The organism is Sphingomonas sp. UYEF23, assembly GCF_040546165.1.
In the GTDB taxonomy this organism is placed as follows: Bacteria; Pseudomonadota; Alphaproteobacteria; order Sphingomonadales; family Sphingomonadaceae; genus Sphingomonas; species Sphingomonas glacialis.
On sequence record NZ_JBEPNG010000001.1, the window covers coordinates 509484 to 563587 of the forward strand.

A 54104-nucleotide genomic window follows, 5' to 3' on the forward strand; every position below is an offset into this window, starting at 1 on the left:
CGGCCCGGTGGGCCCCGGGACAAGCCCGAGGTGACGGTTAGACGGGGAAGCTGGTAACCGCCTATTTCATCTGGCGCTTGATGCTCGTCCAGGTCGCCTTGCCGTAAGGCGGCTTGAGGCCGGCCAGCTTGGCGACATCGAGCTTGGCTTGCTTAAACACCGCCTTGGCGTGGCTGAAAGTCTTGAAGCCATCGGTGCCGTGATACGATCCCATCCCCGAGGGACCGATCCCGCCGAACGGCAGTTCCTCCATCGAGACGTGGAACACCACGTCGTCGAGCGTCACCCCGCCCGAAATCGTACGGTCGAGCACGCGCCGTCGCTCGTCGGCATCGGGTCCGAAATAATAGAGGCCGAGCGGCCGGTCGCGACGATTGACCTCGCCGATCGCCGCGTCGATGCCGCTATAGCGCCGCACCGGGAGGATCGGTCCGAAGATCTCCTCCTGCATCACGATCATGTCGTCGGTCGCGTTGCGGACGATGTGGAGCGGCATCTTGCGGCTGTTCGAGCCGGCGAAATCCTCGCCCGCCGGATTGACCGTCTCGACCGTCGCACCCTTGGCGCGCGCATCGGCGACCCATTCCTCGAGCCGCTGGTGATGCCGGTCGTTGATGATCGCAGTGTAATCGGGATTGGCGAGTAGCGTCGGGTACATCGCCGACACCGCTGCCTTGAGGCCATCGACCACCGCTTGTTCCTGCGCTTCGGGCACGAGCATGTAATCGGGCGCGAGGCAGATCTGGCCGGCGTTGAGCATCTTGCCGATCGCGACGCGCTCGGTCGTCTTGGCGATATCGGCGTCCTTGCCGACGATCACCGGCGACTTGCCGCCGAGCTCGAGCGTGACGGGCGTGAGATTGTCGGCGGCGGCATGCAGGATGTAGCGCCCGATCCCGGTCGCGCCGGTGAAGATCAGATGATCGAACGGCAGCTCGGAGAACGCCTTGCCGACCTCGGCCGCGCCGCTGAAGAACGCGAGTTCGTCGGCTGCGAAATATTTCGGGCACACCGCTTCGAACAGCGCCGCCGTGCGCGGGGTAAATTCGCTCGTCTTGACCATCACGCGGTTCCCCGCCGCAAAGGCGCCGGCGACCGGGCCCATCACCAGATTGACCGGGAAATTCCACGGCGCGATCACGCCGACCACGCCCTTGGGCTGATATTCGACCCAGGCGCGCGCGCCGAGCAGGCCGAGCGGGAATTGCACCGCGCGCTTGTCACGCCGCATCCAACCCTCGACCGATTTGAGCGCATGGCGAATCGGCGCGACCGAAGAGGCGATGTCGGTGAGCATCGATTGCTCGCGGCTGCGATGCCCGAAATCCTCGCTCAGCGCGTCGCAGAACGCGTCGGCATTGTCGGCGATCATCGCTGCGGCGCGCGTGAGCCGGTCCTTGCGGACCGCGAGGCTGACGGGCAGCTCGGCCATGAAGGCAGCGCGCTGAGCGTTCAGAACATCGAGCATCGTCATCATTTTCCCCTCACGTGCAGCCGATCAACCCCGCGACCGGCACTATGATCGTATCCTGCCCCGCTTGGTCGATCTCGAGCAATCCCTCGGGCACGACCGCTCCGCCACTGATCGATTCGCGGGTTTCAACCTTCATCGTCAATTTCGCGACGAGCGGGCCGCCGCCATATTCGGCGCGTTCTGGAAATCCGAAGCCGCTCGCGCCGGTTTGCGCGCTGCGGTCGAGATCGGTCACCTTGCCCTGAACCGAGACGCGCAAGCGCGCCGGATCGGCCCCGACCATCGCGATCAGCGCACGCGTGCCGCTCGCGGTCCAGAGATAGGCAGCGCAGCCGCGTGCGGGCAAATCCTGCTTCGGAATCGCGCCGATCGGCAGGCCATCGACCGAAGCGAGCGGCTGGGCTGGCGGAACCGGCGCCGCCTGCGGGGCCGCGGCAATCACGAGCGGCGCGAGCAAGAGAAGCGCTTTCATGACGACTGGCCTAGCAGGAACAGCCAGGCCGGGTAAGCCGCGATCGCGAGCAGCGCCCCCAGCGGCATTCGGTCGCCCAGCCCTGCTTTGCGCCCGTTCAGCATACCGGCCAGGACGATCGCCAGCCCGATAAGCGCGGCCAGCAAAACGACCGCCGGGAGCAGCCGCCAGCCGAGCCATAGCCCGATCGCGCCGAGCAATTTCGGGTCTCCCCCGCCCAGCCCCTCGCGGTGCCGCAGACGCTTATACCCTGCCCCGATCGCCCACAGCACGGCAAAGCCGCTCACCGCGCCGATCAGCCGGTCGACGAGCGAGGGCTCGACACCGAGTAACCCCGTCACGAGCCCGCCGCCCGCTAGCGTCGCCGTCAACGCGTCGGGCAGCCAGAATTCAGCGATATCGAGTGCGGCAAGCGTCAGCAGCAGCCAGCCGAATACGGCGCCCGCCAGCCCGACCGGGCCCGGCACCGCCCAACCGGCAAGCACGCCGATCCCCAAGCAGCCGAGCTCGATCTGCCAATGCCGCGCGTCGATCGGCGCCCTACAGCGCCGGCATCGCCCTCCTGCCAGCGCCGCGCTCACCAACGGGATGAGATCGCGCGCGCCGAGCGACGCGCCGCAGCCGTCGCAGTGCGACCGCCCGCGCATCACCGATCGCCCCTCCGGCCAGCGGATCACGAGCGTTGCGACAAAGCTCCCGATCACGGCGCCGAGCAGCCCGAGCAGCGCCGGCCATAGGAGCATCTCCACCATGCGCCTCCTTATCGCCATTCCCGTCGCATCGGGAAGCCACCCGATCGCGGCTCGTTTGTAAAACCGCCGGCTCCGTCCTAAATCACACCCATCCTTTATCCTCGCGAAAGATCGCCAATGTCCGCTGATCCCGTCGTCATCGTCTCCTATGCCCGCACGCCGATGGGCTCGTTCCAGGGTGCGCTCACCGGCGCCACCGCAACCGAACTCGGCGCCGCCGCCGTCGGTGGCGCGGTCGAGCGCGCCGGCGTTTCAGGCGACGCGATCGAGCGGATCTATATGGGCTGCGTCCTCCCTGCCGGACTCGGCCAGGCCCCCGCGCGCCAGGCCGCGCTGAAAGCCGGCCTCCCCGACCATATCGAGGCGACAACGGTCAACAAGATGTGCGGATCGGGCATGATGGCGACGATGCTCGCAGCCGATGCGCTGGCTGCCGGCTCGGCCGATCTGATCGTCGCGGGCGGAATGGAGAGCATGACCAACGCGCCGTATCTCTCGCTGCGGCATCGGAGCGGCGCGCGGATCGGGCACGACGTGCTCAAGGATCACATGTATCTCGACGGGCTCGAAGATGCGTATCAGCCCGGCAAGCTGATGGGCAATTTCGCCGAGGACACCGCCGCCGTCTATCAGTTCACGCGCCAGCAGATGGACGAGTACGCGATCGAGTCGCTCCACCGCGCCCAACGCGCGCAGCAATCGGGCGCGTTCGACCGCGAGATCGTCGCGGTCGAGGTGAGCGGTCGCAAGGGCCCGACCACCGTCAGCCTCGACGAACAGCCCGCCAAGGGCGATGTCGCCAAGATCCCGACGCTCAAGCCTGCATTCTCCAAGGAAGGCACGATCACCGCAGCGAACGCCTCGTCGATCTCGGATGGCGCCGCGGCGCTGGTGATGACGCGCGCCTCGGTCGCCGAAAAACTCGGCCTCACGCCGATCGCCCGGATCGTCGCGCAGGCGGCACACGCGCACGCGCCCGAGCTGTTCACCACCGCGCCGGTGTTCGCGATGCGCAAGGCGCTCGCCAAGGCGGGTTGGTCGGTCGACGATGTCGATCTGTTCGAAGTCAACGAAGCCTTCGCCGTCGTCGCGATGATCGCGATGCGCGACCTCGGCATCGCGCATGACAGGCTCAACGTGCATGGCGGCGCGTGCGCGCTCGGCCATCCGATCGGCGCGAGCGGCGCACGCATCCTCGCGACCTTGCTGTCGGCGCTGCAGACCAGCGGGCAGAAGCGTGGCCTCGCTTCGCTGTGCATCGGCGGCGGCGAAGCGACCGCGGTCGCGGTGGAATTGATGAACTGAGGCGTAAGCCCGGCAGCGCCCTTCCCCTGCGCCCAGGGGAAGGGCGTTATTCCAGCGCGAGCGTGTAGTACCGCGCGAACACGCGGTCGCTATAGCCCGCAAACGGATCGCATTCGACGAACCCGACGCGCTCGTACAATGCATGCGCCGCCGCGAACGGGGCGCTCGTCCCCGTCTCGAGGCTCAAGCGTCGATAGCCGCGCGCACGCGCTGCGGCGATCACATGCGCAAGCATCGCGCCAGCGACACCGCGCCGCAGCTGCGCGGGCGCGGTGCGCATCGACTTGATCTCGCCGTGGTGCGCATCGAGCTGCTTGAGTGCACCCATGCCGAGCAGCGTCGCGCCTTCCCACGCTGTCCACAGCGTGACCGCGGGATCGCGCAGACCGGTGAGGTCGAGCGCGAAGACGCTCCCCGGCGGTGAGTTTTCGTTGGCGCTGCGCACGTGCAGCTCGAGCAAGGCGACCACCGCAGGATGGGTCAGATCATCCTCGACGATGCGCCAGCCGCTCACGGCAGCTCTTCGGTCGGCTCGACGCCCCACAGATGGTTTGCTTCGACATAGCCGCCGCGCCCGCGCACGTCGAAATGGCACCACCCGCGCGAACAGCGGCTCAACCGCCCGACGACGCCGGGCGCCGCGCGCCACAGGATCCGCCCGCCATCGCGCGGCGAATCGCGGAGCTCGGCCACCATTCCCAGCACCACCGCGGTGCGCTTCTCGCTCACCAGCATGCCCATCATCCAGCCTTGCGTGCCGCCCGGATCCTCGACCTTGTACCACGCACCATGGTCGTAGACGTCGAGCACCTTCACCGGCAGGTCGGCGCGCTGGTACAGCCAGCTCGACGGATAACTCCGCGCCGGTCCGGTCCGCATCCGCGCCTTGCCCGCCGAGATCGAGGCGAAATAGGGCGGCTTCTTCTGGACGAGCCCGGCCAGCACCGGCGCCATCGCGCTGCCGCCGAGCGTGATCGCCGTTGCCGCCAGCAAAATTCTGGCCCCAATACGCATGCTATTTCCCCGTCTGTGTTCGCGCCCGTTTATCGTGCTTCGCGCACACGCTTCAACACCGTTGACGAGGCCAAAGCGCTCCGCCAAGCCATGTCCATGCCCGAAACGAGACGCGTGCCGAACCCGAAAGTCGCCGTAACGCGCGAATTGCCCGACGCGGTGATCGAACGCATGACGCAGCTGTTTGACACCCGGCTGTTCCGCGGGCCCGTTGGCATGACGCGCGATCAGCTCGCCGCCGCGATGGCGGACTGCGACGTGCTGGTCCCGACCGTCACCGACGAGATCGATGCCGAATTGATCGCCAATGCCGGCGCGCAGCTCAAGCTGATTGCCAATTTCGGCGCGGGCGTGAACCATATCGCGCTGAAGGCCGCGCGCGCGCGCGGTATCATCGTCACCAACACCCCCGGCGTGCTCACCGAGGACACCGCCGACATGACGATGGCGCTGATCGTCTCGGTCCCGCGCCGCCTCGCCGAGGGCGAGAAACTGGTGCGATCAGGCGCATGGCAGGGCTGGTCGCCCGGCGGGATGCTCGGCCACCGGATCGGCGGCAAGGCGCTCGGTATCCTCGGCATGGGGCGGATCGGCCAGGCGGTCGCGCGGCGCGCGCGCGCCTTCGGGCTGTCGATCCATTATCATAACCGCCACCGCCTGCCGAAGGTGGTCGAGGCGGAATTGCAGGCGCAGTGGCACCCCAATCTCGACGAGATGCTCGGCGCGATCGACATTCTGACGATCCACACTCCACGCAATGCCGACAGCGAGGGCCTGCTGAACGCCGACCGGATCGCGCTGCTGCGCCCGCACGTCTATCTCATCAACGCCGCGCGCGGCGGGATCGTCGACGAGGATGCGCTGATCAACGCGCTCGAGGGTCAGCGGCTGGCGGGCGCCGGGCTCGACGTGTGGAAACACGAGCCGCAGATCGACCCGCGGCTGCTGGCTTTGCCCAACGTCGTGATGACGCCGCACATGGGGTCGGCGACCTATGAAGGACGGATGGCGACGGGCGAAAAGGTCATCACCAACATCCGCATGTGGGCCGACGGACACCGCCCGCCCGATCAAGTGCTCGAGGGTTGGGCCTAAACCTCGCTTACCACAGCACGCCGCGCGCATCGGGCCGCAGCGGCTGTGGCGCCTGATCGCCGATCGCCTGAAGCAGATCGATCTCGATCGTACGGCACATCGCCGTCAGCGGCACGTCGTGGACGGTGTTGGCGAACGGATCGACCAGATCGTCGCCGATCGCGAGCACTACGAGGAACATCAGCCCGGCGATGCTCGACCCGAGCGGGGTCGCGAAACCGAGCGTATCGACCAGCCCGATCGGCAGCAGGATGCACAGCAGATGCGTGAAGATCGTCGGGAAGAAGCGGTACTGGCTCGGCAACGGCATGTTCTTGAGCCGCTCCATCCCGCCCTGCGCGTTGGCGATGTCGACGAGGATGCTTTCCATCGATGCCTGCTGGATCGTGTCGATCCAGCCCTGCGCGCACGCCCCGTTGATCCGGCGGCCGGTGCCGTCGACGATGCCGTTGGCGACGTTGACGCGTCCCAGCGCGAAATCGGCCTCGCCGCGCGACAGGAAGCGCAACACCTCGCCGTCGGGCGCCTGCCGCCGCAACTGGCAGCGCAGCGCGTTGACATAGGCGATCTGGCGCAAGACGATCGTGCGCTTCAGGTCCTTCGCTTCGTCAGGCAGATAGTTGCGCGCCTGGCGTGCGAGGCTGCGGCTGGCGTTGATCATCTGCCCCCACAGCACGCGCCCTTCCCACCAGCGCTGATAGGCCGAATTGCTGCGGAACCCGAGGAACAGCGCGAGCGCCGTGCCGAATAGCGTCAGCGGGAGCGATGGCGCGGTGAACGGCACAACGTAATAGGTGACCGTTACGATCACATCCCAGACGAACAGCAAGGCAGCAGGCCGCCAGATCTCGCGGAGGATGTGGCGATAGCCGGGGGTGTTGGTAACGATCATCGGTTCTCGGGGCTCTCAAGGGCGCTGCTGCGCGATAGGGCCGAATGGTGCCTGCGGCAAATCCAAGCCATTACGGCGCGATGTCCGCGGCCGCCGCACCAACCCGTGCGGTCTCGTGCATATCGACCGGTTTGACCGACGCCTTTGCCAATGCAGCAGCGGTGCCCGACGCCGGACGCAGAACGAACCATTGCGGGCGGTCGATTGCAATCAGGAACGCGAGCAGTGCCAGACCGAACCCTAACAAGGACAGCGAAGCGCGCGCCGTCGGGGTCATCTTCGAGCGCTTCGGGGATTGCGACGTGTGCATGACGGAACTCCTCTTTCCAACGCCACCGAGCTGGGAAGGGGCCGCAACTCGCGTGTTAGCGAACGATGACTTTTTATTGCTGCGGCGCAGCATGGATGAGAGAGCGAGCAAAGACAAAGCGATAGCGCGCCGCCATCGCTGCGGAATACTCCAGGTCTCGCGCCTTGAACTTTCCGATTGACGCCTACCGCACGGCGTTGCAGCTTGATGACAATTATAAAAGATGGAGAGTGATGATGGACCGAATGGGGTCGTTTGCCGTGGTCGCGGCGCTTGTCTTGGTATCAGCGCTGCACATCATCAGTGCCCCGGCGTATTTCAACATCGTTCCTGCCATGCTGCTTGTCGTCGGCTTCATCCGCCTCGTCAGCCATCCCGCCCCTTCCGAGACCGCCGCGAGCGAAGATCTTTCGCTCGCTCCCACCGCCGAAGCTTGATCCGAAAATCATAAGGCGGCGGCGCGGTCGAATAGACCGCGCCGCCGCCTTTCAACGTGCGTGGAAGAAATCGTAGAGTTGCTGCGCGACCGCGGCACTCACGCCCGGTGCCTTCTGCAAATCCGCCAGGCTCGCGCCGCGCACCGCGCGGGCGGTACCGAAATGCATCAACAGCGCCTTCTTGCGCGCCGGACCGATTCCCGGGACATCGTCGAGCGGCGATGCACCGATCGCCTTTGAGCGCTTGTCGCGATGCGCACCGATCACGAAGCGGTGGACCTCGTCGCGCAGCCGCTGGAGGTAGAACAGCACCGGCGCGTTGACGGGCAACTGGAACTCGCGCCCGTCGAGCAAGTGGAACACCTCGCGTCCGTCGCGGCCGTGCAGCGGCCCCTTGGCGACGCCGACCAGACATACGTCCTCGATCCCCATTTCCTCGAGCACCGCCTTGGCAGCGTTGAGCTGGCCACGCCCGCCATCGATCAATACGAGATCGGGCCAATCGCCGGCATCGCGATCGGGATCTTCGCTTTGCGCGCGCGCGAAGCGGCGTTGAAACACCTCGCGCATCATGCCGAAGTCATCGCCGGGGATCGTGTCGGGGTTCTTGATGTTGAACTTGCGATACTGCCCCTTGCGGAAGCCCTCGGGCCCCGCGACGACCATCGCGCCGACCGCGTTGGTCCCCTGGATGTGGCTGTTGTCGTAGACTTCGATCCGGTCTGGCGGTTCGGCCAGATCGAACAGTTCGGCCACCTCGCGCAGCAGCTTGGCCTGCGTCGTGCTCTCGGCGAGGCGGCGGTCGAGCGCTTCCTCGGCATTGCGCTTGGCCTGATCGAGCAGCCGCCGTCGCGTGCCGCGCTGGGGCATCGATAGTGAGACCTTAAAGCCCACCCCTGCCCCAAGCGCCTCGCCGAGCAATTCGCCTTCCTCGAGTTCACGATCAAGGAAGATCGTCTTGGGCGGCGGCACTTCCTCGTAAAATTGCGCGAGGAAGCCGGTGAGGATCTCGTCCTCGGGCACATCGGCGGTGTGCTGCGGGAAGAAGCTGCGGTGCCCCCAATTCTGCCCGCCGCGGATGAAGAATGCCTGGATCCCGATCACGCCGTTCTTGTTCGCCATCGCGAAGATGTCGGCGTCCCCAAGGCCCTCGGCGTTGATCGCCTGGCTGCCCTGGATAAAGGTCAGTGCACGGAGCCGATCGCGCAGTATCGCGGCGAGCTCGAAATCCATTGCCGCGGCGGCGGTTTCCATCTGCCCGCCGAGCTTGGCCTGCACTTGGGTCGACTTGCCGCCGAGGAACGCCTTCGCGTCGTTCACCAGATCGGCATAGCCCGCCTCGTCGATCCGCCCGACACACGGCGCCGAGCAGCGCTTGATCTGGTAGAGCAGGCACGGCCGGTCGCGGTTCCGAAAGAAGCTGTCGGTGCACGAGCGGAGCAGGAACAGCTTTTGCAGCGCGTTGAGCGTATTGTTGACCGATCCTGCACTGGCGAACGGCCCGTAATAATTGCCCTTCGCGCGCCGCGCACCGCGATGCTTCTGGATCCGCGGGAATTCGTGGTCGGCGCGCAGCAGGATGAACGGGAAGCTTTTGTCGTCGCGCAGCAGCACGTTGTACGGCGGACGATAGCGCTTGATCAGCTGCGCCTCGAGCAGCAGCGCCTCGGCCTCGTTGTTGGTCGTGACGATCGTCATCGAACGCGTCTGCGCGACCATCCGCTGCAGCCGCTTCGACAGGCGATCGACTTGCGTATAGTTGGTCACACGGTTCTTGAGCGCCTTGGCCTTGCCGACATACAGCACGTCGCCGCGCGCATCCTGCATGCGATAGACGCCGGGACGGATCGGGAGCGTGGCGAGCACGTTGCGAATCGCGGCGACGCCCGCTGCGAGATCGGGCGTCTCGCCGGCGCCGCGGACGGCAAAGGTGGATTTCTCTTCGTTGAAACGATCAGGCGCATTGGGCGAGGACATGCGATTGATCTAGGGAGTCCGCGCGGCGGATGCCACGGTTATGCGCATCCACGCGCACACCGCGCGCGCGCCCGCGATGGAGAAGACCCGCAATGTATGTTTCGATCACCGGCCTGAAGCCGAAAAGCCTGTTCCAGGTGCCGCGCTTCTGGTGGCACGCCATCCGTTCGATGCAGCAGGCGCAGCGCGCGCCGGGCAATCTGTCGGTCGCGGCGCGGACGATCGCCGGGACGCACCATACGATGTCGCTTTGGCAGGATCGTAGGGCGATGTGTGCCTATCTGGCTGCCGGTGCACATCGGGACGCCATGCGCGCGTCGCGCAGCATCGGCACGGGTGCGGTCCATGGCTATGAAAGCGAAGCGGCGCCCGAGTGGGCCGATGTACCGGCGTTGCTCCGAGCGAATGGCCGTATCATCTGATGCGATGGTGGCGGTGCACCGGCACCGCCACCGCACGCACTTATTTGATCGCTTCGAGGTCGATCTTGACCTTGGCGAGCGCAGCGTCGGTCAACGCGCCCTGCGACATCGGCTGAACCTGCGCGAGCGACATCGACTTGAACTGGTCGTACATCGGGTGCGCGGTGATGTTCTGGAGGTCGGTGTCGAGCACCGCCTTGCCCTTGGGATCGGCAGCGATCGTCTCGATCGGGGTTTCGAGCGTGAATTTGGCGGTGGAGGCAGTAGTGGTCGTCGAGGTTGTGGTTACGGCGGGCGCAGGTGCGGTCTGGGCAGCGAGCGGCGCCGCGGTCAAAGCGACGAGCACGGGCAGAAGGACAGACGTCATGGGAGAGCCTCTTTCGAAAGCGAAAGCGGCGCGAATCGCCGCTGACCGAGGTTTACCCCGGCCAGTGGCGAAACGAAATGGACTGGATCAAGTGAAACGCTGCGGAATTGCCCCGCATGTGAGCGCCGGACGCCTTTAGTTCAGACGTCCAAGCCCAGCGATCGTACGATCGACCAGCGCCTTGTCGGCATCGACGCCGTGACGCTCGGCCAGGATCGTCGCCGCGGCGCGAGTCGCAGCTTCAGCCGCAAGCGCCCTCACTTCCGCGATAGCGCCACGCTCGGCGGCGGCGATCTTGTCTTCAGCCATCGTCTGACGACGCGCGACCAAATCGGCAAGATCGGCCTCGGCCTTGGCGAGCATCGCTGCTGCTTCGGCCTGCGCATGCGCCACGATCGCGGCAGCATCGCCGGCGCTTGCCGCATTGCGGGCCTTGGCTTCGGCAAGCTGCGCCTCGGCTTCGGCACGCAGCTGTGAGGCTTCGTCGAGCTGCGTCCGGATCGTCGCGATGCGCGAATCGAGCGCGCCCGCGATCATCTTCGGGACCTTCTTCCAGATCATCAGGCCGATCACGACCAACATCGACAAAGCGACGAAGCCCGGAGCGGTGATCCCGAAGACCGACGGTTCGTGGTGCAGTTCGGCGACGCCGGTCTGCGCCACGGTCTTGACTGTCGAGGACTCAGCCATGCGCCAATTCCGCCTTCACTTGCGTTTCGATCGTCGCACGATCGACCGCCACGCCCGAAAGCTTGGCGACGATCTGTTCGACCGCGTCGGTCGTCGCGGTCTCGATTTCGGCGAGCGCCTCGGTCTTGGAGGATTCGATCCGTCCGGTGGCGGCGTGCAATTGCGCGGCCAGACCTTCGTCGCTCGTCTTGAGTTTGGCCTCGGTGCTGGCGGTCGCCCGCGCCTTGGCTTCGCCGACCGCGATCATCGCTTGCGACCGGGCTGCTTCGAGCCCCGCCTGATAATCGCGCTCGGACGCCAGCGCGGTCGCCCGCGCCGCCTCCGCCGCGGCGAGGTCACCCGCGATCCGGCCGTTACGATCTTCGATCGTCGCCTCGATCTTGGGGACCATCGCCTTGCCGATCCCGAAATAGATCAGCGCGAAGACGATCGCGAGCCAGAACAGCTGCGACGCGTAGATCTCGCCGATTTGGGATAGCTGCGGCATTGGGGTTTCGTCCTTAGTTCTTGACGACGAAGAGGATGAGGATCGCGACGACGAACGCGATCAGGCCGAGCAGCTCCGATGCTGCGAAGCCGATGAACAGGCGGCCCTGCTGGCCGTCTGCTGCACCCGGGTTACGGAGTGCGCCTTCGAGGAACGAGCCGAACACGTTGCCCACGCCGAGTGCGGCGAGACCGACACCGATCGCTGCCAGGCCGGCACCGATGTACATTGCACCAAGATCAGTCATGATAAGCTCCCTAGGAATACGTAGATTGGGTTATGGAAATTCTAGTGCAGATGCACTGCGTCGTGCAGGTACAGCGACGTTAGCAGGGCAAACACATAGGCCTGGATCGCGCACACCAGCAGCTCGAGCGCGCTGACGCCGACGATCATGATGAAGCTGAGCACGCCAACCACCGAGCCGAGACCGCCGCCGGCGGTGAAGCCCTGGACGACGAAGCTTCCGAACACTTCGAGCAGGATGTGCCCCGCGGTCATCGCGACGAACAGTCGCAGTGCCAGCGAGAACGGACGCACCATGAACGAGACGAACTCGACCGGGATGATCACCGGCATCAGCCACGCTGGCGCACCGTGCGGCACGAACAGCGTGAAGAACTTGAGGCCATGCTTCCAGAAGCCGACCGCGAGCACGATCGCGAACGACAGGAAGGCGAGGATCGCCGTCACGGTGATGTGGCTCGTCACCGCGAAGGTGTGGAGCCCCGGCAGGATCGCCAGCGGCATCACGCCGATCAGATTGGCGAACAGGATGAAGTAGAAGAGCGAGAAGATGTACGGCGCGAACTTCTTGCCGCCGCTGCCGATGTTCACCGACACCATGTTGTCGATGAAGCTCACCGCGTCCTCGGCGGCAACCTGCCAGCGGCCGGGCACGAGTTGGCGCTTGAGGCCGCCCGAGATGAACACCGCGAGCAGCACGAACACGACGACCATGAACAGCGCCGAGTTGGTGAAGGATACGTCATAGCCGAACAGGTTCAGATGGCGGCCCAGGACGGGCTCCACCATGAACTGTTCCATCGGATCGATTTTGCCGGCGCTCACTCTGCGCGCTCCTTCGAAATCTTCATGATGTTGAGGAACGCCCCGATGATCGCAAGTGTAAGCACGATCAACAGCGCCCAAGGCGACGTGCCGAGCCACTGATCAAGCGCCCAGCCCATGATCCCGCCGCCGAACAAGGCGCCGAGCAACAGCGCAAGGACCTTCGATCCCTGGCCATAGCCCTTTGCCTGCGGCAAGGGCCCCGACCCACGCGCCTGACCAGCCGCCTTTGCCGAAGCAATGCGGGCGTCCAGATCGTCGTTAGGGCGGTTCTCGGCCAAGCGGCGTGTATCCTGATAGAAAAACGCCGCCGTGCGTGCAGCACCGCGACGATGATATGCGGAGAGTTGGAGACCGACGCCCCCGCTTCCCGCGCCGTTTAGGAAGCTGTCTTGAGAGTGTCAACTCTTGTGGCCACCCCGGTCCTGCTGCGGCGTTGCGCGGGCGGCGCGCGAGGATTATCCAATGGTACGATGAACGCGCCCCTCCCCGACCACGCTGGACACCGCGCGCGGCTGCGACAGCGGCTGATCGAGCAAGGCGGCGACGGGCTGCTCGATTACGAACTGGTCGAATATTTACTCATGCTGGCGGTCCCGCGGCGCGATACCAAACCGCTGGCCAAGGCGCTGATCGCCGAGTTCGGGGGATTCGGCGGCGTGTTCAGCGCCGATGCCGCCGCGCCGATGCGCGTCCCCGGGATGGGCGAGACTACCGCCGCTGCGATCAAGATCGTCCAGGCGGCGGCGCTGCGCTTGCTGCAGGTCGAGGCCAAGGCGCAGCCGGTGCTGGCGAGCTGGCAGGCGCTGATCGACTATCTCCACGCCGACATGGCGCATCGCGGCACCGAGCGCGTGCGCGTGCTCCATCTCAACAAGTGCAAATTGGTTGTAAGCGCACTACCCTCGCACGCCGCCCGATATAGAGTAAGTCGGCTCTCGGGCGAAAAAGCGGACTGGCAGAAATCGCCCACTAGCGGACATTGCGTGTGGGGTTATGGTCGCTCAAATGCGCAAGACCATTTTCCTGATTGCTGCCTGTTCGACCGTCGGGTCGGCTTCGCTCGCGAAGACGATCGATACGACCGGCGTATGCTTTCGCCGCCTCAGTGGCCTTGACCGTCAGGGCACGGTGGTCAATCGATTTGAAGCGGTCATCGTGCGATCATCTTCGTCGGTCGCCCGCGACATTGCGAGGGTCACGCGCGTGTCAGGGCGGGGCGATCCATTATCCAGCCCGGACATGATGGCGAACACTTGGATTGGTGCGTCGATTTCAGACACGATGTTTGATGGGACGAGCAAGGAAAACTGCTCGAAGCTGCCAGTTGTCGGGCGGGCGAAGCCATAATTGGCTACGTCCGCTTCCCAACAGTTACAGGCATAGGCTGAATGCGAAAATGGCTGGGCGATGAAACTCTTACCCTTGGTTTTGCTATTCATGGCGTCGGCTTGTTCGCAATCGCCCGACGGGGGGCATATCGCCTTGATGGACGCTATTGATCGTAGGATTGTGATGCCTCCGAACGCCCATCCGCTCCGTGAATACGCACGGTATTATGCGCGCCGACAAGACGGCAAGATCGCGATCTTCTTGACCGCATACGTTAATATGCCTTCGACGGAAAAAGCTGGTGAGCGACGATGGATTGATCTTCGATTGATGCCCGACGCCAGCGACGGTGGCTGCGGAATCATCAACGCGGTTTATGACCCGTCGGTTGATCGCGTTGACCAAATCAGATGCAACGGTCCGAATTAGTCAACGGCAGCTCCCCACCCACTTTCAGACATTCATACCACTTTTTCTGCGTGATGTGGCTCAACAAGTGCAATTCGGTTGTATCTCCCCTACCCTCGCACGCGTGATATAGAGCATGTCCCCTTCCGGGCGGAAAAGCGGACAGGCGGAAATCGACCATTAGGAGACGTTGGTCTGAACCCAATCAGGTGCCAGTTGATGCCAAGCCGCGTCCGGGAACCGGCGAGCGTATTCCTCTTTGACGCGACGCTCCCGCCACACCGGCCCCCCAATATGCCAAGGGGCTTCCTCCTTCCCAAAGTCAGCGGTGAGTCTTGCGGCGATGTGCTTCTCGGCGTCCCAGCTTGCTATAATTTCCATGTCTTGAATGGCTGGGTCTTCTACCCGAGTATCGTATTCCGCGTCACCGTCTGACACGCCTACGACCAGTGTTCCTACGGGCCACTGAACCATCGGCCACGGCTCTTTAAGGGCGCTAACCAGTTCAAATCTTCCGAGATGAGACCAAGCTCCCGAGCGGAGCGCGCGCGTGATTGATGGATACCCAACACCTATGACGGCCATCAAGGGTGCACTGAGAATGTCAGCGGACAAGGCAACGTTACGGTCACGGCGACGAAAGAAGCCGACGCGCTTGTTCGGGGTGACTTGCCCATAATAAATCCACTGCGATTCACCAGAGACAGCATAAAGCGTTCCAGATTTCAAATCGGCGCGGGACGACGGATTGGCCTCGAACATGCTCATTTAGTGATGCGATCACGACGCTCATGTCAACGGCAGCTATCCACCAGAATCAGACGATCAGCCCCCTTTTCGGCCTGTCAGCATGCTCCAACCACCCTCCATTTTGGCAGCAATGCTCTTACGCCGTTGTTATAAGACGCTTTTTTTCTGAAAAATGCGTGAACTGTGGCTCAACACGCGCAACATGCTGATCCGCGACGAAGTGATGAGCGACGGGTCGATCGACGAAGCCGCGGTCTATGTGCGCGAGGTGATCCGGCGCGCGATCGATCTCGGCTCATCGGCGATCATCCTGGTGCACAACCACCCGAGCGGCGACCCGAGCCCGAGCCGCGCCGACATCGACGTCACCCGGAAAGTCGCCGAGGCGGGGCGGCGGCTCAACATAACGCTCCACGACCACATCATCATCGGGGCGAACGGGCATTCGAGCTTGCGCGCGATGGGGCTGCTCTGAGCGTCACCCTTGCTGCGAGAGGAATGCCGTCAATTCGGCCTTCGAGACCGTCTTACTCTTGTCGGCATCGGCCTGCGCAAAGGCCTGGGCGAGATAGGTGTTCATTGCCGGCGAAGCCGAATCGGTCGTCGGGTCGCTCACTTTCTTGAGCGCGACCATCCACGCGCCGAACTCGGCTGCATTGAGGACGCCGTCGCCGTCCTTGTCGTAGCTGCCAAACTCGGCGTTGATGATGTCGGCCGCCGGCGTGCCCGCCGCTGCGGGCTTTGCTGCAGCCTCGGCTTCGGGTGCGACGATCGATGCCGGGATCGCGGCGTCGCGCGCCGCGCTGCTCTGCGGGGGCCCAGCTTGATCGACCGTGGTCGGCGCGGATTGCGGTGCGGGCGATGTCGCTGGCGGCGCGTCCTGCGCGAGAGCGGGGCTGGCAAGCGCGATGGCGCTCGCGAGCAGGGTAAATCTCACCATCGGTATCTCCTGTGCGAATCGATCGCGTCGGTTCCCCAACGCACCGGACCGCGCGACGCTCCGTGCTTGCCCGTTTGAAGGGGCGGCTGGTCCCTGCTAACGCGCGGCTCATCGTCGATCGCGGCGATTCCGTGCCCGCCCGATCTCAAGCTCATCGAGGAATTCCCATGGTCCCCCGCTATTCCCGCCCCGACATGACCGCGATCTGGACCCCGGAGAATCGCTTCCGGATCTGGTTCGAGATCGAAGCGCATGCGACCGACGCGCTCGCCGAGCTCGGTGTGGTGCCGAAGGAAGCCGCTGCCGCGCTGTGGGCGTGGTGGAACACCAACCCGGTGATCGACGTCGCCGCGATCGACGCGATCGAGGCGGTGACCAAGCATGACGTGATCGCCTTCCTCACTTGGGTCGCGGACAATGTCGGCGACCAGGCGCGCTTCATGCATCAGGGGATGACGAGCTCGGACGTGCTCGACACCGCGCTCGCGGTCCAGCTGGCGCAGGCCAGCGACCTGCTGATCGCCGATCTCGACGCTTTGCTCGTCGTGCTCGAACGCCGCGCACGCGAGCACAAGATGACCCCGACGATCGGCCGCAGCCACGGTATCCATGCCGAGCCCGTCACCTTCGGGCTCAAGATGGCGCAGGCTTACGCCGAATTCGCCCGCAATCGCGCGCGGCTGGTGGCGGCGCGCGCGGATATCGCAACCTGCGCGATCTCGGGCGCGGTCGGCACCTTCGCCAATATCGACCCCGTCGTCGAAGCCCATGTTGCCAAGAAGCTCGGCCTCACCGTCGAGCCCGTCTCGACCCAGGTCATCCCGCGCGATCGCCACGCGATGTTCTTCGCGACGCTCGGCGTGATCGCTTCGTCGATCGAGCGGCTCGCCACCGAAGTCCGCCATCTGCAGCGCACCGAAGTGCTCGAGGCGGAGGAGTTCTTCTCGCCCGGCCAGAAGGGCTCGTCGGCGATGCCGCACAAGCGCAATCCGGTGCTGACCGAGAACCTCACCGGCCTCGCCCGCATGGTGCGCGGCTATGTCACCCCCGCGCTCGAGAATGTCGCACTGTGGCATGAGCGCGACATCTCGCACTCGTCGGTCGAGCGATACATCGGCCCCGACGCGACGATCACGCTCGACTTCGCGCTGCAGCGGCTGACCGGCGTGATGGACAAGCTCGTCGTCTATCCCGCGCGGATGGAGAAGAACCTCAACAAGATGGGCGGCCTCGTCCATTCGCAGCGCGTGCTGCTCGCGCTCACCCAAGCGGGCGTCAGCCGCGAGGATTCGTATCGGCTGGTGCAGCGCAACGCGATGAAGGTGTGGGATTCGGACGGCGCGCTGTCGCTGATGGAGCTGCTCAAGGCCGATCCCGAGGTCACCGCGGCGCTGTCGGTCGCCGAGATCGAGGACAAGTTCGACCTCGGCTATCATCTGAAGCACGTCGACACGATCTTCGCGCGCGTGTTCGGACAGGCCTGATTGCGACGGACTCGCAGGTAGCTTGACTCGATTGACCCCCGGACGCGCGATGTTCGGGGGCGATCGTTTCCGTTTCTGCACTTATGCGACGCGTGAACCCGACGATTTCAAAGAGCCGGCTCGGTATACCCGAATCGGCCCTTGTAGGACAGGGCCCGTTCGAAACCGCCTAAGACGGAGCGCTCCGCGTCCGCCCGAAGCCCTTCATCGATGATTTTGCACAGTTCAACGTGCAAATGCTGCACCTGCGAATGCTCGTAATAAAATTGCGCGGATAAGCAACAATCTCCACATGCCTCCTCGCCGGGACGAGCCCGGTATCGGAGACACCTACCATGCGCATTCTTCAAAGCCTTGCCGGCGGCCTGTTCGCTGTTGCAGGCGTCGCGCTGGTGGTCGAGGTTCTCATCCTCTGACCCATCGGCCCACCCGCCCCTTCTTTTGACGGGGCGGCCAGGGCCGTGGGGTCGAGAGCAGGTTTCAAGAAAATTCGGGCCAACGCACGCAGCATGGCAGCCCCTCCCCTGACGGGGAGGGGCTGGAAATTGCTCAGCCCCAGGCGCTCTTCATCTTCTTGAAGAAGCCGCTCGTCTGCGGGCATTCCTTGCCCGTCTCGGTCGCGCGGAATTCCTCGAGCAGCTCGCGCTGGCGCGAGGTAAGGTGCGTCGGCGTCTCGACCTCGATCTGGATGACGAGATCGCCACGACCGCGCCCTTGCAACACGGGCATGCCCGCGCCGCGCTGACGTAGCTCACGCCCGCTCTGCGTGCCCGCCGGGATCTTGATCTGGTGATCGACGCCGTCGGGGCCGGCGATATGGACTTCGCCACCGAGCGCGGCGGTGGTGAAGCTGATCGGCGTGCGCGCGAACAGCGTCGTGCCTTCACGCTCGAACAGCGGATGCCGCGCCACGTGGAGGAAGATGTAGAGATCCCCCGCCGGCGCCCCGCGCAAGCCCGCCTCGCCCTCGCCGGTCAAGCGAACGCGCGTGCCCTCGTCGACGCCGGGCGGGATGTTGACGGTGCGCGTCTTGGTCTTCTCGACGCGGCCCTCGCCGTGGCAATTGCCGCACGGATCGGCGATCGTCTGGCCGGCGCCGTGGCACGTCGGGCACGTCCGCTCGACGACGAAGAAGCCCTGCTGCGCGCGGACCTTGCCGTGGCCCTTGCAGGTCTGGCAGGTCTTGGCGGCGGTACCCTTGGTCGCGCCCGAACCGTCGCACACGTCGCACACGCCCGAAACATCGATCGTGATGTCGCTCGCCTTGCCGTGAAAGGCTTCCTCGAGCGTGATCTCCATGTCGTAGCGCAAGTCCGCGCCGCGCTGCGGTCCGCGCGATCCGCCGCGCTGGCCGCCCATGAATTCGCCGAAGATGTTCTCGAAAATATCGGAGAAGCCGCTGAAATCCTGCGCGCCGCCACCGCCGCCGCCCTGCTGCTTGAACGCAGCGTGGCCGTAGCGATCGTACGCCGCGCGCTTCTGCGGGTCCTTGAGGCAGTCATACGCCTCGCTGATCGCCTTGAAGCGTTCTTCGGAGTCGCCACAGCCCGGATTCTTGTCGGGGTGATAGCGCATCGCGAGCCGGCGGTAGGAGGATTTGAGCGTGCCGTCGTCGGCAGTCCGCTCGCATTCTAGCAGTTCGTAGAAATCGATATCGGTGGTCACGTTTCAGCCCCCGCCTCTCCGCCGTCACCCCCGCGAAAGCGGGGGTCCCGCCTCTCCACCGAACCGCAAAGGCCGGCAGAAGAAGCGGGATTCCCGCGTGCGCGGGAATGACGGGCTGGGCTCATTCCAGTTTACGCTTTGTGGTCGTCGACCTCGGAGAATTCCGCGTCGACCACGTCTTCCTTGGGCGCTTCGGCGTCTGCGGCGGGCCCCGAAGAACCTTGGGCATCGGCCTGCGCCTGCTTCTCGTAGATCGCCTGGCCGAGCTTCATCGCGACCTGCGCGAGCGCCTCCGACTTGGTCTTCATCGCTTCGGGATCACCACCTTCGACCGCGGTCTTGGTCTCGGCGATCGCCGCTTCGATCTCGCCCTTCAGCGCGCCATCGACCTTGTCGGCATTGTCGGCAAGCTGACGCTCGGTCGTGTGGATCAGCGATTCGGCGTTGTTCTTCGCCTCGGCCGCTGCACGGCGCTGCTTGTCGTCCTCGGCGAACTGCTCGGCATCGCGGACCATCTGCTCGATGTCGCGATCCGACAGGCCACCCGAGGCCTGGATGCGGATCTGCTGCTCCTTGCCGGTGCCCTTGTCCTTGGCCGACACGTTGACGAGGCCGTTGGCGTCGATGTCGAAAGTGACTTCGATCTGCGGCACGCCGCGCGGCGCCGACGGGATACCGACCAGATCGAACTGGCCGAGCATCTTGTTGTCGGCCGCCATTTCGCGCTCGCCCTGGAACACGCGGATGGTGACAGCCTGCTGGTTGTCGTCCGCAGTCGAATAGGTCTGCGACTTCTTGGTCGGGATCGTCGTGTTGCGATCGATCATGCGGGTGAACACGCCACCCAGCGTCTCGATGCCGAGCGACAGCGGGGTCACGTCGAGCAGCAGCACGTCCTTGACGTCGCCCTGCAGCACGCCGGCCTGGATCGCCGCGCCCATCGCCACGACCTCATCGGGGTTGACGCCCGAATGCGGCTCCTTGCCGAAGAAGTCCTTCACGACCTGACGGACCTTGGGCATGCGCGTCATGCCGCCGACGAGGACGACTTCCGAGATGTCGCTGGTCTGGATGCCGGCGTCCTTCATCGCCTTCTTGCACGGCTCGAGCGTGCGCTGGATCAAGTCCTCGACGAGACGCTCGAGATCCGAGCGCGTGATCGCCTTGACGAGATGCTTCGGGCCGTTCTGGTCGGCGGTGATGAAGGGCAGGTTGACCTCGGTCGTCGCTGCCGACGAGAGCTCGATCTTCGCCTTCTCGGCCGCTTCCTTCAAACGCTGGAGCGCCAGCTTGTCCTTGGTGAGGTCGATGCCCTCGGCCTTCTTGAAGTCTTCCGACAGGAAGTTGAGCAGCTTGTTGTCGAAATCCTCGCCGCCGAGGAAGGTGTCGCCGTTGGTCGCCTTCACTTCGAACACGCCATCGCCGATCTCGAGGATCGAGATATCGAAGGTGCCGCCGCCGAGGTCATAGACCGCGATCGTCTTGTTGGTGTCCTTGTCGAGACCATACGCAAGTGCCGCGGCCGTCGGCTCGTTGATGATGCGGAGCACCTCGAGACCGGCGATCTGCCCGGCGTCCTTGGTCGCCTGGCGCTGCGCGTCGTTGAAATAGGCCGGCACGGTGATGACCGCCTGCGTGACCGTCTCGCCGAGATACGCCTCGGCGGTTTCCTTCATCTTCTGCAGCGTGAACGCCGAGATCTGCGACGGCGAATATTCCTTGCCGCCGGCGCCGACCCAGGCGTCGCCATTGTTGCCGCGCACGATGTTGTACGGGACCAGCTCGGTGTCCTTCTTGGTGATCGGATCGTCGAAACGACGGCCGATCAGGCGCTTCACCGCGAAGATCGTGTTCTCAGGGTTGGTCACTGCCTGGCGCTTGGCCGGCTGGCCGACCAGCCGCTCGCCATCCTTGGCGAACGCGACGATCGACGGCGTGGTGCGCGCGCCTTCTGCATTCTCGATCACCTTCGGCTTGCCGCCCTCCATCACCGAGACGCAGCTGTTGGTCGTGCCGAGATCGATTCCGATTACTTTTGCCATTGGTCCTCTGGGGCCCCCATCGCTAGAAAAATTGCCATTCCATCGCGCCCTTAGAATAAGCAGCGCGACACTTCACTCCGGCGATATAGGGGGGCTTTCGCTTGTCGCAAGATTTCACCGCACGTATGGCGCGACAAGTTGTTCCCAAAGCGGGAGTTCGTCGTTTGCGCAATCGTCTGGTTTTGATCGCTGCCCTGGCCCTGGGCGCGTGCGGCAGTGGGCCGCCCAAGCTCTCGGTCGAGAAGGGCTATATCCGCCTCGGCGCGGCGCCGCGCCTGCCGGCGGTCGCCTATTTCACGATCCATGGCGGCACCGCCGATACTGCGCTGATCGCGGTGAGCAGCGAAGTGTCGATCAAGAACGAATTGCACCAATCGATGCAGTCGGGCGGCATGGCGTCGATGAAGCCGCTCGGCGATGTGCCGATCCCCGCCGGCGCGACCGTCGCGTTCGCGCCGGGTGGCAAGCATCTGATGCTGTTCGACATGAACCCGGGGATCAAGCCGGGGCGCGTCGTCACGCTGACCTTCACCTTTGCCAACAACCAGCGGATCCTGTTCGACGCGCCGACGATCGCGGCGGGCGCCCCCGCCCCCGCATTCTAAGCGCGCGTCACGCCGCGAGCGTTTGTTCGATCGTGGGCGCGAGGTCGAGCGTCAGCAGGGCATAGGCCCCCTTCCCGACGCCTTCGCTCTCGAGCCGCAGCGAGCCGTGCATCGCCGCCATCGAATTGGCGCACCAGTGCAGCCCCAGCCCGCCCGATTTGTGGCGACGGGTCGAGAAGCCGCGCTGGAACAGCGTTGGGGTGTTCTCGGCGGCGAACCCCTCGCCATCGTCGCGGATCGCGATGACGGCGCGGCCGTCGGCCTCGGTGATCGTGACGGTGATCGATCCGCTGTCGGTGCCGGTCGCAGCGATCGCGTCGGCGGCGTTGGAGAAGAGATTGCCGATCACCTGGCTCAGGATGATCCGGCTCGCCATCACGTAACACGCTTGCGCGGGGAAGCTGAACGCGATCGACACGCTGCCCGAATAGCGCGCGATCGTCGCATTCTTGGCGAGGATCTCGGTCACGTCGCACGGCGCCACCTCGGGCCGCTCGTGCGCCGCGCTTTGCTGGGCACCGATGATCTCGAGCACATGGCTCATCGCTTCGCGGCCGATTTGCAGTTCGCCGTAACGGTCGGCGCGATCCTTGGCTTCGGCCTCGATCGCCGCCGCGACGAAGGCGAGCAGTTTGGCGCGCCGCGCCGCGGGCAGATCGTCCTTGGCGAGCTCGGCGATCGCGCGGTCCAGCATGCTGCGCTCGACGGGCGGTGTTTGCGCGATCCCCTTGCTCAGGATCGTGCTGATAGGGTTGAGCGCGTTGCGGACGTTGTGCATCACCGCGACCGCGCTCTCGCTCTTGCCGAGCGCGAAGCTCTGCACTTCGACCTGTTCGCGCAGATCCTTCAATTGCTCGAGCATCGCGTTGAAACTGTTACGCAAAGATCCGATTTCGTCCTTGCGCGGCTCATCGGGCAGCAGCCCGAGCGAGCCCGAGGTGCGCACCATCTGCATATGGCTTTCGACGCGCGCAAGCGGGCGCAGCACGAGCATCGAAATCATCCGCCGCAGCATCGCGAGCACGAGCAGCAGCAACAGCGTCGACCCCGCGACCGCGAGCAGCAACATGCGCTGGCCAAGCAGCGAGAGATCGCGCGTCACGCTGAACGCCGCGCTGGCGACGGCGTGGCCGTCGGCGCCACGGATCGGCACCGCGATCCGCAGCGTCGAGCGCGCCGAGACGATCGCATCGGTATCGGGGCGGTTGGCGAGGTCGATCGTCGCGGGCAGCTGAAGCACGTCGGACAGCGTCTTCGAAGTGATCCGCTGCGCCATCAGCACATAGCCGCGCGGATCGCCGGTGCCGTCGCTGCGCCGCACTTCGGCGACCCCGACCGCGACGAGCTCGTTGCCGAGCCGCAGGTAATAATGCCCCGAGTTCTTCTGTCCGAGCACGCGCTTGAAATCTGTCTGGCCAAGCGCGGCGACGAATTCGCTGCGACCCGGCGGCGTTCGCCAGCGCGCGATGACGATCCGGCCGTCCTTGCCGACATAGGCCATGCCATCGACGTTGAGATTGACCATCGCGAGCGTCGAGAAGCTCTCCTTCTCGAACTCGGGCGTCGGGTGGACCATATAATCGTAGCTGGCGGTCCAGTCGCCATAGTCGCGCACCGCGCCCTCGACCTTGGTCGCGAAATCGCCGAGCGCGGCGCGCGTCCGTTCGATATGCGCGGCGACCGACTTGTCCTCGAGCTGGTTGAAGCTCGGCACGATCAAGGCGGCGAGCAACGCCGTCAGCGCGACCGAACCGATCAGGCCGATCCCCATCAGGATCACGACGAGCTTGGCACCGAGCGAACTCGGCTCGCGCAGCGCCTCGATCCGGCCGCGCGCGGTGCGCGGGGACGGCGGCGGGGGCGCGGGCATCAGCCGTGCGTTCCGTTACCCGGTTCGACCGCGTCGTCCGCCGCGGGATCGAGCATGTAGCGCGCCTGGGCGATTTCGCGCGCGCGGTCCTGCACGACGGGCCGCGAGAAGAAATAGCCCTGCATGTGGCTGCAGCCGGCGACACGCAGCGCCTGCAACTGCGCCTCGGTCTCGACGCCTTCGGCGATCACGCCGAGCCCGAGCGCATGGCCGAGATGGATGATCGAATGGACGATCGCCGCGCTCTCGCGCTCGCGCCCCATGCCGTCGATGAAGCTGCGGTCGATCTTGAGGCAATCGAGCGCGAACTTGCGGATGTTGTAGAGGCTCGAATAGCCCGTACCGAAATCGTCGAGCGCGATGCGGAAGCCCATCTGGCGCAATTTGTAGAGCGTGTCGGCGGCGCGATCGGCATCGTCGAAAATCGCGGTCTCGGTGATCTCGATCTGGACGCGGCGCGGGTCGATCCCGGCGCGCTGGACGGTCTCGACGAGCCTTGCCACGAAATTGTGACGGCGGAACTGACGCGGCGAGAAGTTGACCGAGACGTATTGGCTCGGCCATTCGGCGAGCACTTTCAGCGATTCGCCCAGCACCCAGTCGCCGAGTTCGTGGATGAGGTTGGTTTCTTCGGCGATCGGGATGAACACCGCCGGGCTGATCGGGCCATGCTCGTTGGTGTTCCAGCGCAGCAGCGCCTCGAAGCCGATGACCTCGAGCTCCTCGCGCGCGACGATCGGCTGGTAGACGAGGCTCAGCTCGCCCTTGGCGATCGCTTGCGACAGGCCTCCCTCGATCGCGCGGCGCAGGCGGATGTTCTCGTCCATGCCCTCGTCGAACAGCCGCACGACGCCGCGGCCTTCGCGTTTCGCGTCGTTGAGCGCGAGATCGGCGCGGCGCATCAAGTCGGTCGGGTCGCGCGTCTCGCCGGGCTCGGTGACGATCAGGCCGAACGACGCGCCGCCCTGGACCGAATTGCCGAGCACCTTGAAGGTCCCGGTGCAGGCTTTCAGGATGCGCTGGCATTCCATTTCGGCCGCCTCGGCGCCGGGCGTGTCGAACAGCAGCCCGAATTCGTCGCCGCCGAGCCGCGCGACGAGGCCGCCTGCGGGAATCGAGGTCTGCAGGATGTCGCAGATCGTGCGGATCAGTTCGTCGCCGGCGAGATGGCCGAGCGTGTCGTTGACGAGCTTGAAGCGATCGAGATCGACCATCGCCACCGCGAATTGTCCCGAAAGCTGTGCGCGGTCGGTCAGCGCGCGGCGGAAGGCGAGCCGGTTGGGCGCCTCGGTCAGCGAATCGTGGTTCGCCATGTGGATCGCGCGGCTTTCGTTCGCGGCGAGCTCATGGCCTTGCTCCTGGAGCTGGACGACTTGCGCGGCGAGCGTCTCGCGGGCTTCGGCGAGTTCGCGGTCGCCGCGCCAGCGGTGCGCGAGCGCGCTTGCCATCTGCGTGACCTCGGCGACTTCGAACGGCTTGGCGATGTAGAAGATCTTGTCGGCGGGGCCGGCCGCCTTGGCGATCTCGATCGGCGAGAAATCGGAATAGCCAGTGACGATGACGAGATTGATGTTGGGATCGAGCTTGCGGATCCGCGTCGCGGTTTCCTTGCCGTCGATGCCGGGCGGCATGCGCACGTCGATGAAGGCGACGGCATAGGGTTCGTCGCACGCCAATGCGGCCTCGACCGCCGCAACGCCGTCGAGCCCCTGCATCGCGTGCGTCAACGTGAAGTCGATGGTGGTATCGGGCGCGGGATCGGCAGCGTCGTCGTCTTTGCCGAACAGTTCGGCAGCCATCGCCTCGAGCGCGCCGGTGTCGACGGCCGCCGGCGCGAAACTGCGCCGGTAGCTGTCGTGCATGGCCGGTTCGTCATCGACGATCAGAATTCGCATACCCACACCCGCCCGTAAGATAGTGGGCATCAAAGCCCGTTGCGAACTCGTATGCCAAGGCGGTTAATGCGTCGTAAACGACAATGCCAAAACTCAGTCGCGTTCGAGTGCCAGGACCCCGAGCTGGACCGCGCCGAGCGGCCCCGCCATTCCGCCCAGCTCGGCCGGAACGACGAAGCGGTCGATCGGCATCAGCCCGGGCGCTGCGACATACCCGCCGAGACTCGCGACCAAGCGAGCGCGAATTTCGGGCAGCAGCTGCGGCACGCCGACCATCACGCCACCGCCCATCACGATCCGCCGCGGGATGCCGGTCAGCACCACCATGTGACAGAGCTGCGCAAGGGTATGCGCGACGGTTTCCCACGCGGGGTCGTTCGCCGCCAGATCCTGCGCGGCCGTTCCGGTGCGCGCGCGGATCGCGGTTCCCGACACCAGCCCTTCGACGCAATCGCCATGAAAGGCGCAGCTTCCGCGCCAGGCGTCGCCCGTCATCCGCACCGGGCGGATATGGCCAAGCTCGGCATGCGTCATCCCCGCGACGGGGGCGCCGTGCAGCACGAGCCCGACGCCGACGCCCGTCCCCACCGTGATATAGGCATGGTCTTCGACATCATGCGCCGCACCCCAGCGCCCTTCGCCAAGCGCGGCGCCGTTGACGTCGCTGTCGAAGCCGAACGGCACGCCCGCAATCTTCGCGAGCCGCAGCCCGACATCGGTATCGGACCAGCCCGGCTTGGTGGTCGCGGTGATGAAACCGTAATTGGCGTCGCTCCGGTCGAGCGACACCGGGCCGAAGCTCGCGACGCCGAGCGCGTCATAGCCCGACCAGCGCCGCAGCACGTCCTCGACCGCGCCGAGCGTTTCGTCGGGCGTGGTGGTCGGGATCTGGACGCGCTCGCGCACATCGTTGGGTCCGCTTGCCAGGACGCAAATGACCTTGGTTCCACCCAGCTCGACGCCGGCGATCAGGGGCGCGCTCATTCTACCGTCACCGACTTGGCGAGGTTGCGCGGTTGGTCGACATCGGTGCCCTTGATGACCGCGACATGGTACGCGAGCAGCTGCACCGGCACCGCATAGACCAGCGGCGCGATCAGCGGGTGGACCTTTGGCATCGTGATCGTCGCCATGCAGCCGTCGCCCGCCGCCTGGATACCGTCGTAATCCGAGATCAAAACGACCTTGCCGCCGCGCGCCTGGACTTCCTGCATGTTGCTGACGGTCTTGTCGAACAACGGGCCCGAGGGCGCGATGACGATGACGGGGACGTTCTCGTCGATCAAGGCGATCGGCCCGTGCTTCATCTCGCCGGCGGCATAGCCTTCGGCGTGGATGTAGCTGATTTCCTTGAGCTTCAGCGCGCCCTCGAGCGCGAGCGGATAATCGGTGCCGCGGCCGAGATAGAGCACGTCGCGCGCGCCCGCGATGTGGTGCGCCATCGCCTCGATCGCCTCGTCATAGGCGAGCGCGCCGTTGAGCGCGGCGGGGGCTTCGGCGAGATGCTTGACGATCATCTTCTCCTCGGCGGCGCTCAATTTGCCCTTGGCGCGCGCGAGGTTGGCGGCGAGGGCTGCGAGCACCGCGAGCTGGCAGGTGAAGGCCTTGGTCGAGGCGACGCCGATCTCGGGGCCGGCATGCGTCGGCAGCAGCAGATCGGCTTCGCGCGCCATCGAGCTCGTCGGCACGTTGACGACGACCGCGATGATCTGCCCCTCGGCGCGCGCGTGGCGCAGCGCGGCGAGCGTATCGGCGGTTTCGCCCGACTGGCTGATGAAGAGCGCCAGCCCCCCCTCCTCCATCACCGGCGCGCGGTAGCGGAATTCGCTGGCAACATCGAGGTCGACCGGCACGCGCGCGAACTGCTCGAACCAATATTTGGCGACCATGCCGGCGTAGAAGCTGGTGCCGCAGGCGACGATCGTGACGCGCTTGATCGTCGACAGGTCGAATTCGGGGATCGGCAGCGTGACGCGCTCTTCCATCCGCTGCAGGTACGAGCGCAGCGTCTGCGCGACGACGATCGGCTGCTCGTAGATTTCCTTGAGCATGTAATGCTTGTGGTTGCCCTTCGACACGAGGTCGCCGGTGACGCCCGAGATCGTGATCGCGCGTTCGACCGGCGTATTGGCACGGTCATAGACCTGCGCGCCCTCACGCGTGAGGACGACCCAGTCGCCTTCGTCGAGATAGGTGATCCGCTGCGTCAGCGGCGCGAGCGCGAGCGCGTCGGAGCCGAGATACATTTCGCCCTCGCCGTATCCCACAACCAGCGGCGAGCCGAGCCGGGCGCCGATCAGCAGATCGGGATGCTGGCGGAACAGGATCGCGAGTGCGAACGCGCCGTGGAGGCGCGGCAGAATTTCGCGGACGGCGTCCTCGGGCGCGAGGCCAGCCTCGACCTTCTCGCTGATGAGATGCGCGACGACTTCGGTGTCGGTCTCGCTGGTGAAGGTCCGGCCGCGGGCGATGAGTTCGTCACGCAGCGGCTTGAAATTCTCGATGATGCCGTTGTGGACGACCGCGACTTCGCCGGTCGCATGCGGATGGGCGTTGTTGGTGGTCGGGCCGCCATGCGTCGCCCAGCGCGTGTGCGCGATGCCGGTCTTGCCGGGCAGCGGATGCGCGGCGAGTTCGTTGGCGAGGTTGATCAGCTTGCCCGACGCGCGGCGGCGCTCGATCGCGCCATCGAAATCGGTGGCGATGCCGGCCGAATCATAGCCGCGATATTCGAGCCGCTTCAGACCGTCGAGCAGACGATCGGCGACGTCTTCGGTACTCAGGATGCCAACGATGCCACACATGGAATGTCTCGACCTTAAAGGGTGTAGGGGATGCGGATGCCCGGCATGGTCGCCGGAAAATCCTTGGTGTTGCGGGTCACTAGAATGCGTCCGTGAACTTGTGCTGACGCGAGGATGACCGAGTCCGCAAGCTTCAGGCGGCACTCGTTGCGCAGTTCCGCCGCGCGCGTCGCAATCGGTATATCGAGCTCATCGATCAGGAACCCCGCCAACAGCGATTTCGTTCGCGGCATCGTGATCTGGTCGACCCGGGACATGACCTCGATCCACGTCACCCGACTGATCCAGCGATCGTCAACCGACTCGAGCTCGAGCTGCGCTGACACGTTGCCGTTAAGGGCATCGATCAGGATATTGCTGTCGAACGACGTGGCGCTCACGATTTTGGCGACGGCTGCACGCCCCGAAGCTGATCGAGATAGATCGCGCGCTGACGATCATCTTCCGCGTCGAAGAGATCGGGAAACTCGGCTTTGACGTCTTCGTAATCGTCGTCCCAGGGACGGGTCCAGCTCGCGCGTTCGCGCCGCTGCCATGCGACGGCGTCACCAATGTCAGCGCGATCCTTCCAGGCTCCGAAACCGGCGCGCAGAGCCGCCAGTCGCCGTTGCCGGTTCCCCTCTTCTGCGTCGCTCGCAATCAGCCGATCGACCGCGTCACGGATCACCGCCGCGCGCGACTGACCGTGCTCGGCCGCGATCTGATCGAGCCGCGCAATGCGATCGTCGCCGAGCGAAACCAGGGTCCTGCTAGCCATTATCGACCGATATCACCGGGTGATATCACTTGCCAGCTTTCTTCGCCGTCATCGCGTCGCGAAAGCGCTTGGCCCATCCGGGTTTGGAGACTTGCTGCGGCCGCACCAACGCGAGCGCGTCGGCTTCGACGTCAGCGGTGATCACAGATCCTGCACCGACAATCGCGCCCGCGCCGATCGTCACTGGGGCGACCAGCGCCGAGTTCGACCCGATGAACGCGCCCTCGCCGATGATCGTCTTGTATTTGAAGAAACCGTCGTAATTGCAGGTGATCGTGCCCGCGCCGATGTTGGCGCCGGCCCCCACTTCGGCATCGCCGAGATAGGTCAAGTGGCTCGCCTTGGCACCCGCGCCGAGCACGGCCTTCTTCATCTCGACGAAATTGCCGATCTTCGACTTCTCGCCCATCACCGCGCCGGGGCGCAGGCGGGCGAACGGGCCGACCTCTGCCTTCGCGCCGATCTGCGCGCCCTCGATATGGCTGAAGGCGTGGAGCAGCGCGCCGTCGCCGACGGTGACGCCGGGGCCGAACACGACGTTGGGCTCGATCACGACGTCGCGGCCGATCACCGTGTCGTGCGCGAACCAGACGGTTTCGGGGGCGATCAGCGTGGCGCCGTCGGCCATCGCCTGCGCGCGGCGCTGCGCTTGCCACGATGCCTCGACGCCCGCGAGTTCGCCGCGGCTGTTAACGCCGGCGACCTCAAACGCGTCGGTCTCGATCACCGCCGAGCGACGGCCGTCGACGGCGGCGAGCATGACGATGTCGGGGAGGTAATATTCGCCCGCCGCATTGTAGTTGCCGACGCGGGCGAGCAGCGCGAACAGATCGGCGCTGCGCACCGCCATCAGCCCGGAGTTGCACAAATCGACCGCGCGTTCGGCGGGAGTCGCGTCCTTGAACTCGACCATCTTGGCAATCACGCCATCCTCGGCGATGATCCGGCCATAGGCGCCGGCATCGGCCGGACGGAAGCCGAGCACGACCGCGACGGGCGCATCGTCGGTGTTCAGCCGGTCGAGCATTGCCTGCATCGTCTGCGAGGAGACGAGCGGGACGTCGCCGTAGAGGATCAGCACATCGCCGTCGAAGCCAGCAAGCGCGGCTTCGGCCTGAGCGACGGCATGTCCGGTACCGAGCTGGTCGGCCTGCGGCGCAGTCGCGATCCCGAGCGGCGAGACCGCCGCCTCGACCTGCTCGCGCCCCGCGCCCGTCACGACGACGGTGCGCGCGGGAGTAAGCGCGGCGACGCTTGCCGCGAGGTGGAGCAGCATCGGCCGCCCGGCGATCGGATGCAGCACCTTGTGGAGATCCGATTTCATCCTCGTCCCCTTGCCCGCGGCAAGGATGATGGCGGCGATGGGGGGGCGAGACGGGCTTTCCATAACGCCAGCCCTGCCACGCCGGACTTGCCAATTCCATAGCAACCCTGCCAGGCGGGGCCGCATGACGACGAATTCATTTCAGATCGTGGGGTTCGACCTCGATGGCACCCTGGTCGACAGCAGCGGCGATCTCACCGCCGCGGTCAACGACACGCTCGACTTCGCCGGGCGTCCGTTGCTGACGGTGGCGCAAGTCAAGACGATGGTTGGCGGCGGCGCCAAGCATATGCTGGCGCAAGGGCTCGAGGCGACCGGCGGCTGCACGCCCGAGGAATTCCGCCCGCTCTACAAGCGGATGCTGGCCTATTATGCCGCGCACCTTTCGGTCCATACGCGCCCCTTCCCCGGCGTGATCGACGCGCTCGACCAGCTCGACGCGCGCGGCATCAAGAGCGCGGTCGTCACCAACAAGTTCGAGAGCCTTGCGCTCACGCTGCTCGCCGATCTCGGGCTGACCGAGCGCTTCGCGTGCATCATCGGCGGCGACACGATGGGGCCGGGCCTTTCCAAGCCCAACCGCGCGCCGATCGACGAGATGATCCGGCGCTGCGGCGGCGAGATTGGCACGACCCGCGCGGCGTTCGTCGGCGATTCGATCTATGACATCATGGCGGCGAAGAACGCCGGAATCCCCGGCATCGCGGTTAGCTTCGGCTTCCTGCTCGAGCCGGTCGAGGAGATGGGCGCCGATGCGGTGATCGATTCGTTCGACGAACTGCTCCCGACGCTCGACCGCCTGTCAGCCTGAGGCGGGCCCGGCGCCACCCTTGCGCCACTTGGTCCAAAGGTGCCGCGCGAGCATCGCGGGCGGCATGCGCAGCCAGTGCGAGCGGATGTAGAACGCCATCCGCGTCACCGGACGGGTGGTGCGCCCCCAACCGTCGCGCGCGGTGACGCGGCGGAGATAGAGGTTGTCGGACCAACGCGGGTTCAGGTCGATCGCGATCGGTGAGGTATAGCAGACTGCGGGCGTGTCATAGAGCTGCCAACACAGGCGCAACGCGCGCTGAACCTGATCGGACAAGCCCTCCTCCCAAGCGCGCTCGTATAAACTCAAATAGAAGTCGGACTGCGTTGCCGCGAACTCGCGGCAAAGCTGATCGATGTCCCACAGGTTGCGCATCCCGCCCGCCAGATCGCCGTCGGCGAACAGATGTGCTGCGGCATGGACAACCATGTCTTCGGGCGACAGCGCCCACAGCCCCGGCGCAACCTCAACCGCATCGGCGAGCAACGCCGCGGCGTTGGGGGTGATCCGCGCGGTCAGGGGCAGGATCGTGTGGTGGACGTCGATCATCCGGTCGCGGTCGCGGTGGATCAGCGGGGGGAGCTCATGCATCCACTGGCGGTAATAGGCGTCGTCATACGGATCGGGCTTGACCCATTCCCACCCCGCGTCGAGCAACGCCGCCTCGACCCTATCCAGCGATGCGCGTGGCACGAGGATGTCGAGATCCCCGATCGACCGCCCCTGCCCCGCCAGCAGATCGGCAGCGACGAAGGCGGTGCCCTTGAGCAGCACGACGCGCTCGCCGAGCGGCGCGAGTGCGCGGCGGGCAGCCTCGGCTTCCCACAAGGCGACGACCCGGCCCTGTTCGACCGAGCGCCACGCATCTTCGAGAATGCGCCCGACATTCGGTGGAACCGCCACTCCATCGAGCCGCCATGCGAGCGTGCCGAGCATCTGCTCCGCGCGGGCGATCGCGAGCAAGGCGGTCCAGCCCTGCGCGTCGAGTGCGAGCGTGCTTTCGGGCAAGCGCAGCGCGCGCGCCAGCAGCCAGCCGTCTGGCGCGCGGCGCATCATCGCGCCGCCCATGCCGCCTCCACTTGCGCGATCGCGCTGGCGGTATCGGGATAGTCGATCGCGCGCGCCGGGACCGAGGTCACGAGCTTGGTCAGCGCATCGAAGCCACGCTCGCCGAGCGCGACATAGTTGGTCGAGGCTTGCGTCAGCCGAACGAACACCTCGCTCGGCGCGACGTCGCGCGCGGCGGGTTCGAAGCCGAAGCTCGGGAAGAGGATCAGCGCCGGGCGCGCTGGCTGGATCATCGTCGCGATCGCGTGCGCATCGGGGGCGAAATGGCGGATCGTGCCCTTGGGTGTGCCCTCGAGCAGGGGCCCGAACCGATCCTCCGCCGCTTCTGCCGCGACGGTCGCGATGCTCGCATTCTTGAGGCTGACGAGTCGCGGGAAGGCAAGAAGCTGTCCCGTTTCGGGATCGAGCAAGGCAAATTCATCGCCCATCAGACGCCATCCGCGCAGCGACAGCAGCGCCGCGAGCGTCGATTTGCCCGCGCCCGAGACGCCCGTCATCATCAGCGCCTCGCCGTCCCGCTCGACGACCGAAGCGTGGAGCAGCAGGTAACGGCGCTGGCCGAGCGCCATCTGCAGGTTCATCCCCATCTCGGCGGCGAGCAGCCCTTGCGCGAGCGGCAGCGGCGCCGCTTCGGGCAGCACGAAATCGCCGCCGATCATCACGGAGGGGCGCAGCACGCGCCGCCATGGCCGCGCGGCGAAGAGGCGCACGGTGAAATCGGGGACACCATCGGTGGGCTTGGGATAGGCGCGATACAGCGTCTCGAGCTGGGCGATCGGCGCGCGCCAGTCGGAGCCGATGCGGAAACCGACCGGCCCGATCGCTACGCTGAACTGGTGGTTCATGCGCGCGACACCAGGCCGGTCGCGACGAGTTCGTCGAGCCGCTCGCGCAGCACATCCATATCGGCATCGCCGAGCGCATAGTCGCGCGCGAGCCGCTGCAGCAGCGCGGCGCGCGTCATTCCCGCCTCACCCAAAGTCGCGAGAATCTCGGGCGCTGGCGCGGTGATGAGGTGCGTGATGCCCGAGGCGCGGTGATAGACTGCGGAAAAACTGTCGAGATGGACGATGCTCAGGCTCTCGGCCCGCGCCATGCGGTAGAGGACGGTGTCGTCCGCCAGGGCCACCGGCTCAGCCGCGCGGCATCTGCAACGACGCGAAGCAGGTGAAGCCGCTCGTCCCCGATTGCAGCCGCCGGATGTAATTGGTGTAGGCGCGGCTCTGCTGATAGCTCGTTCCCGGCAGCTGTCCGCCGGCCAGCGCGGTCTTGACCTCCTCGCCCTTGAACGGCCTTCCGGGCGGCGCGAACGCCCCCAGCGTCCCACGCGGCACGGTGGTGCCGTCGGCGGCGATGTAGCTGCCCGCCCGCCCCGGATCGGGCACCGGAATCTCGCAGGTCGAGATCGACGCGGTGGTCGCGGCGAGTGCCGGGCGGATCGAGACGACCGCGGCGGCGCCGGCCGCGCCGAGCATGAGCGCGCGGCGGCGCGTGGCGTTCGGGGTCTCTGGCGGAACGTCGGTCATGGTGACAGCCATTTCACATTCGCAAATCGCTGGCAAGCAAGGCTATCGAGCTTAAGCATCTTTGGGCTAAGGCGGCGAAATGCTCCAGGGTTTCGGTTCTCGGACGATCACGGCGATCGGTCTCATCGTCGTCGCGGCGATCGCAGTGTTCCTGCTTGCGGGCGATCTGCAGCCCGCGTTGGTCACGCTGGTCGGCGGGATTGCCGCGGCGCTCGTCGCGACGGGCACCGGCGACGGCCCGATCGAGCTGCCCCGCCCCGTCCCCGCTGCCGCCGCGCTCGCCCCGCCCGAGACGCAAGACGTGATCGAGGCGATCGTCGAGCCCGTGCTGATCGTCGCCGAAGGGCGCGTGACGCATGCCAATGCCGTCGCACTCGGGCTGCTCGGCAAGCATATCGTCGGCGAGGACGTGCGCGTCGCGATCCGGCACCCGGGCGCCGCCGAACGCCTCGCCGGTCCGTCGACGGGCAGTCTGCAGGGCCCGACCAATCTCGTCGGGCTCGGCGCGCTCGACCAGCATTGGGAAATGCATGTCAGCCGCGCTGGGGGTGGTCAGCGGATCGTGCAACTCGTCGACCGCACCGGCAATTACGCCGCCGAGCGGATGCGCGTCGACTTCGTCGCGAACGCGAGCCACGAATTGCGCACCCCGCTCGCCTCGATCCTCGGCTATATCGAGACGCTTGGCGACGAAAAGGCGGGCGAGGACGCGCAGGTGCGCGGGCGCTTCCTCAAGATCATGTTCGACGAGGCGCGGCGGATGCAGCGCTTGGTCGAGGACCTGATCTCGCTGAGCCGGATCGAGGCGGAGAAATATCGTCTGCCCGATCGCGCGGTCGATGTCAGTGCGCTGATCGGCGAAGTCCGCTCCGAACTGCTCGACGCGCAGGACACGCGCAGCGCCGATATCGTCGCCGACCTCGACCTCGGGGTGCCGCCCGTGGCCGGCGACCGCGCGCAATTGAGCCAGGTGCTCCACAATCTCATCGGCAATGCGATGAAATACGGCCGCGCCGGTACGCCGGTGACGGTTCGGCTGTGGCGCGATCCGGCGGGAATGGTGCGGATCAGCGTGACCGACGAGGGCGAAGGGATCGCGCCCGAGCACATCCCGCGTCTGACCGAGCGCTTCTACCGCGTCGACCCGGGCCGCAGCCGCGCGGCGGGCGGGACCGGGCTTGGGCTCGCGATCGTCAAGCATATCATCGAGCGCCACCGCGGTCGGTTCGATGTGACGAGCACCGTGGGCAAGGGAACCACGGTGACAATTCTGCTTCCAGCGCACGGCCAGACGGGCGCTGTCATCAAACGGTAACGACAGTGTCACACAGGCGGTCCGTCGCGATGGTATTGCGATTCTACGGACCCTTCGGTCCGAGGGGAGAATCCATGAACCGGAAACGCGCGATCGTCGCCTTTGCCGCCAGCAGTGCGGCAGCGTTGGCACTCAGTGCCTGCCAGGACCAGGCCAATGGCGGGGGCGCCGGCTCGCGCGACCATATCACCGTCGTCGGATCGTCGACTGTCTTCCCCTTCACCACGATCGTCGCCGAGCAGCTCATCAACAAGACGCCGGGGATGAAATCGCCCGCGATCGAATCGACCGGCACGGGCGGCGGGATGAAGCTGTTCTGCGCTGGCGTCGGGGCGGCGCATCCCGACATCGAGGACGCCTCGCGCCGGATGAAGGCGAGCGAGTATCGCACCTGCAAGGACAATGGCGTCGACACTATCATCGAGGTCCAGATCGGGCTCGACGGCGTCGCCTTCGCCGAATCGATGAGCGGCCCCAAGCTGCAGTTGACCGCGGTCGACCTGTATAAGGCGCTCGCCGCCACGCCGATGGGCCAGCCCAACACCGCCAAGACGTGGAAGGACGTCAACCCGGCGCTGCCCGCGATCCCGATCCAGGTCTATGGTCCGCCCTCGACCAGCGGCACGCGCGATGCGCTCGCCGAGTTGATCCTCGCCAAGGGCTGCGACGCGATCAATCCCGCGCTCGCCGACAAGAAAGAGACCGACGCCGCCGGCTATGCCAAGGGCTGCACCGCGATCCGCGAGGACGGCGCCTATGTCGATGCCGGCGAGAACGACAATCTGATCGTCCAGAAGCTCCAGTCGAACCCCAATGCGATCGGCATCTTCGGCTATTCGTATCTCGAGCAGAACAAGGACAAGTTGAACGGCGTGCCGATAAACGGCGTCGAGCCGACCTATGAGACGATCGCGCGCGGCGCCTATCCGGGGTCGCGCCCGCTCTACCTCTACGTCAAGAAGGCGCATCTCACCGCGATCAAGGGGCTGCGCGAATTCCTCGCAGTCTATGCGCAATCGTGGGATCCCAAGGGGCCGCTCGTCGCCAAGGGGCTGATCGCCGCGCCCGACGACGTGCGCAAGCGCAGCGCAGCCATCATCAAGGCCGAAGCGTCGCTGGATCCGTCCAAGCTGCTCTGACCGCCTTTCCCACACCTCGAACACGAAATCGAACCACCCGCTTTGTCGATCCTTACTCTCTCCCTCGTCATTGCCGGGCTCGGCCTGATCGGCTGGCTGACGGCGCGGATGCGTGCCGTCGGCTTCCGCCGCGGCAGCACCGCGCGGTTCAGCTCGCTGCCGTCGCATTTCGGTGGCTATGTCGCCTTGTGGACGGTGTTGCCCGCCGCTCTCTTCCTGTGCGTCTGGGCGTCGACTTCGCCAGCGCTGGTGACCGACCGCGTGCTGCGCGATCCCGCCGCCGCGCAATTGCCGCGGCCGGGGTTCGACCGTGCGGCGATCCTGTCCGAAGCGCGCAGCCTTGCCGCGGGCAACAGCTTCGGCGCGTTCAACCCGCTGTCGCAAAAGCTCGCGCCCGCTTATGCTGCGGCGCAGAACCGCAACGACTGGATCGGCTCGGCGGTCGCGTTGCTGCTCGCCTTTGCGACCGGCGGGTTCGCTTATACCCGCGTCCGCCCCGATTTCCGCGCGCGCAGCAAGATCGAACGCGTCGTGATGGCGTGCCTGCTCGCCGCCTCGCTGATCGCGATCGTCACGACGATGGGGATCGTCGCGTCGCTGCTGTTCGAATCGTGGCGCTTCTTCAGCGTCGTGCCGATCGGCGACTTCCTGTTCGGGACGCATTGGAGCCCGCAAGTGATCGACCCGGCCGACCCGGGCAAGACGCTCGGCGCGGTGCCGTTGTTCTGGGGCACCTTCTTCATCGGCGCGGTGATCGCGATGCTCGTCGCGATCCCGTTCGGGCTGATGAGCGCGGTGTACCTCACGCAATATGCAACGCCGCGCGCGCGGCGCTGGATGAAGCCGATCCTCGAGGTGCTCGCGGGCGTGCCGACCGTGGTCTACGGCTATTTCGCCGCGCTGACGGTGGCGCCGGCGGTGCGCGATGTCGCGGTGTCGCTCGGCATTACCTGGGCGAGCTCCGAGAGCGCGCTCGCCGCGGGGCTGGTGATGGGGGTGATGATCATCCCGTTCGTGTCCTCGATGGCAGACGATTCGCTGGCGGCGGTGCCGGGTGCGATGCGCGACGGGAGCCTGGCGATGGGCGCGACCTCGTCCGAGACGATCAGCCGCGTATTGCTTCCCGCGGCGCTTCCCGGTGTCGTCGGTGGCGTCTTGCTCGCGGTCAGCCGCGCGATCGGCGAGACGATGATCGTGGTGATGGCGGCGAGCGGCGTCGCGACGCTCACGCTCAACCCGTTCGCCAGCGCGACCACCGTGACCAAGCAGATCGTCGACCTGCTCACCGGCGAGGCCGAGTTCGACAGCCCCAAGACGCTCGCCGCGTTCGCGCTCGGGCTCACGCTGTTCGTCATCACCCTGCTCCTCAACATCGTCGCACTGACGGTCGTGAAACGGTATCGCGAAGCTTATGAGTGACGCCCCAATCCTGAGCGGGCTCGTCCCCGGTGTCGCGACCACCGCGATCGGCCCGGCCGAGCGCGCGCCGACCGACTGGCGGACGCAGTCGATGCAGCGCCGCATCCGCAAGCGTTATGCCGCCGAGCGACGCTTCCGCTGGCTCGGGCTCGGCGCGGTCGTGCTTTCCGCCGGCTTCCTCGCGGTGCTGCTCGTGACGATGGTGTATAACGGCGCCAGCGGATTCCTGCAGACGCAGATCGCGCTGCCGGTCGATTTCGCGCATTCAGGGTTGTTGCTGACGCCCGCCGACCTGCGCGGACCCGGCGCCGATCTCGCGCTGTCGACCGCCAATATCGAAGGCTTGACCGATTCATCGGCCAAGGCCGCGTTCGGGACCGACGGCGATCGCTGGGTGTCCGACGGTGGCTGGCTGCGCGTGCGCCAAGCGTTGAAGCGCGACCCTGCGCTGCTCGGCGCGCGCGCAACGATCTGGGTGCCCGCCGCCGATGCGATCGACGTCGCCGCCAAGCGCCAGGGCGATCCGGCCTCCGAGGCGATCGTCGCGAAGCTCAAGGCGCGGCATGCGATCTCGACGGGTTTCAACCTCCCCTTCCTCACCGCATCGGACTCGAACGATCCGACGCGCGCGGGGATCTGGGGCGCGTTCAAGGGCTCGCTGTTCACGATGCTGGTCACGCTGCTGATCGCCTTCCCGGTCGGGGTGCTGTCGGCGCTCTATCTCGAGGAATATGCGCCGCGGAACCGCTGGACCGATCTGATCGAGGTCTCGATCAACAATCTCGCCGCGGTGCCCTCGATCATCTTCGGCTTGCTCGGGCTGGCCGTGTTCCTTGGCACCTTCGGCCTGCCGCGCTCGGCGTCGATCGTCGGGGGCCTGACGCTCGCGCTGATGACGATGCCGGTGATCGTAATCTCGGGCCGCAACGCGATCAAGGGCGTCCCGCCGTCGATCCGGGATGCCGCGCTCGGCGTCGGGGCGAGCCCGATCCAGGTCGTCTTCCACCACGTCCTGCCACTCGCGCTGCCCGGCATCCTCACCGGCACGATCATCGGCATGGCGCGCGCGCTCGGCGAGACTGCGCCACTGCTGATGATCGGGATGCGCGCGTTCATCGCCTCGCCACCCGCGCGGCTGACCGATCCGGCGACCGTGCTGCCGGTGCAGATCTTCCTATGGTCCGATCAGATCGATCGCGGCTTTGTCGAAAAGACCAGCGCGGCGATCATCGTCCTGCTCGTCTTCCTGCTCGCGATGAACGGCTTCGCGATCTACCTCCGTAACAAATTCGAGACCCGCTGGTGAGCATTCCCAACCAACACAAGATTTCGGCGCAGCACGTGAACGTCTGGTACGGCGCCAAGAAAGCGATCGACGACGTGTCGCTCGATTTCGGTTCGGACCACGTCACCTCGCTGATCGGCCCGTCGGGCTGCGGCAAATCGACCTTCCTGCGCACGCTCAACCGGATGAACGACACAATTCCTGCGGCCAAGGTCGAGGGCGACATCACGCTCGACGGTGAGGACATCTACGCCCCCGAAATGGACGTCGTGCAGCTCCGCGCGCGCGTCGGCATGGTGTTCCAGAAGCCAAACCCCTTCCCCAAGTCGATCTTCGAGAACGTGGCCTACGGCCCGCGCATCCATGGCCTTGCCGGCAACAAGGCCCAGCTCGGCGAGATCGTCGAACGCTCGTTGCGCCGCGCCGGGCTGTGGGACGAGGTCAAGGATCGCCTGACCGACAGCGGCACTGCGCTGTCGGGCGGCCAGCAGCAACGGCTGTGCATCGCGCGCGCGATCGCGGTCGACCCCGAGGTGATCCTGATGGACGAGCCGTGCTCGGCGCTCGACCCGATCGCCACCGCCAAGATCGAGGAGCTGATTCACGAGCTCAAAGGCCGCTACGCGATCGTGATCGTCACGCACAACATGCAGCAGGCCGCGCGCGTGTCGCAGCGCACCGCCTTCTTCCACCTGGGCACGCTGATCGAATATGGCGCGACCTCGGACATCTTCACCAATCCTCGGCAGGAACGCACCAAGGATTACATCACCGGCCGCTACGGGTGAACAGGACATGCCATTGAACGACCATACAGTTAAGGCGTTCGACGCCGATATCGGCCAGCTCCGCGGTCTCATCGCGCAGATGGGCGGGATGGCCGAACACGCGATTGCCGGCGCGATGGAAGCGCTGCGCCGCCACGACCTCGAGGGCGCGCAGCTCATCATCGCGGGCGACAAGAAGCTCGACGCGCTCGAGCTCGAGGTCGAACAGCTCGCGGTCCGCATCATCGCGCTGCGCGCGCCGCTCGCCGACGACCTGCGCGAAGTCGTCGCCGCGCTGAAAATTGCGGGCGTGATCGAACGGATCGGCGACTATGCCAAGAATATCGCCAAGCGCGTCCCCTCGATCGACAGCCATGGCGAGATCGAGCCGCTCTCGGTGCTCCCCGCCATGTCGGCGCTCGCGGTGCGGATGGTGCACGACGCGCTCGACGCCTTCGCCGCGCGCGACGCCGACGCCGCGGTCGAAGTGTGCCAGCGCGACCGCGAGGTCGACGATTTCTACAACAGCCTGTTCCGCGTGCTCGTCACCCACATGATGGAGAATCCGCGGACGATCGGCCAGGTCACGCAATTGCTCTTCATCGCCAAGAATCTCGAGCGCGTGGGCGACCACGCAACGAACATCGCCGAGATGATCTACTATGCCGCAACCGGTACGCACATGGTCGAACGTGACCGCGGCACCCTTCTCAGCCTGACGGAGTAAACGATATGGCCCGCGCGAAAATGCTGCTGGTTGAAGACGACGCCGCGCTCGCCGAGCTGCTGATCTGGCACTTCAAGCGCGAGGATTTCGAGATCGCGCAGACGCCCGACGGCGAGGAGGCGCTGCTGCTGGCCAAGGAGAATACCCCCGACATCGTGCTGCTCGATTGGATGGTCGAGGGCCTGTCGGGGATCGAAGTGTGCCGCCGCCTGCGCCGCATGCCCGAGACCGCCAACGTCCCGATCATCATGCTGACCGCGCGCGGCGAGGAAGAGGATCGTGTCCGCGGGCTCGAGACCGGCGCCGACGATTATGTCACCAAGCCGTTCTCGCCACGTGAGCTCGTCGCGCGCGTCGGCGCGGTGCTGCGGCGGGTGCGCCCGGCGTTGGCGGGCGAGCAGCTGACCTATTCGGACATCGAGATGGATACCGTCGGCCACAAGGTGCGGCGTTCGGGCGAGGTCATCCCGCTCGGGCCGACCGAGTTCCGCCTGCTCAAGCATTTCCTCGAACATCCCGGCTGGGTCTTCTCGCGCGAGCGGTTGCTCGATGCGGTATGGGGCCATGACAGCGACATCGAGAGCCGCACGGTCGACGTGCACATCCGGCGGCTGCGCAAGGCGATCAACTGCGGCGACCGCCCCGATATCATCCGCACGGTGCGTTCGGCGGGCTACGCACTCGATTCGGGTGCGTAAAGAATATTGGGACACATGCGGCACAATGTGCGTTTGACCCGACGAGCAGCACACCATGCTGCCCGTTCGCAGGAGACTGTTTATGAAAATCATGATGTTTGCGGCCCTCGCCGCTGCCGTCGCAATGCCCGCGCTGGCGCAGACCACGCCAGCACCGGCGACCCCCGACGCGATGAGCCAGCCGGCCCCGGCGCAAACCATGCCCGCGCAGCCCGCCCCGGCAGCAGACCCCGCAATGGCACAGCCCGCCGCCCCCGCCGCTGATCCGGCAATGGCGCAGCCGGCAACGACGCCTGCCGCCAATGCGTCGATGGCGACGCCGTCGGCACCGATGGCAGCGACCGGCGACTACCCGCCCTGCTCGCGCACGCTGAAGGATGGCTGCACCGAGCGGTCGAACGCTGCCGGCGCGCGGATGCACTCGGGCAAGCGCATGCACAAGCGCTGAGGCCGCACCGGATTTTTCCGGCCGCAGCCTTCAAGACTTGCCGTTACGGCCGGCGTGCAGAAGCTCTGCACGCCGGCTTTTTCGTATCGGGAGTATGCCGATCGCGGCTTGCACGCCGCGCGCAATTGCCTAGGACGCGCCTCAAACCACCTAGAGGAGTCCATCCATGTCCATCCGTTTCGATGATAAGGTCGCCATCGTCACCGGCGCCGGCGGCGGTCTCGGTCGCGCCTATGCGCTCGAACTCGCCAAGCGCGGCGCGAAGGTCGTGGTCAACGATCTCGGCGGCTCGCGCGATGGCACCGGCCATAGCGACGCGGCGCTGAAGGTCGTCGAGGAAATCAAGGCGGCCGGCGGCGAGGCGATCTCGAACGGCGGCAGCGTCACCGAATATGAGCAGATGGTCGAAATGGTCGCGAAGGCCAAGGAAACCTGGGGCGGCGTCCACATCCTCATCAACAATGCCGGCGTGCTGCGCGACAAGAGCTTCGCCAAGATGGAGCCGGCCGATTTCAAGTTCGTGATCGACGTCCACCTCAACGGCTCGGCCAACGTCACCAAGGCGGTGTGGGAGACGATGCGCGCCCAGAATTACGGCCGCATCCTGATGACCGCATCGTCGACCGGCCTCTACGGCAATTTCGGCCAGGCGAATTACGGCGCGGCCAAGCTCGGCCTTGCTGGCCTCACCAAGACGCTCGCGATCGAGGGCGCGAAGAACAACATCAAGGTCAACACGATCGCGCCGACCGCAGGCACGCGGATGACCGAGGACCTCTTCCCGGCCGAGGCGTTTGCCGCCTTCGCCCCCGAAAAGGTCGCGCCGGCCGCGCTCTATCTCGTCTCGGAGGAATCGCCGACCAACATGATCATCGGCGCTGGCGCCGGTGTGTTCCAGGCGGCCTATGTCACGCTGACGCAGGGCAAGCTGCTGAGCGGCGACGATCTGTCGCCCGAGGGCATCGCCGCCCACTGGTCCGAGATCACCGACCGTGCTGGCGAGATGACCCCGCAGAACGGTGCCGAACAGTCGATGAGCATCCTCAAGAAGCTCCAGGGCGGCTGACCTCGCGCGTCGCCCCGGCCTGTGCCGGGGCGACGATAGTTACTGTGTTGCTACACTGATACACGCGTGATACGCTCCCCATCACAGGGAGACGATCATGTACAGCGAAAGCGATATCGACGGGGCGGTGACGGCAGGCGCGATTTCGCGCGAGGCGGCGGCCGCGCTGCGCAATCATATCGCCGCGCGCAACGCCGCGCCCGCGGTCGATGAAGAGAGCTTCCGGCTGCTGTCGGGCTTCAACGATATTTTCGTGTCGATCGCGATCGTGCTGGTGCTCCTCGCGGTCGGCTGGATCGGCGAGTCGATCACCCCCCCGCTCGCTGGCGCGCTGGTCGCGGTCGCGGCCTGGGGGCTCGCCGAGTATTTCACGCGCATTCGGCGGATGGCGCTGCCGAGCATCCTGCTGCTGCTCGCCTTTGTCGGCGGTGTCGGTACGACGCCGGTCGGCGTGCTCGTCGCGCTGCACGCCAATTCGAGCGACCAGGCCGGCGCGGCGATCGGCGCTGGCATCGGCCTGCTGATGGCGGGCGCCGCATGGCTGCACTGGCGGCGCTTCATGGTGCCGATCACCGTCGCCGCCGGCGCATCGGCCTTGGTAGGCGTCGTCGTCGCGCTGGTGATCGCCGCGATCCCGTTGGTGAAGGAAGCGGTCTATCCACTCGTCTTCATTTGTGGGCTCGGCATGTTCGCGCTCGCGATGACGTGGGATCTGTCGGACCGCGAGCGCCGCACGCGGCGTGCCGACGTCGCCTTCTGGCTCCACCTCGCCGCAGCACCGATGATCGCGCATCCCGTCTTCCACATGCTCGGCGTGTTCGGCGGGGCAATCGCGATCGGCACCGCGCTGATCGTGCTCGCGCTTTACCTCGCCTTCGCCTTCGTCGCGCTCGCGGTCGACCGGCGCGCGCTGCTCGTCTCGAGCCTCGCCTATGTCCTCTATGCGCTGTACGCGCTGTTCCAGACGGCGGGCGCGGTCGAACTGGCGTGGGCGTTCACCGCACTGGCGATCGGCTCGGCCTTGCTGACGCTCTCCGCCTTCTGGCCGGCAATGCGGCGGATCGTGGTCGGCCTGCTCGGCGGTCTTGGCGAGCGTCTGCCCCCGGTCGCGACGCTGGTTGCCGCCTAGCGGTCGACTCGCCCGGCGGCGTTCGTCGTGCGCCTTGTTGCAAACCGGAATCTCGCGTATTCCTTTGAACGCAGGCGGATATTTGCGCCGTTTGCGCCGTTCAACGCAACGAAAGAGGCACCGGGTGACCTCGATTCTGATCGTCGACCGCCATTCCAGCGTGCGCACTTCGCTCCAAGCGGCTTTCGAGCGCGACGGCGGCGCCTGCGCGACGCTCGACCCATCCGTGGCGCACGACGCCGTATCGCGCGCAGCGCTCGACCGTGACGGAGTCCTGGTTCGAATCGATGACGATGCGCTGCAGCGCGGGTGGGAGGTGGCGCGCCAAGCCCGCGCTGCCAACCCGGCGGTCGCGATCGGCTATCTGTCGACGCGGGGGACCAGCGACTGGGCAGCGTCAGGTGTCCCGGACAGCGTGGTCTATGCGCCGACGTCCGATCCGATCGAGATCACGGCGGCCTTCCTCGCTTTGTGCCGCCCGGCGCGCACCCAGCAAGCGATGGGCGAGCCGCATGGCGAACGTCCGTCAGGCACCGCGCGCGCGCGGCTCGGCCCGCTGGGAAACGACCTGATTCACGGATCACGCCGCAATGCGATGGGGATGATGGCGACGACGATCGCCAACGAACTCACCCAGCCGCTGACGACGATCGGCAATTACCTGGCCGTCGCGCGTGCGGTCGTCGAAAGCCGGGGGGATTCCGCGCTGGTGCTCGAGTCGCTGCAGGCAGCGATCGAGGCAAGCCGCACGGCGGGCCACATCATCCGCACCCTGCAATCGCTGACGACCCGCCCCGAAGCACGGCTGGAACAGGTCGCGCTCACCGACACGTTGCGCGACGCCGCCGATATCGTCACGCTGGGGCGACCCGACGCGCGGATCACGCTCGACCTTCCGCACTCGCTTATCGTGCTGGGCGATCGGATCCTGCTCCAGCAGACGCTGCTCAACCTTTTGCAGAATGCCGTCGAGGCCGCCGCCGGCACGCCGGTCGACATCCTCGTCACCGCGTCCGACAAGGGGCAAGTCGTCGAGGTCTGCGTGGCGGATTCGGGTCCGGGCGTCGACCGGATGCTGCTCCCCAATGTCTTCGAGCCGTTCGTCACGACCAAGGCAGACAGTCTGGGAATCGGCCTGTCGATCTGCAAGGCGATTATCGAAGCGCAAGGCGGGGTGATCACGCTGCGCAACCGCGCCACCTGCGGCGCGATCGCGTGCTTTACCGTGCCGGGTATCGCCTAAGCGCTCAGTCGACCACCTTCATCAGGCGCCGCTCGACCGGGGCAAGGACCGGGCCGAGTTCGGGGCCGCGCTTGAGGACCATGCCATGTTCGCCGATCAGCGCCCACATCCCCTGCTTGTGGCGCAACGCAGGGCGCTTCTCGATCCGGAATTCGGGGCGTTCGGCGGCGCGGCGGAAAGCGGCGAAGACCGCGGCTTCATAGCCGAGATCGATCGCGTAGTCGCGCCACAGGCCGGCTGCGACCATCCGCCCGTAGAGATCGAGGATGCGGTTGAGTTCGAGCCGTTCGAAGCCGATCTGCAGCGGCGTACCGCGTGGCGCCGGAAAGGGTGTTATCGTCCCCATCAAGCCCGATCGCGCAGGTCGTGATTTTCCACCAGCAAGGCGTCGAGCCGCTTGCGCATCGTCTCGAGCTCGCAGCGCAGCAGTTCGACCTTCTGCGTCGCAGGATCGAACATCTCGCTGCACGGCGTGCCGTATGCGAGGAACTCGACGGGCTTCTGCCCGCCTTCGACCATCGTCGCGCGCGCCGGGATGCCGACCATGACCGCGCCCTCGACCACGTCACGCGTCACGACGGCGTTCGCGCCGACGCGCGAGCCCTTGTTGAGCGTGATCGGGCCGAGCACCTGAGCACCAGACCCGATGATGACATTGTCGCACAAGGTCGGGTGGCGCTTGCCGGCAATGCCATTGTCCGGGCTCGTGCCGCCGAGCGTGACGCATTGATAGATCGTGACGTTGTCGCCGATCTCGGCCGTCTCGCCGATCACGACGAAGCCGTGATCGATGAAGAAATTGCGGCCGATCGAGGCGCCGGGGTGGATATCGATCGCGGTCATCAAGCGCGAGAAATGGTTCACCGCGCGCGCAAGAAAGAACAGCCGCGCCTTGAACAGCCGGTGCGCGATACGGTGATAGCCAAGCGCCCAGACGCCAGGATAGGTCAGGATCTCGAGCCGCGAACGCGGGGCGGGATCACGAGCCTTGATCGAATCGAGATAGGCGATCAATCGTCCCATCATTGCGGTTTCCCCTTCATCTGCGCGATATCTAGTCCTTCGGTCGGTCGAATTAAAGGCGCGTCCGGTCGCTAACTTTATCGAACAAAACCCCATCTTTCTTGTGGGATTTCAAAAAAGGCGCGATCTGCTTAGCATGCCAGAGGTTTCGACCATCGATTTCCCCGCGATTTTCGCGGCGATGCTGCCCTTCATTCTGATCGGCTTTGCCGCGCAAGTGGTCGATGGTGCGCTCGGCATGGCGTTCGGGGTGATCAACAATACGCTGCTCGTCGTGCTGCTCGGGATGCCGCCGGCGCTCGCTTCGGCAAGCGTCCACGCGGTCGAGACCTTCACCACGGCGGCCTCGGGCGTGAGCCATATCGTGCATCGCAACGTCGACTGGCGGTTGTTCCGGCGGCTGGTCATCCCGGGGATGATCGGTGGTGCGCTGGGTGCCTATGTGCTGAGCAACATCGACGGCGCGGTCGCGCGGCCGTTCGTGATGGCGTATCTCTCGCTGATGGGGCTCTATTTGCTCTACCGGGCCTATCGTGGACCGGTGACGCCCAGGCAGCCCAAGATCATCGAGCCGCTGGGTCTCGTCGGTGGCTTCCTCGATGCCGCGGGCGGCGGCGGCTGGGGGCCGGTGGTGACCTCGAACCTGCTCGTCCAGGGCGCTGCGCCGCGCACCACGATCGGCACGGTCAATACGTCCGAATTCTTCCTCACCGCGACGATCTCGGCGACGTTCATCGCGACGCTCGGGCTCAAGGCGTTCACGCTGCAGACGCTCGGGATCCTGATCGGCGGGCTGATCGCCGCGCCGATCGGGGCGGTGGTCGCCAAGCGCGTCCCGGCGCGCAAGCTGATGGCGATGGTCGGGACCCTGCTGACGGTGACGAGCGCCTATTCGATATGGTCGGCGCTCGCACAATGAGCAGCAAACCCCTCCCCTGAAGGGGAGGGGCTTTAGAACGGTCAGTTGATCGCCGAATGGACCGTCGCGACCGCCTTCATCACCGCGCCGATCCGCACCGCGGTCTGGATCGCCTCGGCCGTGGCGCCGGCTTTCTTGAGGATCTGCTCATGGCTGTCGATGCACATGCCGCAGCCGTTGATCGCCGAGACCGCAAGGCTGAACAGCTCGAAATCGACCTTTTCGATTCCCGGCTGGCCGATCACGTTCATGCGCAGCTTGGCGGGCATCGTCTGGTATTCGGCATTCCCGGCGAGATGCGTGAAGCGGTAATAGACGTTGTTCATCGCCATCACCGCAGCGGCGGCGCGAGCGGCGTTGGCAGCCTCGGGCGAGAGCTTGGAGGCGACTTCGGCCTCGGTCACGTCGACCAGCGGCTTATAGCCGGTGGCGTGCGCGCAGCACAGGAACAGGCCGAACTTCTGCTGGTCGGGCAGATGCGCCTCGTTGAGCAGCGAGCCGACGTTGAGGCGGATGTCCTTGGCGAAATCCGGGAGCGTCCCGGCGAAATCCTTGAGCGACATTGATGTTTCCCTATCCACAAACACGTCACCCCAGCGCAGGCTGGGGTCTCTCGAGGGCGAGCGTCACGCCCGCCCCATAAAGACCCCAGCCTACGCTGGGGTGACGATGATGGCGGGCACGACCGTCAGGCCGCGCCCGCGCGTCCAATTTTACGCGGCGATCTGGAGGACGTCGTCGCCCTTGTTCCAGTTGCACGGGCAGAGCTCGTCGGTCTGCAGCGCGTCGAGCACGCGCAGCGTCTCGGCGGGGTTGCGGCCGACGTTGAGGCCGTTGACCTGGACTGCCTGGATCACGTTGTCCGGATCGATGATGAACGTCGCACGGAACGCGACATGCTCGTCCTTGTCGAGAATGCCGAGCTGCGCGGCGAGCACGCCACCGTTATCGGCCAGCCACGGGAAGTCGGCAGCCGCCAGATCGGGATCCGACTTGCGCCAGGCGAGGTGGACGTGCGCGGTGTCGGTCGATGCGCCGATCAGCACGGCGTCGCGATCCTCGAAGTCACCCTTGAGGCCGGCATAGCCGACGATCTCGGTCGGGCAGACGAAGGTGAAATCCTTCGGCCAGTAGAACAGCACCTTCCACTTGCCCGGGAACGCGTCCTGGCTGAGCGTCTCACCGGCGGGGAGCGCGGATACGCCCTGCTGGACGGGAACGGTAAAGTCGGGGAGCTTGTCGCCGATGGTCAACATGTTGTGGGCCTCCTGGAAAAATTGGGGCCTCGTCGGACATCCTCATGCGCGGCGCTGAACGCCGTCTCGTTGCAGGGCCCATATAGGGACTGTTCTTATCGATCCAATGGGTTATTTGTCGCCGTGTGATCGATTGGAGCGATAAATGGCGACGTACCTGCCGACCTTGAAGCAATTGCAGTATCTCGCGGCGCTGCAGGACCACGGCCATTTCGGCCGCGCGGCCGAGGCGTGCTTCGTGACGCAATCGACACTGTCGGCGGGGATTCGCGAGCTCGAGACGCTGATCGGCGTGACGCTGGTCGAGCGAACGCGCCGCGTCGTGCGCTTCACCCCGCTCGGCGACCGGATCGCCGACAAGGCGCGGCGCGTGCTGCGCGAGGCCGAGGAACTGGGCGACATGGCGCGTGCTGCCGGGCGCCCGCTGTCGGGCGAGATGCGGATGAGCGTCATCCCGACGATCGCGCCGTTCATGCTGCCGCGCATCCTGCCGCGGCTCCGGCGTGATTATCCCGACCTCAAGCTGTTCCTGCGCGAGGAGCCGAGCGGGCCGGCGTGCGAGGGGCTGCATCACGGGCGCGCCGATTGCGTGCTGCTCGCTTTGCCCTTCGCGTGCGGCGAAGTCTCATCGCAGACGCTGTTCGAAGACCGGTTGTTCGTCGCGGGGCAGCCCGCCGAAATGGGCAATATCGACCGCGCGATGCCGCCCTCCGAGATCGACGAGACGCGGCTGCTGCTGCTCGAGGACGGGCATTGTCTGAAGGACCATGCGCTGTCGGCTTGCGCGCGTCCCGAATTGCGCGCCGAGGCGACGATGCTCGGGACGTCGCTCCACACGATCGTGCAGATGATCGACAACGGCCTTGGGCTCACCATGCTGCCCGAAATGGCGCTCAAGGCGGGCATTCTCGATCATACCAGCCTGGTCGCGCGCCCGCTCGACGCGGCCAATCCGTCGCGCAAGATCGCGCTCGTCTGGCGACGCGGATCTCCGCGCGAAAAGGACTTCAAGCTGCTTGCCACTGCACTCGCCGAAGCAGTGTGACGAAACCATTTCGGCTCTGAACCGTATTTGTGACACGCCGTTCATCGAGCGCGCGTCCCAATCGAGTGGAGAATCGCGATGACCTTCAAGACCAACCTGTATCTTTCGGCGATGGCCGGTGCCATGATCATCGGTGCCGCAGCGACCGCGCAAACCGCGCCCGCCCCCGCCGCTGGCGCGACCCCGATGGCCGGCGCACCGATGGCGGCAGCCCCCGCAGCCGGCGCCAACCCGACCGTCGGCGGCGCCGTGATGGACGCCACCAAGCCGATTGCCGTCAACGCGTCGGCCGCACCGAACCTCAGCACGCTCGTGACCGCCGTGAAGGCCGCTGGCCTCGCCACCACGCTTTCGGGCCCGGGTCCGTTCACCGTGTTCGCGCCGACCAACGACGCCTTCACGCGTCTCGCCCCGGGTACGGTCGACACGCTGATGAAGCCGGAAAACAAGACGACGCTCGCCAAGGTGCTGACGTATCATGTCGTTCCGGGCACGCTGACGTTGGCTGACCTGCAGGCGAAGGTGACCGCGGGCGGCGGCAAGGCCTCGCTCGTCACGGTCGAGGGCGATCCGCTCGTCGTCGAGACGGTCGGCAGCGCGGTGCAGCTGACCGACGTCAACGGCAACAAGAGCTATATCGAGACCGCCGACGTCAAGCAGTCGAACGGCGTCGTCCACGTCGTCAACGGCGTTGTGCTTCCCAAGCTCAACTAACGCTCTCGCGGGCGGCACTCCGGTGCCGCCCGCGTTTGGTTCAATCCATATATTTCAGGCCGGCGCGCAGATAATCCCAGCCGGTGATGACGGTCAGTGCTGCGGCCACCCACAGCAGGGCCAGCCCGATCTGCCCAACGACCGGATAGGCCGGCACCGCGCCGCCGAGGATCAACCCGCCGAGCGCGACGAGCTGGATCGTCGTCTTCCACTTTGCCAGCTTCGACACCGGGACCGAGACTTGCAATTGCGCGAGGAACTCGCGCAATCCCGACACTGCGATCTCGCGCAGCAGGATGACGAGCGCAGCGATTTGGTGCACGCCCTGGATCATCGCGGGATTGCCGTCGCGTGTACCCACCAGCAGCAGGATCACCGCCGCGACCATGATCTTGTCGGCGATCGGATCGAGGAACACGCCGAGCTTCGATACCGTCCCCTGCGCGCGCGCCAGATAGCCGTCGAAATAATCGGTGATGCCCATCAGGCAGTACAAAGCGAACCCGGCGGCATAGCCATCCGACCAGCCTGGCCACCACAGGAACCAGGCGAGCAAGGGCACCGCGACGATCCGCGACAGGGTGAGCAGGTTGGGCAAGGTGAGCACGCCTTACGCTCTAACCGTCCGATCGGCTTGGTGAAACCCCATCCGCACCGCGCGCAATCGAGAAGCAGGTTGCTGGCGGCATACCGCCTAGTCTATGGGCAGCCCTTATTCTGCCATTTCGAGGCCGTGAACACACCATGCTCAACGCGCTCGGCTTGCTGAAAGAGCGCCGATTTCTGCCATTGTTCGTCACTCAGTTCCTGGGCGCGTTCAACGACAATCTGTTCAAGACCGTGATGGTGCAATTCGCGATCTACAAGATTTTTGCAGACCCCAAGCTCGAACAGAATTTCACCGCGTTCGCGACAGCGATCGGGATCCTGCCCTTCTTCCTGCTCTCGGCGCTGGCTGGGCAGCTCGCGGATACGCACGACAAGGCCAAGATCATCCGGATCGTCAAGCTGGCCGAGATCGGCATCATGATCGTCGGCGCGGCAGGTCTGATGATCGCGTGGGGCGGCTATACCGTCCCCGGCCTGATCCTGATGCTTGCCGCCGTGCTGTTTCTCGGCGTGCACTCGGCGTTCTTCGGCCCGATCAAATATGCGATCCTGCCGCAGCATCTCCACGAGGACGAAGTGCTCGGCGGGACCGGGCTGGTCGAATCGGCGACCTATATCGCGATCCTGATCGGCACCGTGCTGGGCGGGTTCATGGCGGTGCAGCATGCCGCGATCGTGGTGCTGGTCGTCGCGGTCATCGGCTGGGTCGTCTCGCTCCAGGTTCCGCCCGCCTTGCGCGAAGGCAAGGAGCTGGTGGTCAGCTACAATCCCTTCACCTCGTCGTGGCGGCTCATTTCGGGCACGATGCACATCCGCCGGCTGTTCCTTGCAATCTGCGCGATCAGCTTCTTCTGGACGATGGGCGCGGTGCTCATCATCGTCTTCAATCCGCTCGCCAAGAACGTGCTGACCGCCGACAAGCATGTCCTCACCCTCATGATCGCGCTGTTCTCGATCGGCGTGGCGATCGGCTCGGTACTGATCAATGCGCTGCTGAAAGGGCACACTTCGGCGAAATATGGCCCGGCCTCGGTGCTCGCGATGGGCGGCTTCATCGTCGCCTTCTCGTTCCTGTGCCGCTCTTGGCCCGCGGCGCCCGCCGGCACGCTGTACGACGTGATGACCTTCATCGAGACGCCGCGCGCCGCGCTCGTCATCGCTTCGCTGATCGGTATCGCGGTGACCGGCGGGATGTTCGTCGTGCCGCTCTACGCCTTCCTTACGACGACCGTCGCGAAGGACGAGACCGCGCGGACCGTGGCGGCGAACAATGTCGTCAATGCCGGCGCAATGACGATCGGCGCGATCGGCGTGCAGGGGCTCGCGATCGCGGGTGTCTCGCCTGAGAACACCTTGCTCGTCGTGGCGGCGATGTGCCCGATCTCGGCGTGGCTCGCCTATAAGCTCCACCTCGCCTGCGACTGAGCGGCGCGCGGCGCCTTCAGAAGATGAAGGTGTAGAAGCAGATGAAGAACGCCGCGAAGCTCAACGCGAACAAACGGACGTCGCTGTCATCGCGATCGCGCGCGCGCGCGATCCGCGATTCGACGAAAGCCTGGCGGAACGGGTGACGTGCGCTTGGCGCCTTTAGCGAAATCGTATCCTGCATGACGCTAGTTAACGCGCCGTTTACGATTTCGAAGCACGATTCTTATGGTTAAAAATGTCTAAATCCGGGACGGGGCCCCGACCCACCCGAAGCCCCCGCCAGCCGGGTCAGCGCGCTTCGTAAAGTTCGAGCGGCAAGCCGTCGGGATCACTGAAAAAGGTGAAGCGCTGATCGGTATAGGGATCGATCCGGATCGGCTCGACAGCAACTCCCGCAGCCTCGAGCCGAGCGACGACCGGGTCGAGCGCGGCGACGCTGAACGCCAGATGCCGCAGCCCGGTCGCCTCGGGATAGGACGGCCGCGGTGCCGGTGCGGGGAAGGAGAACAGCTCGATCTGCGCCGTCCCGATCCGCAGGTCCGCCTTCCACGATTGCCGCTCGGCGCGGTACACCTCGCGGATCAGCTCGAGACCGAGCAGCTCGACATAGAAGCGCCGCGAGCGATCATAATCGGTGCAGATCAGGGCGACATGGTGGAGCGAGTCGAGCATGCGCGTGGCTCTACGCGGGCGGATCCTCGGGGCCAAGCCGTCGCGTCGCAAGGTGCGCCTCGCGGCACCTGTCGTCGTATTCCGCCCCGAATGTCGTCGAAGCGGCTGGGCTCCGACGGTCGCTACGCTTCGCGCGGCATGTCGGCTTTCCGCCCCCCGTTCGGCAGCACCGGGGTATCGGAAACCCTGCAGCCTTCACAAGGATGAATGGTGGGCCCGGCAGGACTTGAACCCGCAACCTAGCCGTTATGAGCGGCCAGCTCTAACCAGTTGAGCTACAGGCCCCCCGCCCGCTCGTTAGCGCCCTGCCCCCGAAGCTGGCAAGCCCGCAGCGACAATCACATCCTCGAGCGACGCCGCCTGCACCCCGCGCCGCGCGAGATCCGTCAGCACCGCGTCCCACCACGCGTAAAATCGCGCCAGGTCAGCCGCATCGCGGACATAGGGGGTGTGGCCCGGTGCGAGCGACGGCGAGTGGAAGGCAAAGTTGAGCAAGCGAAGGCCCTCTCCCGTCGCGACCGCGATCGCCTCGAGCGCATCGCGCAGCGGCATGTCCTCGGGCGTCAGCGCGACACGCGAGAGCAACCCAGCCCGCGCGAACAGCCCGCGCCCCTTGGGCACGGCGCCCAGCGCGCGATACAGCCGTGTCCCGCCACTGCGCAGCCAGCCGGTGTGGATCGTCGTCAACGGCAGCTCGACCAGCTGTGCGTCGGGGCCGGTGCGGAAGGCGGCGTTGCCGATCTCGGCGAAATCGGGGCCGCCATCGCCGCTATAGGCATAGCCCGACCGCATCGAGCTATCGATGCGATAGCCGCGCTCGGCGAGCAGCCGCAGCGTGTTCGGCCCGATGCCGTAGCGCCCGGCGCGATAGGCGATCGGCCGCGTTCCCGTTCCCGCCGCGATCGCGTCGGTCAGCACATCGATCTTCGCCGCCTCGAGCTGCTCGGGCAGACTGCCGGCATAGCTGTTCGACGGCGTCAGCGCCTCGTCGAACGGGGGATTGACCCACGGGTGCAATTGCGTGCCGACCGCCGACACCCCGTCCTCGAGCACGCCAGCGAGCGTCGCGATCGCGTAGGCGTCGCTCGCGATCGGATAATCGACCATATAGGTCAGCGGCACGCCGTGATCGGCAAAGCGGCGGTGCGCCGCGGGG

General features: G+C 65.9%; 61 protein-coding genes, 1 tRNA gene and 1 pseudogene (1 of these 63 only partly in view). 24 read left to right on the forward strand and 39 right to left on the reverse strand.

The annotated features are described in order from the left end of the window. Positions 1 to 61: 61 nt before the first annotated feature. Genes ABIB28_RS02390 through ABIB28_RS02400 form a run of 3 tightly spaced genes read right to left on the reverse strand, consistent with a single transcriptional unit; the run spans position 62 to position 2698 of the window. A complete protein-coding gene (locus tag ABIB28_RS02390) occupies positions 62 to 1474 on the reverse strand; it encodes a coniferyl aldehyde dehydrogenase (protein WP_354286087.1) in 1413 nt (470 codons plus the stop codon). Positions 1475 to 1484: 10 nt separating this feature from the next. Then, positions 1485 to 1946 carry a hypothetical protein gene (locus ABIB28_RS02395; RefSeq protein WP_133188823.1) on the reverse strand — a complete coding sequence of 154 codons (462 nt, stop codon included), beginning with the start codon at positions 1944 to 1946 and terminating at the stop codon, positions 1485 to 1487. After that, positions 1943 to 2698, reverse strand: coding sequence for a prepilin peptidase (locus ABIB28_RS02400; protein ID WP_354286089.1), 756 nt, complete (start codon positions 2696 to 2698; stop codon positions 1943 to 1945). The genes ABIB28_RS02395 and ABIB28_RS02400 overlap by 4 nt, the downstream gene beginning before the upstream one ends. 117 nt (positions 2699 to 2815) lie before the next feature. Here ABIB28_RS02400 and ABIB28_RS02405 point away from each other — a divergent pair, with 117 nt between their 5' ends. Next, the gene (locus tag ABIB28_RS02405; protein WP_354286091.1) at positions 2816 to 4003 is read left to right on the forward strand and encodes an acetyl-CoA C-acyltransferase; all 1188 of its coding nucleotides are present in this window, start codon (positions 2816 to 2818) and stop codon (positions 4001 to 4003) included. A 46-nt stretch (positions 4004 to 4049) separates the two neighbouring features. Here the strand turns inward: ABIB28_RS02405 and ABIB28_RS02410 are convergent, their stop codons facing one another. Further along, complete coding sequence (locus ABIB28_RS02410; protein ID WP_354286093.1) at positions 4050 to 4517, reverse strand: GNAT family N-acetyltransferase; 468 nt, start codon at positions 4515 to 4517, stop codon at positions 4050 to 4052. Beyond that, entirely contained in the window at positions 4514 to 5017 is a 504-nt protein-coding gene (locus ABIB28_RS02415; protein WP_354286095.1) for an SH3 domain-containing protein, read from the reverse strand. Before ABIB28_RS02415 ends, ABIB28_RS02410 begins: the two co-directional genes overlap by 4 nt. Before the next feature lie 96 nt (positions 5018 to 5113). Between ABIB28_RS02415 and ABIB28_RS02420 the strand changes: the two genes are divergently transcribed. Continuing rightward, positions 5114 to 6112: a 2-hydroxyacid dehydrogenase gene (locus tag ABIB28_RS02420; protein WP_354286097.1), complete on the forward strand. Its 999-nt coding sequence runs from the start codon at positions 5114 to 5116 to the stop codon at positions 6110 to 6112. A 7-nt stretch (positions 6113 to 6119) separates the two neighbouring features. On the opposite strand, the gene ABIB28_RS02425 is transcribed toward ABIB28_RS02420, so the two are convergent. After that, positions 6120 to 7004, reverse strand: coding sequence for a bestrophin family protein (locus ABIB28_RS02425; RefSeq protein ID WP_354286099.1), 885 nt, complete (start codon positions 7002 to 7004; stop codon positions 6120 to 6122). 70 nt (positions 7005 to 7074) lie between these two features. After that, positions 7075 to 7314 carry a hypothetical protein gene (locus tag ABIB28_RS02430; protein ID WP_354286101.1) on the reverse strand — a complete coding sequence of 80 codons (240 nt, stop codon included), beginning with the start codon at positions 7312 to 7314 and terminating at the stop codon, positions 7075 to 7077. A 164-nt stretch (positions 7315 to 7478) separates the two neighbouring features. Here ABIB28_RS02430 and ABIB28_RS02435 point away from each other — a divergent pair, with 164 nt between their 5' ends. Continuing rightward, complete coding sequence (locus tag ABIB28_RS02435; protein WP_229839188.1) at positions 7479 to 7751, forward strand: hypothetical protein; 273 nt, start codon at positions 7479 to 7481, stop codon at positions 7749 to 7751. Positions 7752 to 7802: 51 nt separating this feature from the next. On the opposite strand, the gene uvrC is transcribed toward ABIB28_RS02435, so the two are convergent. Beyond that, complete coding sequence (gene uvrC / locus ABIB28_RS02440) at positions 7803 to 9728, reverse strand: excinuclease ABC subunit UvrC (RefSeq protein ID WP_189674963.1); 1926 nt, start codon at positions 9726 to 9728, stop codon at positions 7803 to 7805. A gap of 92 nt (positions 9729 to 9820) precedes the next feature. Here uvrC and ABIB28_RS02445 point away from each other — a divergent pair, with 92 nt between their 5' ends. Next, the gene (locus tag ABIB28_RS02445) at positions 9821 to 10150 is read left to right on the forward strand and encodes a hypothetical protein (RefSeq protein WP_354286104.1); all 330 of its coding nucleotides are present in this window, start codon (positions 9821 to 9823) and stop codon (positions 10148 to 10150) included. Positions 10151 to 10190: 40 nt separating this feature from the next. Here ABIB28_RS02445 and ABIB28_RS02450 read toward each other — a convergent pair whose 3' ends face one another. The 6 genes from ABIB28_RS02450 to ABIB28_RS02475 all read right to left on the reverse strand — a co-directional run bounded on the left by ABIB28_RS02450 (position 10191) and on the right by ABIB28_RS02475 (position 13046). Next, positions 10191 to 10517 carry a hypothetical protein gene (locus ABIB28_RS02450; protein WP_133188841.1) on the reverse strand — a complete coding sequence of 109 codons (327 nt, stop codon included), beginning with the start codon at positions 10515 to 10517 and terminating at the stop codon, positions 10191 to 10193. 135 nt (positions 10518 to 10652) lie between these two features. Further along, positions 10653 to 11207 (reverse strand): F0F1 ATP synthase subunit B family protein, encoded by a 555-nt coding sequence (locus ABIB28_RS02455; protein ID WP_133188843.1) that lies wholly within the window; start codon positions 11205 to 11207, stop codon positions 10653 to 10655. Further along, on the reverse strand, positions 11200 to 11694 hold the full coding sequence (locus ABIB28_RS02460) for a F0F1 ATP synthase subunit B family protein (RefSeq protein ID WP_133188845.1): 495 nt from the start codon (positions 11692 to 11694) through the stop codon (positions 11200 to 11202). The genes ABIB28_RS02455 and ABIB28_RS02460 overlap by 8 nt, the downstream gene beginning before the upstream one ends. Before the next feature lie 13 nt (positions 11695 to 11707). Further along, complete coding sequence (locus tag ABIB28_RS02465; protein WP_133191986.1) at positions 11708 to 11923, reverse strand: F0F1 ATP synthase subunit C; 216 nt, start codon at positions 11921 to 11923, stop codon at positions 11708 to 11710. Positions 11924 to 11982: 59 nt separating this feature from the next. Beyond that, positions 11983 to 12765 carry a F0F1 ATP synthase subunit A gene (locus ABIB28_RS02470; RefSeq protein ID WP_354286107.1) on the reverse strand — a complete coding sequence of 261 codons (783 nt, stop codon included), beginning with the start codon at positions 12763 to 12765 and terminating at the stop codon, positions 11983 to 11985. After that, positions 12762 to 13046, reverse strand: coding sequence for an AtpZ/AtpI family protein (locus ABIB28_RS02475; RefSeq protein ID WP_133188849.1), 285 nt, complete (start codon positions 13044 to 13046; stop codon positions 12762 to 12764). Before ABIB28_RS02475 ends, ABIB28_RS02470 begins: the two co-directional genes overlap by 4 nt. Before the next feature lie 192 nt (positions 13047 to 13238). Between ABIB28_RS02475 and ABIB28_RS02480 the strand changes: the two genes are divergently transcribed. Beyond that, positions 13239 to 13883, forward strand: coding sequence for a JAB domain-containing protein (locus tag ABIB28_RS02480; protein WP_354286109.1), 645 nt, complete (start codon positions 13239 to 13241; stop codon positions 13881 to 13883). 3 nt (positions 13884 to 13886) lie between these two features. On the opposite strand, the gene ABIB28_RS02485 is transcribed toward ABIB28_RS02480, so the two are convergent. Further along, positions 13887 to 14207, reverse strand: a complete 321-nt coding sequence (locus ABIB28_RS02485) for a hypothetical protein (protein WP_354286111.1) — start codon at positions 14205 to 14207, stop codon at positions 13887 to 13889. Between the two features lie 478 nt (positions 14208 to 14685). Continuing rightward, the gene (locus ABIB28_RS02490) at positions 14686 to 15267 is read right to left on the reverse strand and encodes a hypothetical protein (protein ID WP_354286113.1); all 582 of its coding nucleotides are present in this window, start codon (positions 15265 to 15267) and stop codon (positions 14686 to 14688) included. A gap of 157 nt (positions 15268 to 15424) precedes the next feature. Between ABIB28_RS02490 and ABIB28_RS02495 the strand changes: the two are divergent. Next, positions 15425 to 15730, forward strand: a pseudogene (locus ABIB28_RS02495) (JAB domain-containing protein); the annotation flags it as partial. A gap of 3 nt (positions 15731 to 15733) precedes the next feature. Here the strand turns inward: ABIB28_RS02495 and ABIB28_RS02500 are convergent. After that, the gene (locus ABIB28_RS02500) at positions 15734 to 16195 is read right to left on the reverse strand and encodes an EF-hand domain-containing protein (protein WP_354286114.1); all 462 of its coding nucleotides are present in this window, start codon (positions 16193 to 16195) and stop codon (positions 15734 to 15736) included. 167 nt (positions 16196 to 16362) lie between these two features. On the opposite strand from ABIB28_RS02500, the gene purB reads away from it, so the two are divergent. Continuing rightward, a complete protein-coding gene (gene purB, locus ABIB28_RS02505) occupies positions 16363 to 17679 on the forward strand; it encodes an adenylosuccinate lyase (RefSeq protein WP_354286116.1) in 1317 nt (438 codons plus the stop codon). A 549-nt stretch (positions 17680 to 18228) separates the two neighbouring features. On the opposite strand, the gene dnaJ is transcribed toward purB, so the two are convergent. Then, complete coding sequence (gene dnaJ / locus ABIB28_RS02510) at positions 18229 to 19344, reverse strand: molecular chaperone DnaJ (protein WP_354286118.1); 1116 nt, start codon at positions 19342 to 19344, stop codon at positions 18229 to 18231. A 131-nt stretch (positions 19345 to 19475) separates the two neighbouring features. After that, a complete protein-coding gene (gene dnaK / locus ABIB28_RS02515) occupies positions 19476 to 21386 on the reverse strand; it encodes a molecular chaperone DnaK (RefSeq protein WP_354286120.1) in 1911 nt (636 codons plus the stop codon). A 182-nt stretch (positions 21387 to 21568) separates the two neighbouring features. Here dnaK and ABIB28_RS02520 point away from each other — a divergent pair, with 182 nt between their 5' ends. Then, entirely contained in the window at positions 21569 to 21991 is a 423-nt protein-coding gene (locus ABIB28_RS02520) for a copper chaperone PCu(A)C (protein ID WP_354286122.1), read from the forward strand. Between the two features lie 7 nt (positions 21992 to 21998). Here the strand turns inward: ABIB28_RS02520 and ABIB28_RS02525 are convergent, their stop codons facing one another. The 7 genes from ABIB28_RS02525 to glmU all read right to left on the reverse strand — a co-directional run bounded on the left by ABIB28_RS02525 (position 21999) and on the right by glmU (position 30704). Then, positions 21999 to 23861, reverse strand: a complete 1863-nt coding sequence (locus ABIB28_RS02525) for an ATP-binding protein (RefSeq protein ID WP_354286124.1) — start codon at positions 23859 to 23861, stop codon at positions 21999 to 22001. Continuing rightward, positions 23861 to 25756, reverse strand: coding sequence for an EAL domain-containing protein (locus ABIB28_RS02530; RefSeq protein ID WP_354286126.1), 1896 nt, complete (start codon positions 25754 to 25756; stop codon positions 23861 to 23863). The genes ABIB28_RS02525 and ABIB28_RS02530 overlap by 1 nt, the downstream gene beginning before the upstream one ends. A 93-nt stretch (positions 25757 to 25849) precedes the next feature. Further along, entirely contained in the window at positions 25850 to 26740 is an 891-nt protein-coding gene (locus ABIB28_RS02535; RefSeq protein WP_133188865.1) for an ROK family protein, read from the reverse strand. After that, on the reverse strand, positions 26737 to 28560 hold the full coding sequence (gene glmS, locus ABIB28_RS02540) for a glutamine--fructose-6-phosphate transaminase (isomerizing) (RefSeq protein WP_354286129.1): 1824 nt from the start codon (positions 28558 to 28560) through the stop codon (positions 26737 to 26739). The genes ABIB28_RS02535 and glmS overlap by 4 nt, the downstream gene beginning before the upstream one ends. A 14-nt stretch (positions 28561 to 28574) precedes the next feature. Then, positions 28575 to 28940 (reverse strand): type II toxin-antitoxin system VapC family toxin, encoded by a 366-nt coding sequence (locus ABIB28_RS02545; protein ID WP_133188869.1) that lies wholly within the window; start codon positions 28938 to 28940, stop codon positions 28575 to 28577. After that, positions 28937 to 29317, reverse strand: a complete 381-nt coding sequence (locus tag ABIB28_RS02550) for a ribbon-helix-helix domain-containing protein (RefSeq protein WP_229839191.1) — start codon at positions 29315 to 29317, stop codon at positions 28937 to 28939. Before ABIB28_RS02550 ends, ABIB28_RS02545 begins: the two co-directional genes overlap by 4 nt. 25 nt (positions 29318 to 29342) lie before the next feature. After that, positions 29343 to 30704, reverse strand: a complete 1362-nt coding sequence (gene glmU, locus ABIB28_RS02555; protein ID WP_354286132.1) for a bifunctional UDP-N-acetylglucosamine diphosphorylase/glucosamine-1-phosphate N-acetyltransferase GlmU — start codon at positions 30702 to 30704, stop codon at positions 29343 to 29345. Positions 30705 to 30765: 61 nt separating this feature from the next. Between glmU and ABIB28_RS02560 the strand changes: the two genes are divergently transcribed. After that, a complete protein-coding gene (locus ABIB28_RS02560) occupies positions 30766 to 31452 on the forward strand; it encodes an HAD hydrolase-like protein (RefSeq protein WP_354286133.1) in 687 nt (228 codons plus the stop codon). On the opposite strand, the gene ABIB28_RS02565 is transcribed toward ABIB28_RS02560, so the two are convergent. The 4 genes from ABIB28_RS02565 to ABIB28_RS02580 are packed head-to-tail and all read right to left on the reverse strand — an operon-like array spanning position 31444 to position 34046. After that, on the reverse strand, positions 31444 to 32520 hold the full coding sequence (locus ABIB28_RS02565; protein WP_354286135.1) for a nucleotidyltransferase domain-containing protein: 1077 nt from the start codon (positions 32518 to 32520) through the stop codon (positions 31444 to 31446). The two genes, ABIB28_RS02560 and ABIB28_RS02565, sit on opposite strands and share 9 nt — an antisense overlap. Next, the gene (locus ABIB28_RS02570) at positions 32505 to 33365 is read right to left on the reverse strand and encodes an HprK-related kinase A (protein WP_354286137.1); all 861 of its coding nucleotides are present in this window, start codon (positions 33363 to 33365) and stop codon (positions 32505 to 32507) included. Before ABIB28_RS02570 ends, ABIB28_RS02565 begins: the two co-directional genes overlap by 16 nt. Beyond that, positions 33362 to 33649 (reverse strand): HPr-rel-A system PqqD family peptide chaperone, encoded by a 288-nt coding sequence (locus ABIB28_RS02575; protein WP_354286139.1) that lies wholly within the window; start codon positions 33647 to 33649, stop codon positions 33362 to 33364. Before ABIB28_RS02575 ends, ABIB28_RS02570 begins: the two co-directional genes overlap by 4 nt. Positions 33650 to 33653: 4 nt before the next feature. Further along, complete coding sequence (locus ABIB28_RS02580; protein ID WP_133188879.1) at positions 33654 to 34046, reverse strand: hypothetical protein; 393 nt, start codon at positions 34044 to 34046, stop codon at positions 33654 to 33656. 79 nt (positions 34047 to 34125) lie between these two features. Between ABIB28_RS02580 and ABIB28_RS02585 the strand changes: the two genes are divergently transcribed. The 11 genes from ABIB28_RS02585 to ABIB28_RS02635 all read left to right on the forward strand — a co-directional run bounded on the left by ABIB28_RS02585 (position 34126) and on the right by ABIB28_RS02635 (position 45282). Further along, the gene (locus ABIB28_RS02585; protein WP_354286141.1) at positions 34126 to 35361 is read left to right on the forward strand and encodes an ATP-binding protein; all 1236 of its coding nucleotides are present in this window, start codon (positions 34126 to 34128) and stop codon (positions 35359 to 35361) included. A gap of 74 nt (positions 35362 to 35435) precedes the next feature. After that, positions 35436 to 36500 (forward strand): substrate-binding domain-containing protein, encoded by a 1065-nt coding sequence (locus ABIB28_RS02590; RefSeq protein ID WP_322163227.1) that lies wholly within the window; start codon positions 35436 to 35438, stop codon positions 36498 to 36500. Between the two features lie 42 nt (positions 36501 to 36542). Then, positions 36543 to 37919, forward strand: coding sequence for a phosphate ABC transporter permease subunit PstC (gene pstC, locus ABIB28_RS02595; protein ID WP_354286144.1), 1377 nt, complete (start codon positions 36543 to 36545; stop codon positions 37917 to 37919). Positions 37920 to 38010: 91 nt separating this feature from the next. Beyond that, positions 38011 to 39225 carry a phosphate ABC transporter permease PstA gene (pstA, locus tag ABIB28_RS02600; protein ID WP_206365697.1) on the forward strand — a complete coding sequence of 405 codons (1215 nt, stop codon included), beginning with the start codon at positions 38011 to 38013 and terminating at the stop codon, positions 39223 to 39225. Continuing rightward, entirely contained in the window at positions 39222 to 39992 is a 771-nt protein-coding gene (pstB, locus tag ABIB28_RS02605; protein WP_354286146.1) for a phosphate ABC transporter ATP-binding protein PstB, read from the forward strand. The genes pstA and pstB overlap by 4 nt, the downstream gene beginning before the upstream one ends. A gap of 7 nt (positions 39993 to 39999) precedes the next feature. Further along, complete coding sequence (gene phoU, locus ABIB28_RS02610) at positions 40000 to 40698, forward strand: phosphate signaling complex protein PhoU (protein WP_133188889.1); 699 nt, start codon at positions 40000 to 40002, stop codon at positions 40696 to 40698. 5 nt (positions 40699 to 40703) lie between these two features. Then, positions 40704 to 41396, forward strand: a complete 693-nt coding sequence (gene phoB, locus ABIB28_RS02615) for a phosphate regulon transcriptional regulator PhoB (RefSeq protein WP_133188891.1) — start codon at positions 40704 to 40706, stop codon at positions 41394 to 41396. 82 nt (positions 41397 to 41478) lie between these two features. Further along, on the forward strand, positions 41479 to 41844 hold the full coding sequence (locus ABIB28_RS02620; RefSeq protein ID WP_133188893.1) for a hypothetical protein: 366 nt from the start codon (positions 41479 to 41481) through the stop codon (positions 41842 to 41844). A gap of 166 nt (positions 41845 to 42010) precedes the next feature. Beyond that, a complete protein-coding gene (locus tag ABIB28_RS02625; protein WP_354286149.1) occupies positions 42011 to 42910 on the forward strand; it encodes an SDR family NAD(P)-dependent oxidoreductase in 900 nt (299 codons plus the stop codon). Between the two features lie 97 nt (positions 42911 to 43007). After that, positions 43008 to 44039, forward strand: coding sequence for a hypothetical protein (locus ABIB28_RS02630; protein ID WP_354286151.1), 1032 nt, complete (start codon positions 43008 to 43010; stop codon positions 44037 to 44039). 124 nt (positions 44040 to 44163) lie between these two features. Next, a complete protein-coding gene (locus ABIB28_RS02635; protein WP_354286153.1) occupies positions 44164 to 45282 on the forward strand; it encodes a sensor histidine kinase in 1119 nt (372 codons plus the stop codon). A 4-nt stretch (positions 45283 to 45286) separates the two neighbouring features. Here the strand turns inward: ABIB28_RS02635 and ABIB28_RS02640 are convergent, their stop codons facing one another. Beyond that, the gene (locus tag ABIB28_RS02640; protein ID WP_133188901.1) at positions 45287 to 45628 is read right to left on the reverse strand and encodes a DUF2794 domain-containing protein; all 342 of its coding nucleotides are present in this window, start codon (positions 45626 to 45628) and stop codon (positions 45287 to 45289) included. Continuing rightward, positions 45628 to 46308 (reverse strand): serine O-acetyltransferase EpsC, encoded by a 681-nt coding sequence (epsC, locus tag ABIB28_RS02645; RefSeq protein WP_189674985.1) that lies wholly within the window; start codon positions 46306 to 46308, stop codon positions 45628 to 45630. Before epsC ends, ABIB28_RS02640 begins: the two co-directional genes overlap by 1 nt. A gap of 133 nt (positions 46309 to 46441) precedes the next feature. Here epsC and ABIB28_RS02650 point away from each other — a divergent pair, with 133 nt between their 5' ends. Further along, a complete protein-coding gene (locus ABIB28_RS02650; protein WP_189674986.1) occupies positions 46442 to 47224 on the forward strand; it encodes a sulfite exporter TauE/SafE family protein in 783 nt (260 codons plus the stop codon). A 41-nt stretch (positions 47225 to 47265) separates the two neighbouring features. On the opposite strand, the gene ahpD is transcribed toward ABIB28_RS02650, so the two are convergent. Both ahpD and ABIB28_RS02660 read right to left on the reverse strand, forming a co-directional pair. Next, the gene (gene ahpD / locus ABIB28_RS02655; protein WP_133188905.1) at positions 47266 to 47787 is read right to left on the reverse strand and encodes an alkylhydroperoxidase, AhpD family; all 522 of its coding nucleotides are present in this window, start codon (positions 47785 to 47787) and stop codon (positions 47266 to 47268) included. A gap of 150 nt (positions 47788 to 47937) precedes the next feature. Further along, on the reverse strand, positions 47938 to 48480 hold the full coding sequence (locus ABIB28_RS02660; protein WP_133188907.1) for a peroxiredoxin: 543 nt from the start codon (positions 48478 to 48480) through the stop codon (positions 47938 to 47940). Positions 48481 to 48625: 145 nt separating this feature from the next. On the opposite strand from ABIB28_RS02660, the gene ABIB28_RS02665 reads away from it, so the two are divergent. Continuing rightward, positions 48626 to 49525 (forward strand): hydrogen peroxide-inducible genes activator, encoded by a 900-nt coding sequence (locus ABIB28_RS02665; protein ID WP_322163209.1) that lies wholly within the window; start codon positions 48626 to 48628, stop codon positions 49523 to 49525. Positions 49526 to 49603: 78 nt separating this feature from the next. Then, the gene (locus tag ABIB28_RS02670; protein ID WP_354286156.1) at positions 49604 to 50239 is read left to right on the forward strand and encodes a fasciclin domain-containing protein; all 636 of its coding nucleotides are present in this window, start codon (positions 49604 to 49606) and stop codon (positions 50237 to 50239) included. 40 nt (positions 50240 to 50279) lie between these two features. On the opposite strand, the gene pgsA is transcribed toward ABIB28_RS02670, so the two are convergent. Continuing rightward, positions 50280 to 50846 (reverse strand): CDP-diacylglycerol--glycerol-3-phosphate 3-phosphatidyltransferase, encoded by a 567-nt coding sequence (gene pgsA, locus ABIB28_RS02675; RefSeq protein ID WP_354286158.1) that lies wholly within the window; start codon positions 50844 to 50846, stop codon positions 50280 to 50282. Positions 50847 to 50983: 137 nt separating this feature from the next. Between pgsA and ABIB28_RS02680 the strand changes: the two genes are divergently transcribed. Then, the gene (locus tag ABIB28_RS02680; RefSeq protein WP_133188915.1) at positions 50984 to 52273 is read left to right on the forward strand and encodes an MFS transporter; all 1290 of its coding nucleotides are present in this window, start codon (positions 50984 to 50986) and stop codon (positions 52271 to 52273) included. A gap of 16 nt (positions 52274 to 52289) precedes the next feature. Here ABIB28_RS02680 and ABIB28_RS02685 read toward each other — a convergent pair whose 3' ends face one another. The 4 genes from ABIB28_RS02685 to ABIB28_RS02700 form a co-directional block, all read right to left on the reverse strand. Further along, on the reverse strand, positions 52290 to 52457 hold the full coding sequence (locus tag ABIB28_RS02685) for a hypothetical protein (protein WP_322163205.1): 168 nt from the start codon (positions 52455 to 52457) through the stop codon (positions 52290 to 52292). 107 nt (positions 52458 to 52564) lie between these two features. Continuing rightward, complete coding sequence (gene gloA2 / locus ABIB28_RS02690) at positions 52565 to 52948, reverse strand: SMU1112c/YaeR family gloxylase I-like metalloprotein (RefSeq protein ID WP_133188917.1); 384 nt, start codon at positions 52946 to 52948, stop codon at positions 52565 to 52567. 208 nt (positions 52949 to 53156) lie between these two features. Continuing rightward, positions 53157 to 53233 (reverse strand) — tRNA-Ile (locus ABIB28_RS02695). A 12-nt stretch (positions 53234 to 53245) separates the two neighbouring features. Continuing rightward, positions 53246 to 54104, reverse strand: partial view of a polysaccharide deacetylase family protein gene (locus ABIB28_RS02700; protein ID WP_354286160.1) — the 3' portion only. 167 nt of this gene lie beyond the right edge of the window; 859 of the gene's 1026 nt are visible here — the last part of the coding sequence; the start codon falls outside the window, past its right edge; its stop codon occupies positions 53246 to 53248.

Bases quoted from the DNA above. Each gene is read 5' to 3' on its own strand.
- ABIB28_RS02390 (WP_354286087.1), bottom strand. From the start codon at position 1,474: ATGACGATGCTCGATGTTCTGAACGCTCAGCGCGCTGCCTTCATGGCC.
- ABIB28_RS02395 (WP_133188823.1), bottom strand. From the start codon at position 1,946: ATGAAAGCGCTTCTCTTGCTCGCGCCGCTCGTGATTGCCGCGGCCCCG.
- ABIB28_RS02400 (WP_354286089.1), bottom strand. From the start codon at position 2,698: ATGGTGGAGATGCTCCTATGGCCGGCGCTGCTCGGGCTGCTCGGCGCC.
- ABIB28_RS02405 (WP_354286091.1), top strand. From the start codon at position 2,816: ATGTCCGCTGATCCCGTCGTCATCGTCTCCTATGCCCGCACGCCGATG.
- ABIB28_RS02415 (WP_354286095.1), bottom strand. From the start codon at position 5,017: ATGCGTATTGGGGCCAGAATTTTGCTGGCGGCAACGGCGATCACGCTC.
- ABIB28_RS02420 (WP_354286097.1), top strand. From the start codon at position 5,114: ATGCCCGAAACGAGACGCGTGCCGAACCCGAAAGTCGCCGTAACGCGC.
- ABIB28_RS02425 (WP_354286099.1), bottom strand. From the start codon at position 7,004: ATGATCGTTACCAACACCCCCGGCTATCGCCACATCCTCCGCGAGATC.
- ABIB28_RS02430 (WP_354286101.1), bottom strand. From the start codon at position 7,314: ATGCACACGTCGCAATCCCCGAAGCGCTCGAAGATGACCCCGACGGCG.
- uvrC (WP_189674963.1), bottom strand. From the start codon at position 9,728: ATGTCCTCGCCCAATGCGCCTGATCGTTTCAACGAAGAGAAATCCACC.
- ABIB28_RS02445 (WP_354286104.1), top strand. From the start codon at position 9,821: ATGTATGTTTCGATCACCGGCCTGAAGCCGAAAAGCCTGTTCCAGGTG.
- ABIB28_RS02450 (WP_133188841.1), bottom strand. From the start codon at position 10,517: ATGACGTCTGTCCTTCTGCCCGTGCTCGTCGCTTTGACCGCGGCGCCG.
- ABIB28_RS02455 (WP_133188843.1), bottom strand. From the start codon at position 11,207: ATGGCTGAGTCCTCGACAGTCAAGACCGTGGCGCAGACCGGCGTCGCC.
- ABIB28_RS02460 (WP_133188845.1), bottom strand. From the start codon at position 11,694: ATGCCGCAGCTATCCCAAATCGGCGAGATCTACGCGTCGCAGCTGTTC.
- ABIB28_RS02465 (WP_133191986.1), bottom strand. From the start codon at position 11,923: ATGTACATCGGTGCCGGCCTGGCAGCGATCGGTGTCGGTCTCGCCGCA.
- ABIB28_RS02480 (WP_354286109.1), top strand. From the start codon at position 13,239: ATGAACGCGCCCCTCCCCGACCACGCTGGACACCGCGCGCGGCTGCGA.
- ABIB28_RS02485 (WP_354286111.1), bottom strand. From the start codon at position 14,207: ATGAATAGCAAAACCAAGGGTAAGAGTTTCATCGCCCAGCCATTTTCG.
- ABIB28_RS02490 (WP_354286113.1), bottom strand. From the start codon at position 15,267: ATGTTCGAGGCCAATCCGTCGTCCCGCGCCGATTTGAAATCTGGAACG.
- ABIB28_RS02500 (WP_354286114.1), bottom strand. From the start codon at position 16,195: ATGGTGAGATTTACCCTGCTCGCGAGCGCCATCGCGCTTGCCAGCCCC.
- purB (WP_354286116.1), top strand. From the start codon at position 16,363: ATGGTCCCCCGCTATTCCCGCCCCGACATGACCGCGATCTGGACCCCG.
- dnaK (WP_354286120.1), bottom strand. From the start codon at position 21,386: ATGGCAAAAGTAATCGGAATCGATCTCGGCACGACCAACAGCTGCGTC.
- ABIB28_RS02525 (WP_354286124.1), bottom strand. From the start codon at position 23,861: ATGCCCGCGCCCCCGCCGCCGTCCCCGCGCACCGCGCGCGGCCGGATC.
- ABIB28_RS02530 (WP_354286126.1), bottom strand. From the start codon at position 25,756: ATGCGAATTCTGATCGTCGATGACGAACCGGCCATGCACGACAGCTAC.
- ABIB28_RS02535 (WP_133188865.1), bottom strand. From the start codon at position 26,740: ATGAGCGCGCCCCTGATCGCCGGCGTCGAGCTGGGTGGAACCAAGGTC.
- glmS (WP_354286129.1), bottom strand. From the start codon at position 28,560: ATGTGTGGCATCGTTGGCATCCTGAGTACCGAAGACGTCGCCGATCGT.
- ABIB28_RS02550 (WP_229839191.1), bottom strand. From the start codon at position 29,317: ATGGCTAGCAGGACCCTGGTTTCGCTCGGCGACGATCGCATTGCGCGG.
- glmU (WP_354286132.1), bottom strand. From the start codon at position 30,704: ATGGAAAGCCCGTCTCGCCCCCCCATCGCCGCCATCATCCTTGCCGCG.
- ABIB28_RS02560 (WP_354286133.1), top strand. From the start codon at position 30,766: ATGACGACGAATTCATTTCAGATCGTGGGGTTCGACCTCGATGGCACC.
- ABIB28_RS02565 (WP_354286135.1), bottom strand. From the start codon at position 32,520: ATGGGCGGCGCGATGATGCGCCGCGCGCCAGACGGCTGGCTGCTGGCG.
- ABIB28_RS02570 (WP_354286137.1), bottom strand. From the start codon at position 33,365: ATGAACCACCAGTTCAGCGTAGCGATCGGGCCGGTCGGTTTCCGCATC.
- ABIB28_RS02580 (WP_133188879.1), bottom strand. From the start codon at position 34,046: ATGACCGACGTTCCGCCAGAGACCCCGAACGCCACGCGCCGCCGCGCG.
- ABIB28_RS02585 (WP_354286141.1), top strand. From the start codon at position 34,126: ATGCTCCAGGGTTTCGGTTCTCGGACGATCACGGCGATCGGTCTCATC.
- ABIB28_RS02590 (WP_322163227.1), top strand. From the start codon at position 35,436: ATGAACCGGAAACGCGCGATCGTCGCCTTTGCCGCCAGCAGTGCGGCA.
- pstA (WP_206365697.1), top strand. From the start codon at position 38,011: ATGCAGCGCCGCATCCGCAAGCGTTATGCCGCCGAGCGACGCTTCCGC.
- phoU (WP_133188889.1), top strand. From the start codon at position 40,000: ATGCCATTGAACGACCATACAGTTAAGGCGTTCGACGCCGATATCGGC.
- phoB (WP_133188891.1), top strand. From the start codon at position 40,704: ATGGCCCGCGCGAAAATGCTGCTGGTTGAAGACGACGCCGCGCTCGCC.
- ABIB28_RS02620 (WP_133188893.1), top strand. From the start codon at position 41,479: ATGAAAATCATGATGTTTGCGGCCCTCGCCGCTGCCGTCGCAATGCCC.
- ABIB28_RS02625 (WP_354286149.1), top strand. From the start codon at position 42,011: ATGTCCATCCGTTTCGATGATAAGGTCGCCATCGTCACCGGCGCCGGC.
- ABIB28_RS02630 (WP_354286151.1), top strand. From the start codon at position 43,008: ATGTACAGCGAAAGCGATATCGACGGGGCGGTGACGGCAGGCGCGATT.
- ABIB28_RS02640 (WP_133188901.1), bottom strand. From the start codon at position 45,628: ATGGGGACGATAACACCCTTTCCGGCGCCACGCGGTACGCCGCTGCAG.
- epsC (WP_189674985.1), bottom strand. From the start codon at position 46,308: ATGATGGGACGATTGATCGCCTATCTCGATTCGATCAAGGCTCGTGAT.
- ABIB28_RS02650 (WP_189674986.1), top strand. From the start codon at position 46,442: ATGCCAGAGGTTTCGACCATCGATTTCCCCGCGATTTTCGCGGCGATG.
- ahpD (WP_133188905.1), bottom strand. From the start codon at position 47,787: ATGTCGCTCAAGGATTTCGCCGGGACGCTCCCGGATTTCGCCAAGGAC.
- ABIB28_RS02660 (WP_133188907.1), bottom strand. From the start codon at position 48,480: ATGTTGACCATCGGCGACAAGCTCCCCGACTTTACCGTTCCCGTCCAG.
- ABIB28_RS02665 (WP_322163209.1), top strand. From the start codon at position 48,626: ATGGCGACGTACCTGCCGACCTTGAAGCAATTGCAGTATCTCGCGGCG.
- ABIB28_RS02670 (WP_354286156.1), top strand. From the start codon at position 49,604: ATGACCTTCAAGACCAACCTGTATCTTTCGGCGATGGCCGGTGCCATG.
- ABIB28_RS02680 (WP_133188915.1), top strand. From the start codon at position 50,984: ATGCTCAACGCGCTCGGCTTGCTGAAAGAGCGCCGATTTCTGCCATTG.
- ABIB28_RS02685 (WP_322163205.1), bottom strand. From the start codon at position 52,457: ATGCAGGATACGATTTCGCTAAAGGCGCCAAGCGCACGTCACCCGTTC.
- gloA2 (WP_133188917.1), bottom strand. From the start codon at position 52,948: ATGCTCGACTCGCTCCACCATGTCGCCCTGATCTGCACCGATTATGAT.